This is a genomic window from Paenibacillus sp. GCM10012306 (assembly GCF_042649265.1).
Classification (GTDB): Bacteria; Bacillota; Bacilli; order Paenibacillales; family Paenibacillaceae; genus Paenibacillus_AQ.
This window is the reverse complement of sequence record NZ_JBHRYW010000001.1, coordinates 519,044-576,497: the sequence shown is the minus strand read 5'-3', so window position 1 is coordinate 576,497 and position 57,454 is coordinate 519,044. Positions and strand designations below refer to the sequence as shown.

Sequence of the window (57,454 nt, the reverse complement as noted above, 5' to 3'; positions counted from 1 at the left end):
ATACAGATCTGGACGAGTCTCTACTTGATCACCAGGAAGATCGGTACCTACCAGTGTGTACCACTCATGGCTGGAGTCCTTCACGAGCACTTCGCGCGGGTTCAGCACTGTTGCTTCATCTGCAGTACCATCATGAATACCAACTTCATCGGAGTACCACACCGGACGCAGATCGGTACGGAACAGAAGCTCCACCTGCAGCTGCAATTCCTCATCACCATAGTGTTTAATTTCATAAGCAGCCGTCATCCCTTTTACATGCTCAGGAGCAAACTGTGTACGCTCCATGGATACCGGGATGTAGCTCAGGCCATGATCATATTCAAACCGGCTGCCCCAAGGCTCGCTAGTAAAGCCGTCCGCACGGGACCAGACGGAAATATTCCGCTTCTTGTCGGTGAGCTTCAGCCAGAAACCATCCAGCAGCTTGATCGGATGCAGCCAGACGCCGCCCATCTCATTGGCAACATGGTGACCGAAATCAGGAAAATAGCCGTCCTGCGTACCGCAGATTTTGACGTATTCCCCACCGTTATAATATAGATTGAATGGATGCTTGCTAGTAGTGCTAGCCATTAAGGTAACTCATCTCCTTATCTGTAGGTCATACGATAACACTTTAGCCCCATTAGCCCTTCACGGCTGAGGAGATGGAAATGCCCTCGATGAAATATTTCTGTGCGATAAAGAACAGGATCAAAGCCGGCAGCATAATGAGAATCGTCGCAGCCATCAACATGTTCCATTCTACGTTGTACAAGCCCTTGAACATGGAAAGTCCCAGTGCGAGTGTATATTTCTCATTAGAGTTCAAATAAATCAGCGGACCTTGGAAGTCATTCCATACGCCCATAAAGGTGAAGATGGATACGGCAACCAGCGGAGCTTTGGACAACGGCATCATAATCCGGGTGAAAATCTGCCAGCGGTTGGCCCCATCCACATAAGCCGATTCATCGAGTTCACGCGGAATCCCACGCATAAACTGACGTACGAGGAAGATATTAAACGCATTCTGACCGAAGAAAGCCGGAAGGATCAGCGGCAGGAACGAGTTCGTTAGTCCCACTTGCTTAAACAGCAGGAATGTTGGAATCAGGGTAACTTGGCTCGGCAGCATCATTGTTGCGAGCAGGATCAGGAATAGTGTTCTTTTGCCGCGGAAGTTAAAGCGGGCGAAACCGTAGGCGCTGATCGCCGACGTGAATACCGTACCGATCATGACAGGAATGAGGATGATAAGCGTATTGCCCAGGAATTTAAAAAACGGAATCGCCGTCACGGCATCCGCATAGTTGGACCATTTCCATGAACTCGGCCAAAAAGCAGTACCGAACACTTCAGCCGGTGTCTTCAGCGATGTCGAAATCGTCCACAATAGCGGAATCAGCACGATGGCAGCACCACAGAGCAACAGTAAGAACGCAATCAGCTTGGACAGATTGAATCTAGGTTGTATTTTTTGCATCTTCGCTTCTCCTTCCTTAGTCATTTTGATCATCGCCCTGGTAGTGAACCCAGAAGGACGAGCTGCGGATGACCATTAGCGTGAATATCAGGATGATCAGGAACAGAATCCAGGAGAGCGCGGACGCATAACCCATGTCAAATTCCATAAATGCTTTATTGTACAAGTAAAGATTGTAGAACAGGGTCGAGTTCAGTGGTCCGCCATTTGTCATAACGAACGCTTGAGTGAAGTATTGGAATCCACCGATAATCCCCATAATCAGGTTGAAAAATACTGTCGGCGTAATCATTGGCAATGTAATACTGAAGAATTTGCGGAACGGACCCGCACCATCCAGGTCACCCGCCTCGTACAAGTCCTCAGGAACCCCTTGCAGACCCGACAGATAGATGATAATCGTGTTACCCACGCCCCATAGACCCATTACGATCAGAGCGCCCAGCGCATAGCTTGGGTCTTGCAACCAGGCCGGTCCTTGAATACCAAACAAGGCCAATCCCTGATTCAGAATTCCGTATTCCGGGTTGAAGATCATCACCCACATCATAGATGTGGCGACAGCAGGAATAATAGAAGGCATAAAGAAAATGAGTCGGAAAAACTTCATTCCGCGTGAACGCATATTCAATAGCACCGCAATCAGAATCGATGCTACCTGGAAGAGAGGCACAGAGACAAGTGCAAAGATGAAGGTTACTTTTAAAGACTGGTAGAACAATTCATCATGGAAAATGGCTTTGAAATTATCCAGTCCCACAAATTGAATCGACTCAACACCGGTGATTACATCCCATTTGCTGAAGGAGAGGATCAGCGAAAAGATCATCGGGCCAAGTGTGAAAATAACCAGTCCCAGCAGCCACGGTAGGATAAACCAATAACCCGCGCGCTCCGATTTGGTATTATTCATGACGGCCTCCTTGATGGAAAGCAGGTGAAGCACCTAGTTCAGTGCTTCACCCGCAAACTTATTTATTTGATTTTAGAATCAGCGTTTTTAGCTGCTTCGTCGAGTGCTGCTTTTACGTCCAACTTGCCAAGCAAGATTTTCTCAAGGGCTTGGGTGAATGCTTCTTTGAAAATCGGGCCATTGGAAGAACGCATTGTTACCGGTTTGCGTGCAAAGCTCATCATTTCGATAACTGGTTTGTCTTTCTCTTCTGTAGCTTTTACTTGATCCAGCTCAGCTACAGTTGCAGGAAGTACCAATCCGTTCTTGGAGCGCAGTTTCTGTGCATCCTGGCCGGACAACCATTTCATCAGTTCGAAAGCTTCAGCTTTATGCTTAGTCTTGGAGTTCATTGCCCAGCCTGCAGCTGCGATAATGCCGGCACGTTCGCCGTCAGCACCCTTAGGGATCAGCGCGGAACCATATTCTACATTGGATTTGTCCAGATCGGACTTGATCCAGCGACCGGTAACCATCATGGCCAACTTATCGGTCATGAACATGGAGGAGTCACCGCCCATAGTTTGTGTATCTTGTGGTGTTGGGGATACTCTTCCATCACCTTGGGACAGTGCTACGTATTTCTCCATCGCTTGAATGGTCTTCTCACTGTTCATGAAACCTTCAGCTTTGGTACCTTCTTCATTAGCAATATCAGTGCCATTGGTCCACAGGTAGGTGTAGATCGGATACTCCCAAGTACCTGCGTTGAAACCAAATTGTGTGTATTTGCCGTTCTCTTGCTTGGTCAGCTTCTTCGCTGTAGCGAACATATCATCCCAAGTCCAGTCTTCGCTCGGGTAAGGAACACCCGCTTCGTCAAAGATACGTTTGTTGTACCACAATGCTAGCGGATTGAAATCCTTCGGCAGATAGTACAGCTTATCGTTGATGCGCTCCATGTCGATAAGATCTTTCTGATACATGGCAAGGTCAAACGAAGAATCCTTGGCAATATAATCGTCAAGCGGCTCTACTACACCTTTATCTACGTAGGAGTAGAAATCGCCTTCCCCAATCAGGAATACATCCGCTGCGGTACCACTTGCTAGAGAGGTTGTCAGCTTGGTTGCATAACCGTCACCTGGAACTGGCTCGAATTTCACTTCAATATCAGGGTGCGCGGCGTTGAATTCATCCGCCAGTTGCTGCTCCGAAGAACCGCTGTTTACGTCACCCCAAGTTGTAAAGGTAAGCTGTACCTTCTTGCCCCCGGTATTGCCGGAGCTTGCGTTATTATCTGTGTTCGTGTTACCTGCGGAACAAGCCGAGAGAAGCATAACGCCTGCAAGAACGCCGGCAACCTTCATGGATACTGTCTTTTTCATATAGAAAGACCTCCCCTTATAATGTCGATGTGTTAGCAAATGTAGCACTTTCATGTACTTCTTGCTGCTTACCGTGAACGATCAGTTGAATCGACCCACCTGTAACATTGGTAATGGAAATCTCTTGCGGGGTAATGTTAACTTCAAGGCGTTTACCCTGCCAGTAGAGCGGGAAGGACAGGCGATCCCAATGCTCAGGCAGTTTTGGTGCCAAATGAAGCTCTCCATCCAGCATTCTCACGCCGGCGAAGCCCATAACCGCACATTCCCAAATTCCGCCAAGTGAAGCCGAGTGGATACCCGCATCGGAGGAATGAACCTTCGGTCCGAGGTCAATCTCGGTCGCTCTGTGGAAGAGACGGTAAGCAAGTTCCTTGTCGCCAAAGTCGCTGGCCAGAATCGAGTGCGTGGACAGTGACAGCGAGGAATCATGCAATGTTTTTTCCTCGTAGTATTCGTAGTTAGCACGTTTTACTTCTGGTGAGAATTTATTCTCTAGTAGGAAGAACAACATCATGATGTCTGCTTGTTTCGAAATCTGCATGTTACCAACCTGATCCAGGTTGTAGTCATTGAATATACTGCCCACTTTTTCCTGATCCTTGTACGGTGTCAGGTCAATAATTTCCTTTTGCAGGTACGTATCGTCCTGCGGAATAATCAGATTCTCGTTCGGTTGCGGGAGATAGATCAGATTCAGCTTGCTTTCCCACACTTTATGAGCTTCTTTCAGGTTCAACAATGCATCATAACGGGCGAACAGTTCCGGATTCTTACCTTCAAGCTCCTTGTAATAATCCATTGCCAGTTCGATGTTGAAGTGAGCCATGTAGTTGGTGAAAGCGTTGTTGTCGACATGCTCTTTATATTCATCTGGTCCGACAACTTCGTTAATTTCGTAGCGTCCGAGCTCTTCATTCCACTCCAGGCGGCTTGCCCAGAAAACAGCTGTATCGAAGATAATTTCATAGCCGTATTTCTCCATGAAATCGGTATCTCCAGTAGAGCGGAAGTAATGCCATACTGCATAAGCTATATCGGATGTAATGTGCTGTTCAATGAATCCGGACCAAATCTTGGTCTGCTCACCTGTAACAATATCAACTGCACCCCAAACCGGCGTTACTTCGCCGTCAGACGGCCAAGCTGCTTCCCATGGATACATCGCTCCGGCAAAACCATTTTCCTTCGCCTTGTTACGAGCGCCTTCCAATCCCAGATAGCGGTATTCCAGCAAGGAACGGGCAATTTCTGGGTTGCTGTAGATGTAGAATGGCAGGATGAAGATTTCTGTATCCCAGAAGGAGTGGCCTTTATAGCCTTCGCCGCTCAAACCTTTAGCTCCAATACCCATTCTGTTATCGTGAGCTGGTGTCATTACTACCAAGTGATAGAGTGCGAAGCGTACACCGAGCAAGTCAAATGGATTGCTGGACTCAATCGTAATTCCGTATTTCTCCCATACCTTAGCCCAAGCAGCAACATGGTTGCTGAACAAGGCGTCGTATCCGGACTCTTGCGCTGTTTTCAATGCTGCAAGTGCTACTTCCCGCGCAGTTGGCAGGCTGTAGTTGTCACCGAATTCCTTGTCGCGGCTAGTGTATACAGTTGCAACCTTGTCGAAGGTAAGCGTTTGACTTTCTTGCAGGTCTAGCTTGTAGGCTACTGCTACCTTGCGGCGGTCAATCTCCATTGCAGGTGCAACTTCAACAGTCTGGCCGTCTACCTTCAATTGGTGAGAAGCCCCGATAACAAAATCAACCTTCGACTCTGTTGTCGTCTGGATCAGCTCCAGATAAGTCTTGTCATAGATACGCTTTTCGCCTTCATGGAAATGCTGGCTACCGCTGTTGCTGACTTGAGCATCAATACCGGAGCTAACGGACAGATTTACCGAGCCACGAAGCACTTTCACTTCCATCTTCAGCCCGATAATGTGCAGGTTATCCAGTGATACGAAACGGCGGAAAGTAAATTCCAGCTCTTTACCGTTATTGCTCCAGATGAAGGTACGAACCAATTCAGCATCACGCAGATTCAGGCTGCGGCTGTAATTCTTAACTTCACCTTGCTCCAAGTTAAAGCGTTTGCCATCAATACGAATGTCCAGTTTGGTTAGATCCGCTGCATTTGGCAGCTCGCTAACTTCAAGGTCATCGAAGCGGTTGAATGTACCATTCACGAACAGATTGCGTGTTTCACCAACATAAGACTCCTCCGCTGCGGAACGAAGTCCCATGTAGCCGTTACCAAGAGACATTACAGCCTCACATTTGGCTAGTGCCAAGCTTGAGAATTGGTCTTCCGATACAACCCACCCCGGGGCTCCATCTGGTAGTGTCTTGTTGTAATTTAGCATGGGTTAGATTTTCCTTTCTTTCTCCTATATTCTCTCTCTAATTTTGGAAACTTTGTAAGCGATATCGAAATCGTTTTCGATTCCTAGAAAAAAAGATCGAAAACGATTTTGAAAGACCCACTAAGATGCCCTGGTATAACGATTTGTGTAAGGGATTTCGAAAACGTTTTCGACCTAATTATAAAGTCATGATCGTCTCTCTGTCAACTATTTTGAAGGGAAGAATCTTATGATACCCAGGGGTATTATTTTCCAGCATCTTCACCACCTGCTCCAGTGCGGAGTATCCGATCCCGGCAAAATCCTGGCTAATCGTGGACAGCTTAGGCGTAGTATAACTAGATAACACAATATCATCGAACCCCAAAATTGAGATATTGCCTGGAATCTGCAGCCCCAGTTCGCGGCAGCGGTTCATAAAACCAATCGCCATAAGATCACTGGCCACAAACACAGCTGTTAGACGAGGGTTCTCCGAAATATAAGATTCTGCAAGGGCATAAGCCTGTTCTTCGCTAAAATCTGCTTCTACTACACGCGTAGGAATATACTCGATTCCCGCTTCCTCCAGCGCTTCTCTATACCCCTGCTCCCGCTTAATACTAACCGTAGCATATTTATGCCCATTAATCATCCCGATCTCCCGATGTCCCTTGCCAATCAGGTAACTCACCGCTTGCCGCGCAGCCTTGAGATTATCCGTGATTACAGAGCCAGCATGCGGGCCAACCGTATCCGCGTCAATAACGACGCAAGGGATATCACTGCCTACCAGATCCTCGAAATAAGGGTCGGTCGTCCGCAGACCCGAGATTACCACACCTGCAATCTTATGGTCCTTGCAGAATTGCCAGTACGACTTATCCTGCTGCTCAGACAGACTGCGGGTATAGATCACAACCTCATACCGGAACTCGGTAGCCGCCGAATAGACGCCACTCATGATCTGGAACATGACGCCGTCCTTCCCGTTGGCCTGCTCAAAGTTCGAAATGATCAGCGCAATCGTCTTTGTGACCTTATGCTTCAAATTCTTGGCCAGCATATTGGGCGAATAGTTCAGCTCCTGCGCAGCCTGCAAAATCTTCTTCCGCGTAGCTTCGCTGACATCGCTATACCCATTAAGCGTCTTAGAGACCGCAGAAATACTCACGCCTGCATGTTTTGCCACATCTTTAATCGATACCATAATCGGCCCTACCATCCTTCTTGATATTTCAACTATGACTGAATGTAAACCCCATTATAACACATAGGGCGTGGCGAGGAATTTAAGGAAGTCACAAAAAGGTGGGAATTAGAACCATAGCACTAACCGAAAAAGCGCTACTTTTCCTTGCTCAGCGTGCCTTTCAGAAGTTTTGACCAAAGTTATAAACTACATTCAATTACTTTATTTCCAGTTCAATTCAGGGTAAAATTGCTCAATTTTATACCACTTCATTCAGGGTTATGAGTTTCGTTCGAACTAAATTTGTGTGATGAAACATCACCTGTTTTTAGAGCTTCTCTCACATGATTGCTTCCTCCGTCTATCTATCATGTGCCTCTTTAGGTTCATTGCGCAGCAGATTTCTCGCAGGGATCCCTATGGCTGATGCATTGTCAGGCACATCCTTAACCACTACCGACATCGCTCCGATATTCGCATCATTCCCAATCCAGATAGGACCAAGTATTTTCGCTCCCACTCCGATCAAGACTCTGTCCCCAATGACTGGCTCACCTAAACCGTTCCTTCCACCAATGGTCACTTGATGAAAGATGGTAGCATAGCTACCGATAACCGCTTTGTGACTAATAATAATCCCATTCAGACCATGCGGTAAATGAAGATAGTCCCCGATCTTGGCCTGTGCATGTAATTCTCCATTAGAGATAATCCTGACGAAAATCAAGTCCATCCCCTTATAGAGTACCCACAGCGGTTTCTTGACAATTCTACTCTTAACCTGATAGTGAACCCAGTTACCAAAGCGATAAGTAAATAAGACCATCAGCGTTTGTGGATTTCTACGATTCGCTTTCAAATCTGTTCTAAATGACTTGATCACCTGGGCTCCCTCCATCTACCAAGAAATTTATGCTATGCACCTTTAAAAAGTGAACGGAGCTGCTTTTTCCCTTTTCTATAACCAAGATAAGCCTCATGATTACGACTAACCTTTGCTTCCATACTGAGGAATCCGGCCGTCCATCTGAGCATAAGATACCTGAAGTAATTTGCCTTATTTCTCGTTTTTAGCAAATGGAAGTGATTAATGATTTTGGTGTACGAGACCTGCTCGACTTTATCTCTCTTGAGGTTGGAGATCCGTGGTGTATTAATTTCAGAGCCGGATTCACATACATCGGACCGTGTTTACCAGCCAAAGCAGATATATATAAATCTTCACCTAGACTGTACCCTTGGAGCCAGTTTACGGCTTCGATCTCAGACAGGTACTTTTTGCGGTAGCACATATTGCAGCCATGCAAAAACTCTGTCTCAAAAACATTCTTCTGGACATTCCACAAATTCATAGCTGAAGCAAATCCGCTTAACGAGTATTTCCCCGGAGACAACAAGCTGCGACCACTGAGAATCATCATGAATCTACCTTTGACAGAGCAGGAAAAGCCTTGGTCAGCGCCGCTAATTCCAACAGCTTCCGGGTAAGAAAGCAGCGTTTCCTTAAGAACATCAAAATAGTCAGGTGAAAGCTCAACATCATCATCTATGAAAAGAATGGTGTCGTAGCTGCTAATCTCAATGGACTTAACTCTAGACTTGATCAAACCAGCTTCAGTGGGGTCTTTCTTATAGTATCGAAGATACATATTCCCCTTGTTAATGAGGCTACCGGCGTGGTCGAGCCACTCTCTATCGGTATCACCATCATCAACAATAATGACCTCAATGCTGTCACCCTCAATGTTCGCTTGTCTTGAGATCGACTCCACACATTTCAACAGGTCGTCATGCCGGTTCCTGGTGCATATCGCCACAGACAGTTTGATAGAGTCGCCCATAGTCACCACAGCCTTTTTTCCATAATAATACACGTATAATGGTAGACTTTATGTCGAAAATTGTATGGATTTAAAATTTTTCTAAAATAAAAACTCTCTTTTAAACTTTGTGAATATATGCTACCCTTCAAGCAAAATTGTAAAATGGATTATACAATACATATCTTTGTGGGGTGCCGCCTAGCTATGAAAATTATCGACACTTATTATGCTATATTTTGTAGAATCCGTGGAATTACTTTCTATAACATTTGATAAACATGGCTTGATTGAGCCGGAGGTTGATATTGTTTTTTAGGTTTGTGTAACGGCGCTGGGTGGGCAAAAAAATAAATGAACGCAGTGTTGTGCTATTAGGAGTTGAAAAGATTCTTGAACTAGGTTGGGATGCTCCTGAAGACCTTGCTGCATTGCTGTATCACGAGCTCGGACATATTGGGCAACAGAACGGGAGGGTCGCCATCGCTCAAAACCAAACCGAGTATTCGATTCTTCAATTGTGTCAAGAAGGGGTGGCAATGTATTTTGAGCAGTTGTTATGTGATAATATGAATTTCTACCATCAAGATAAGAATGGGTGGTTAGACTGGTGTGTTTCGAATACTGATTTCATCAAAAAAGAATACCTTCATAGAATCAATACAAACCAGAGTACCCAGGAATTTTTCGGGGATTGGAACAATTTCCATGATTATTCCGACGTAGGATATTACCTTGGCTGTGAATTTGTAAAACATTTAGTTGGCAAATATTCAATCAATAAAGTTACAATGCTGAAAGCAGGGGAATTACTTAAGGAGTTTGAGCTTTATGCTGCGCATTAAATTCATCACCATCCTACATAAGCGAATTCTTCAAAATTTTATGTCTTTCTAATAGTGTATTAAAGTGAACAATCATGCCCTATCACCTATAGAATAAGGAGAAATCATATGTCCCTTTTCAGAAAAGCTACTTTCTGGTTCTCATTAGTAAGCATTCTAGTTTGTGTGCTTAATTACATGGGAAACGACGACAAGAATATTTTGCTGATTGGTTTTAATCCCCTCCTGAATACTATCGTTTATGACCAGTCCTTTCGAAGTTGGATCATCGGAACCGATGATGTCATTCGTCCGACTGCTTATTTGTTACACTTTGCTTCATTCTTTTTGACAGGAGCTATTGTGGATATTCTGAGTTATGTATTCAGAAGACGAGAAAAATAAGCTTTATGTCACACACTGAATGATAATCCGCCATAAAACAAGCCGCTTTCTATTAGAAGGCGGCTTGTTCTATGTTACAAGTCAATTTTCAATAGCAGCGATCAATTACAGATATCACCTACATCCGGATACGCCAAGGCACAGTTTATTTAGCAAGTGTTCTAGACTTATTCTCGCGTAAAATTGACGGCTGGCAGGTCGGAAATTACGTGGATTATTCAACCTCTGTGTTTAGGATCTGAACGTCCAATTTCAAGTCAATAGGCAATCGGGGATAGTCTGTTCTCCAATCCAAAGAACCCCAGGTTTTCGGATGAAATGCCTTGATGTGTTCCCCAATATTGAGCAGATCACAATTTGCTTTTTGTAATTTCTTTATTGTATCATTAGCAGCACTCTTCAAATATTGACTGATTTCTTTTTCTGCTTGTTCTACATACATTTTTTTAAATGGACGGCCTTTTTCATCGATTGCGTATACATTAATAGCCAATGATACATGAATTGATACTGTAGGCAGGCTATTAGATTTAGGAATAACCACTGTCTGCGACTTTACCTTTTTGACGGAAAATGCAAACTCATTGCCTTTTTGTTTTCCGTCCGTTGTAATTGTTTCATTTTTTTCTGGTAGCCTGCCAGTTATCTTTTGCATTCCCATGTCTTTGCCTAACATCAGCATTGTTAAACGAAGTTCCTCTTTGCTAAGTTTAACTTCTGTACTTTTACCTTGACGAAATAATAAGGCTCCACCCAATTCCAATCCTGAATCGGATCTCCTCACAACTGGTAATGCAATGTCTTCTAACCGCTCTTCTTGAGATAATATAAAATGCATCATTGAAACGTTGGATATCATTCCATTAGTCTCCAATGACATTATTAATCTGTTTAGCTTCTTTGAAAACTCATCTTTTGAAGCAAACTTCTGGAGAAGCTTAGAAACTGAACCTTCATATACTACTACCGGAGCATTTATCGACGTATATGGTGCATGAAGTAAATATGAGAACCTTTTTGTAGGTTCATTCGAAGCGAACGACTCGCTTATTAAAAAAAGTCTCGTGTTACTCGCAAGGAAAGGGCCTTGTTCTTTATATTCTCCTTGTTCTATAGCTTCAACTAAACTCGATCCTTTTAGCTCTGTTGTTTCTGTAACTGCCTCTCCACCTCCCTGGCCTGCTTTTTTTATTTGTGTGACAGCAAAACTAAGAATGAACTCTCCACTTTTTTTATCAAAGTCTATACCCGCGATATCTACCAAATGTAAGTCACGCAGCCGCATTTCATCCCAACATCCCGTTAGCAGCGCCACTAACACAAAACAAATCGCCATTTTTTTCATCTAAGGTCTGCCTTTCCCCGCACTTTAGAGACAAGTAGCAGGATTGTTGGAAGAACAAATATAACAATGATGGTTGCTTTATTATGATAAGTTGAAAAACTAAGCAGCCATTGACGATTAGAGCCCCATTGTCCAATCACAAAGCAAACGATTGCTATAAACCATATGAGGAGAGGATGCTTCCGAAATTCCTTTGTACCAGCAGAAGCCATATAACGAGCTGACAGAAATAAATAAACATAAGCTGTTGCTAAAGTCACTAAGAGCCACATTGCCAAAAATAAGATATCAAGACTTTGCACGACCGGCCATGCGAATTGACGAAGAATGAATATCATTGGTTCTAATACGGAATTCAGTTGGTTTTCACTGAAGCTGTAGGTCACTATGACGGATATCAGCACATAAAAAAAAGTTGTAAAACCATTAGCCGCAGAAACAGTTAATAAGATGTAGCTTTTTTTACGGCACTTTACATATGGAAGCACATAAAGCAGAAGCTCATATCCGGCATAAGCCCAGAAGCCTGAGAGAGAACCCCTCAAAATTGAGCTGAGTTTGTGATTAAAAATGGGCATAAAATGGAGAAGATCTCCTTTTCCAGTTCCGCTGATAAATACAATGGCAAAACAAGCCAGAAAAATTAGCATAAGGGTCTCTGTTATTGTACTTATAGATTGTAGCGAAGAAGACGCTATATATGCTGTTACGGCGAACATTACTCCAGATATAACAAACCAAGGCGTGTTATGTAGCATCCATCTACTAAGGACATCAGAATATCCAATTATCACCAGCAGACTAGACTCTGCGCAATATAAGCTAAACAAAATGCTTATTATTGGTCCCAGAGGCTTACCCACTATTGCGGATATATATTGGGGCAGTGACCGATTGCCGTATCTTTTTCCCAGAAAAAAAATAATCAAAATACCTAACTGAGCATACACTCCCCCAAGTAAAACGGACATCCATGAGTCATGACCTGAATAACGCGATTCATCATAGGGGATTGCCAGTACATGAACTCCAACTTGAGTCAGGATAACGAGACAAAATAGTTGTTTGAGACTAATTTTCCCTGCACTGTTCATTCAGTTGATCCCCTTGCATGGTTTCTCTTATTAGCTGATCCTCTGAAAATCGTATCGTTATTTTTAGAACCAGCAATTCCGGAATAAAAATAGGGGATACCCATCGTGTTAATACGTGCAAGGTGAGTGAGAACTAATAAAAAGGAAAGCACCAACCCGATCAAACCCAATATTGCGGATAAAATTATGAACGGATAGGTCAAAAGTCTTGCCGCACTTCTCATTTCGTACGAAGGAATTATGAATGAAGCGATAGCTGTGAATGCAACTATAACAACCATCATTGTAGAAATTAAATTTGCCTGAACAACAATAGTTCCAATAACGATACCTCCTACAACCCCTATCGTCTGGCTGTTAAAGCTTTCGAGACGAATTGTCGCTTCACGTAAAATTTCAAGCGTAATCAACATAAATATTGCTTCAAATACTGGAGGAATTGCGATATATGCCATAGTACTTTGCATGGTCAGCGCTAATTCATACGGAATAATGCGGGGGTCGAATGAAACGAGGGCTACATAAGCGCCAGGCAAACAAATACCGAGAATAAAGCTCACGATACGGAGAAGACGAAAGGAACTCCCAATGATCCAATTCACTTGATAGTCGTCTGGACTCTGAAAAAATGCCCAAAAGGACACTGGAACAATTAAGCAATCCGGAGAACCATCGATCAAAATCGCTATTTTTCCGTCCAGCAGATATGACTTTATTCGATCCGGCCTCTCTGTTACAAGTATTCGCGGAAACCATGAGAATTTCCCGTCCTGAATTAAATCTTGAATGAAACCTAGAGCTTCAACATTATCTAGTTCAATACTTTTTAGCTTCTGATCAAGTCCATTTACAACATCTTTATTAGCCAGTGAATTCATATAGAGCATAGAAATCTTATTTTTCGACTTTCGACCGAGTTCATATTGTCTTACAGCTAACTCAGGAGTTGCAATTATTTTTCGTATCAGATTTATGTTTGTATCGAGATTTTCAATTAATGCTTCATTGGAACCACGCAATACGCGTTCATTCATCGGTATGTTTATGGAACGTTCCTTTGAAAGCTCTGTTCCAAGCAAATAAAACTTTGCTTCCTTATCTATTTGTAGGACGGTCTTTCCTTCGATAAGAGCCATTAGGGCGGTCGATACAAGCTCCGTCTCATTGTAATCCAAAATTGAAATGCCCTCACGAACAGTGAATTGCTTGAGACCAAGAAGAGGACGGATAATATGTTCTTGTACCACAGCTGGATCAACCATGGTACTCAAATAAAAAAGGTAACAACAACGTTCTCCAGCCACAAAAGTGCTCGTTTTGAAATCTGAACTTTCAGATAAAAGCTCATTCATCATCTTCTTATTTTTTTCTGCGGACTGGTCAGCATTCATCTCAGGCCATTCCTTTCTCTTTTGGTTACGCCCATAATTTCCCCATGAATTAACTTTTTATCCATTTCATATTTTTTTAAAATTAACCCCGTTTTTCACCATTTTAAGAACGTAGATTTCTTTTTACTGGGTTAACAATGTAGGCATTCACACTTACGATCCACAAATGTACACATACATTAGTGTAGAAAGTTACAAAGGAGGGATTGGAATGAGCGAATGTGCAGGTTATCCCCCAGTAGGCTTCACGTCCACTACAGTCATTCTTGTGCTTTACATTCTCCTGGTCATTATTTTGAGAACATTCTAAGTTATAAAAAAGTGGAATCGAGAATCTGACACTTTGTCAGGTTCTCGATTCCACATATAGGAAAAGTTCCTTCATAAAGCATAATCAAAACAAAGCGGTGCTGAGATCGTCTTCCATCTGCGGCTCGACTGATTATCATAAAGCAGCTTTACATTAGCGGGATCATGTCCCGCCTCATCCAGAAGCTCAATTTCATTGACATCCTGCAACCAGGCAAGCGGAATTTTATAATCCATCTGCGGCCCGATGTGCCAATAGCGGCCACGATCAATACCATTCAACTTAATCTGTCCTTTACTCATTCCGCTCAGGCGAAGTTTAAGCTTGGGACGCGCAGCTTCAGGCCATTTCGGTTTGGTAAATCGCAACGTGTGTCGTATCGGACCAGTATAGCCTTGTACATCTCCAGGACTTTATGAAAAGGATCATCCCTCGGTCATAAAATAAGGAAAAGAAGGACAGGTAACGATACCGGCAGGATGGTTATTATGCTCTTAGAGGTTTTCTTCCTTATGCGCTAATCCAAAAAAGCCATGATCACATTGGATCATAGCGTAATTTTGAAACTGCTATATAATTGAGGAAACTTACATATTTTTAGGGGTTGCATGATTGTCCAAAACATGATATTATCTATCTTGTCGCCAATAACACGAGTTACCAGCTGCAATTCAGCATTTTACATGCCGGGGTGGCGGAATTGGCAGACGCACAGGACTTAAAATCCTGCGGTAGGTGACTACCGTACCGGTTCGATCCCGGTCCTCGGCATCCATAACAATAAGGGTTTCAGCTCATTCGGGCTGGAACCCTTATTTGTTTATTAGGTGGTTTTACTAACATTTTTTCTGTAGACGTAATGTATAATCCTCGATCTTCTCTATTAAGACAAAATCCCCTCGCCCTGCATCTCCATAAAAGACTAATCCCTGAAGCCACGCACCCTCCCCTAGGCAAATGCATACGATAATTCTGAAATAATATTTAGTAACCGGAGGTCATATACCCATGAGTCTTCAACCATCAGGATATCATCATCCACAGCAGCAGGTGTTATACAGAGCGGACAATAACACGATTCATAATTTAAGAAGTGTTCGAGACAAACTCCACAATATTTGCCGGGTCCATGGCAATCAATCCGTTAGAATTGAAACCTTGGATGGCCAGGTGTACGTGGGGAGAATTGTCGGCTGCAACGGAGGATTGATGTATTTAAAGGTTAGCAGTCAGGGAGGACAACGGAGTCCATACTCCAATGATGAACTAATCTTAACCCTTGTCCTTTATGAATTGCTGGTCATCACATTATTGTACACCTAGTGACAACAGGAGCCTGCTTACGCAGGCTCCTGTTTAATGACACATTTTCATTAGAATGTTCTCAAAACAATCACCAAGAGAATGTAAAGCACCAAAATTACGGTAGTGGAAGTGAATCCACCGAGTCCTGCATAGCCACTCATCCTTATCCCTCCTCTGTCGTTCTACACCCATTATATTCTCCACTCCTATCTCTGCTTGTGCTGATACCCAAAGCATCGTTTGAGATTCTTTTACCCAGACACAACAAAAAACGTCCCTGCCTGATCGGCAGGAACGTTAATAAAATCAGCTTTATTCCCACACGCCTGCAAGCGCTCGGCTCTTACTTTTTTCTACTTAGCTGCGCTCTCCAGTACGATTTCTCATGCCAGCCAGACCCAACAGGCCGATGAGTCCCAACCAGCCCCAGTTTGACCCGGTTCCGGTACTAGTGGTGCTGGTCGCCCGATAGGTGCCGTCCTGGTTCGTGGTGGACAACGGAGCTATTCTGTGGTTATTTTCAGTCCGAACGTTGTTGTCCAGGATGTTGTTGTTACCTCTGTTCGTTCCTGTCGTTCCATTGATCATACTGCCATTAGGATGCATACGGTTCGCGTCATTTCTAATGGTGCCTGTATTGCGCGTGGTATCGCCCACCCCGTCGACTCCGGCAGCTTCGGCTGTATAACCGGTGCCAAGCAGTGTCATGGACAATGCAGCGGTACAGATAAGGCTTGTTATCAGCTTATTCAAGATATGTTGCCCCCTTGTAGTTTGATTGCTGATAATTTCCCCTCATCCCTTATTTTCTATACAGTCCCAAAGCGGCTATCCCGTAACAATATTCACGGTCTTGCTTGCAGCATCATACGTAACCTTCGCTCCCAACGCTTCCGCCAGCGCCCGCACGGGCACATAGGTGATGCCGGTATCCAGAACACCGTCTGTGAGCTTGTTGCCATTCAGAACGATGCTTACTTTCACATCTTTGTTCACGTTGTCACCTCCATTGATCACGTTAAGCGCAGCCTTGATCTGCTCTGCCGACGGCCGGAGGCCTGCCCGCAATTGATCAATTGAAAGTCCATAAGCAATCTGCAGATGGGAATAATCTTTGAAGGAAGTCCAGTCCCCTCCCCATTCAAAGCCCAGCTTTTTGGCCTCCTGCACCACTTCCTGCCAGTCCGCTATTTTGTTGCCGTTTCCGTCACGGTTCATATCCCAGGAAATGCCCTTCCCATCTGGCAGCAACAGAGCAAAATCAATCGCCAATCCATAGTTATGATAACTGAATCCCCCGCGCGCATTGGTCACGATGTTCCCCGGTTTACTTCTGCCCTGTGCATAGAGAGAATTCTGCTCGGCAATAGTCCGCAGTCCCTGGGTAATGATAATCGGCACGCCCTTGGCAAAGCTGCGCTCGATCAGTGTATTTGCTCCGGCCAACACGGCTGGATTCAGCCCGGCGAGAGAAGCGGTCGATTTGCTTTTTACCACGTCCAAAGTCAGCATATCTTCACCCCCTGGTATAGTAGATGTCCGATTTTTCTGTTCTGCTTGTACAGATACCCCTATGCTTGGACCGTTTGCAGTTCAATACTTTCACACGTCTCTTTCCCACGAAAAAAGAGCCCTCGGACAACCGTCCGGGACTCCATCTAAGAAATTTACACTCTCATATAGTGATGCTTATAAATCCATATTGTACCTTTTTATCGCTTCAGCATCTGGATGTTTCCCGTCTATAAGGACAACCTAAATAGGTATCTTATACAACAGTGAAAGGAGATTTGTCATGGACATCCATAGCGACAGCTACAAAATCGCCACATTAAGCGAACGAGGTGAAGCGGTTGAGATTATCCGGAACGCGGAAGCTGCCCTTGCCGAACTGACTGGCAACCCCACTGTAACCTTGATCGCTTATGAAAAAAGTACAGGAGCACGCACTTAGGCAGTAGCTTGTTAGACGATATAGGCCTCTACAATCTGGTCTACATGAATCCACTTCCATTCCTCCGCCCACTGCAGCTTGATCTCCCGCGAGTGGGTGTGAATGGAGGTCACAAAGCCGCTCACGGCCTCATTCTCGAACGGATCGAACAGAATCACCGTGACGCGCACATGACTGCGCAGAGACAGCGCCAGGGCGCTCTCAATCTCCTCCTGCTTCTGCTCATCCAGTACCGGCTGGGTGCGGCGCAGCGTCTCCCGTTCATCGCTGATAATCCGGTTCTTGTGCTCCGGCAGCATCATCCGACTGCTCTCCCATAATCCGTTTCCTTCCAGCTTCTTACCCATTGCCTAGCCTCCTTGTGTTCAATTAATAACCCTACATAACACGAACGTATGTTTGTATTATATCCATAGCCAAGTCCTTTAATCAATATGGAAAAAATGACAGTCTGCACGCAAAAAAGCGCCCACAGCTGTACTGTGCAACGCCTTTTATCATCATCCCCAAATATGGGGGCAGGTTGTCCTATTGATTAACACTCTTCGAATCCGTTCCAGTTATCACTTTGGATCAGTGGTTGCCTTCGTATCCGCATCCTTATCCGGCTCCAAAAGTCCAGTGGCCACTCTGGCTTCGTTCAGCTTGGAGATACCGTATAACATAGCGATATCAGCATTCTGATTAAGCTCGTTGAACTCGTCGGCAGACACATCGGCAGAATCGGCACCTTTTGAAGCTTGTTCCTTTAAGGAATAGGCACTTTGAAAAGCAATCTGGGCCTCATCCAGCAGCTTCTTGACTTTATCCGGCAGGCGGTCGGAAATTTCAACCTTTTTCGCCTGAGATGAAATACTAGTAGCCGTATCCTTGAATTTGGCGATGGCTTTCTCCATCTCCTTGGAAGTAGCGTTCCCAGCCGAATAAGCGGCGATCGTCTTGTTGAATTGCTCCCGTGACGACTTCCCTAATTGTTCAATTTTGAACATCTCATTGTAGTAATTTTGCACAGATTCCTTAACTTCTTCCTCAGACAACGCCGCGGTTGAAGCAGAATCATTATAGCTGCAGGCTGAGAGCATTAGAACCAGCCCAATCAACCCTATTAGCCAAGCTCGTTTCATCGTTTACATTCCCCCCACATAACAGAATAATGTCGGTTATTGTAAAGTGCAAATGAAATTAATGTAAAACGGGGGAAAATGCAAAAAAATACGTTCCTGCTATGAGTGCAACCAATGACCGGGTGAAGCAGTATAATAATAAATATAATAAATGTTTATTAGGAGAGGAGGTTCATTCGATGCCTTATTGTACAGCCTGTGGAACAGAGTATAAGCAAACAGCTAAATTTTGCGGAGAGTGTGGGACCGCGCTGAACGGGGGAGCTTCACCAACAGCCGAGCGCATGCTGCGAGACCTGACGCCTGCTCAGGAAATCAAACTATGGGAAGGAAAGCCTGCCGGCATATCCGACCGACTGAAGGGTCTTGTGGGCCTTAATACGACCACCTATACGATTACAAGCCAAAGAATTATAGTAAAGACAGGCCTGATCGGTAAAAATATCGAAGAAATCGAGCTGCTGCGAATTCGTGACCTGGGAGTCTCTCAATCCATTCCGGATCGCATGCTTGGTATAGGGACACTGACAATTTTCTCCGATGATGCTTCATCGCCTCAGTTGTGGTTCCGCAAGATCCGTGGTGCCCATACCGTGAAGGATGCGCTGCGCAAAGCAGTACGTGATGAGAAAACAGTCAATAATATCAGCTATCGCGAACAGATCTAATCCTATACGCTTTTGCTGCAGACCAAAAAGCCCCGGATTTCTCGGGGCTTTTCCCTCGTTCACTTATATATATAGAACTCCGCATCACTTCACATTAAGGGAGAAAAAACGCCACTGCCGGGATAACCTCCTTGACCTGACTCGGACTCTCCCACATCAGCACGGCCTTCGCATCACCCTGATTCTCAAAGAACTCTACTTTGATATCATGCAGCTTGCCGGCGATCAGATTGACACTTCCTTTCCGCTCCTGTCCACTCTGCTTGATCCAACTGTCAATAACAAGCTGTCCGTCAATCCAGATTCGGATGCCATCGTCCGATGAAGAGTACACCGTGTAACCCTCACTATAAGTCGCACTAAGCTTTCCGATCCAGCGTACAGAGAAGAAATCCACACCGATTACCGGGTCCGGCGTGCCTTGTCTCCAGATGAAGTTAATATTGGCATCTGTCCGTACTAAAGCTGGCATTCCACTAAGAAGCATATTGTTATAATATTCTCCTCGCAGACCACTGACAGGGATTGCCGGACTACCCTCAGGCCTGGAAGCTTGGATTGCAAAAGCCTTAGTATATTCGCTCCTATTGAAGGTGAAACTGGCATTCATAAAATCCTTAATTGCTGCCTCCGTATTGTTCTCATAGAGAAGCTTGCCCCAAGTCATCAGGTAAGACCACCTGCGCTGTGACTTGGCAAGCAATGCAGATGATGGAAGCTTGCCGTTCTCGCCAATTGCAATCAGTTTGCCCCGTCCAAGATCCCACAGCCGATTATACAGTTCTTCCTTAAATTCTCCGTTATAAATATCGAGCGCCAGAATATCCACCTTCGCCACACCCGGATAATAGGTTTCCAGTGCGTCGACTCCATCTCCGTCTGCATTGGGGCTCCACACCCACAATATATTATTGAGCTTATGGGTCTTTGTGAAATAATCGAACATCAGATTCCAAAGTGTGATGAACTTGCTCTTGCGTCCCCACCAGAACCACCCGCCGTTCATCTCATGATATGGCCTCCATAGTACAGGAACGCCAGCATCGGCTAACTTGTGCAAAGACAAGGCAACATCATCGAGATCGGCGAGCAATGCAGCATTCTGGGGAGTGCCAGGGGTTACGTATTTATCGAATTCTGCATTACTCAGATTCATAGATACATTTGACCAAGCCGGAGCTGTTCCAGGCAAATGAGCATGATAGGTCAGAGCTACAATTCCCCCGGATTGATACCAGCGGATTGCACTGGCGACTACCCCGTCTCTTTGGCTGCGGATCAGTTCAGGCGACTGGTTGTTGATGGCCCCCAGTTCATAACCATGAAGCCCGGCATACTGTCCCCCAGTCGTCTTCAGCTTGTTATTGAATTCATCCGGGCTTTCGAGATAATCATGCTGTCCGTTAATAATTCCCGTGCCTTGCAAAGCATATAACGTCCTCAGAAGCGTCCGGGCAGGAGCCGTCAAATCCGGATTAGCCGGGGTCATGACCCAATTCCGGAACGCCGTCTGCCACTGTACATCGTTTACCAGCCGTGATGCCGAATCCAACAGCTGCCATAGCATCCCTTGTTCCACTAGCCCTCACCACCCTAGTACTTGTGGTACATAGTATGAAAAGGCCCTGCACAAGGACGCGGCCAATGTACAGAACAAAGAGCCTGTCTTTAGAATCTGCTGTTTCTCTGCTCGATTTTGTCAGCAATATACAAATCCAGTGCCCTGATCCCGCGAGTTGCCAGCTTAATGAACAGGATAAATGCATACACTCCACAACCCAAAAAGAACAAATAAAACAGCAGACCAAAGATTCCAAAACCCGTCATCATCACAAAGAACCCCTCCATCACATAGATTTACAAGCATATATAAGTGGCTAACGCCACACCTTCTCCTAATTATAGAGAATCGCGCTATAATTCGAAATACGCTATACTGATTGAATCGCAGAAAAAGGAGGAGCAGAAGTGAAGTTACGTAAATTAATCGGCAGTCTCATCATTGTTGCACTGCTAGCTCTAGGTTCTTACTGGTATGAAGAGGACGGACAGTTCCCGCCATCATCCCCATCCGATTCTGAAATTGTTCAGTTGGTCTTTCCCTCGGATCGTTATCCAGAGACAGCCAAGCATATTCAGGAAGCCATTGCAAAAGGTGAGTCCGCCATATGTACAATCGATCGTGAGCAAGCAGAGAATAACCGCCGCCTCTCTTTAAAGGGCGTTCCTACCAAAAAGGGCTACGACCGCGACGAATGGCCGATGGCGATGTGCAAGGAAGGCGGAGAAGGCGCAGATATTAAATACATATCGCCAAGCGACAACCGCGGTGCCGGAAGTTGGGTTGGCAATCAGTTGGAAGGATATGCGGACGGGGTTCGTGTTGAGTTTATGTTCCAGTAATGAAATAACCCCCGCCCGGCCAAGGCCAGGGGGGGAACAGTCCGATAAGGCTAGCCTAGAACAAACAGGCTTTAGTGATAATAACCAACAGAATGAAGAGAACCAGAATAGCACCTGTAGAAGTAAAAGGACTTACACACGGAGAGACGACAGGAGCTTCATTTACCGGACTAACATTTCCACAACCGCAACCATATCCTGCACCCATTTAAATTTCCTCCTTAGAATGATGAATATTGAATACAGCTCAGAATATGTGAAATTCCGCCTGAAGGTATGGGCCAACAGGTAAAGAAATGCGTGACAATTATATCAAGGCCTTGACTGAACAATTGTTGTGCATCCTGCCTGCTTATAAAAAAGAATATCCCTGTCGATATAGCTTATAGGAGGAGGTGCGATATGGATATTGCAGCATTATCTACTTCAATGAGCCAAGCATCCTTGGCCCAGGCCGTGGGTATACAAGTATTAAGTATTGCTAAGGATCAAGCAGAAACTCAGTCCCAGAATCTGGTGCAAATGCTTGAACAAAGCGTTCATCCGAACTTAGGAAAAACACTTGATATTCGCGTCTGAATGTTTTATGCTAGTCTTCACAAGAACATTAGTTCCCTTTTCTAAAATTTCAAAAGGCATCAGGCGGAAAGCAGACCCCTGCTTTCTCCGCCTTCCTGCTTTTTCACAGCCCTTCGGGCTTTTCTTTTGGTCAATAATACGAACATACGATCCTATAATGAGGTGGATAAAGTGAAATCTTACTATCAAATGACTGTTTTGGAAAAATGGACAGAGGATTTATACAACAGACTCCAGATAAAGCAGCCTTCGCAAATCTCCATTGAGTATATTTCAGAGCGCTTGAATATCTGGGTTCATTACCTCGATGTTAGAAGTAAGGCTGTTGAGGCATCCGCCGGAATGTACAGCATGTTCATTGATAACCGTCTGCCAGCAAGCATGCAGCGCCTGGAGTTTCTTCACGCTCTCTGCCATCTGCTGCGCCATTCCGGCAGGCGTACGCTGATGCCCGCGATCTTCACTCAAGATCAGGAGGATGAATCCGACCGCTTCATTCTGTATGCCTCCATGCCATACTCCATGATCTCGCGCCTGCCATTGCCGGAGCATCGTGGAGAGGCCATCCGTTACCTGGCAGCTATGTTTCAAGTCCCGAATGAACTGGCTGTCCAGCGGATCGATCAAATACAAAGACGCATATTTCAAGGCCAACTGCTTGCGGTTATGTCCCCAGCAAATTAATCCCACTGATATTCAGTCCGACTCGCGGGGATAATACCAATAACTGAATCACCAAGCCGTTAACCGCCCCCTGTTGCATGGCAGAATGATCTCATTGGAGGAATCCCTATGGAAGCCACTAAAATCATTGCCTTATTAATGTCCCATCCCGAATACAATGTTGATGCAGTACACCCCGAGATACCTGATTTTGTGGGAATCGAAACGATTGAAGTGGATCACGAGACCCAGACCTTCTCTATTCTGCTGCAAGAACCCAAGGAAGATGGTGTAATTCTATAAGACCTGTATGACCATGGATCGCCTCCGGCTGATGGTTGTTATACCAATCATAATATGGGTATAATTGACACAGACTAATTTATGGGGGCAACTTAATGGATAAAGGAGTACGTCAGAACTTGCAAGCTGCAGTGGCAAAGAACGAACGTATCAACCTCGTTTTATTGAATGGCGGGAACCTGCAGGGCACAGCGGAAGCCTTGACCTACCGAATGATCAAGATACAGACGGAGGAAGAATCACTCTGGGTTCCGATTACGGAGATCGAGAGCGTGTCCCATACATTGCAACCAAATATAACCGGTACCCCGGTAGATCAGGAAGCTAGCAGAGAGAAAGCCAGTCAAATCACAATCAGCCGCATCCAAGAAGCGATATCTCAAGAAAATAACCCCAGGCAACTAAGAGCCTTGGCGGAGCTTCTAATCACGTATCTGGATAAGAAAATCTACGATTAACTAATTTTACCGACACTACGCTGTAAGCAGACATCATACAATGTCCATCCTACCCATACATAGGCCTGACTACATCAAAGCACCTCGCCTTATCGGCAAGGTGCTTATTTTGTGGCATTCTACAAGCCACCCCCATCACTTAGCTATTGCTCTTAAAACACCCGTCAACCGCTTGATTCCCTCTGTTCCTGCCCAGCCTCCCGCGCTCGCCAAAATCACGTTATGAAACAACTTCATGGCTATGGAATACGCCATCGTTCCGACCACGATCTCCAAGACAATAAACCGTAGAATATCACCAGAGGTTATAATATATACTTTAAACTCCTGATTATGCAGCATGGGCTCACCATCCACCTCTAAAGCTTTTATGTAACCCATATGCTTTCACCAGATTGTCTGATTCCTGTCAACATTTTCCTAATATTATAGTAATATTTACCTAGTTCTGCTAGACTATATCTAAAATATTACTCAATCAGGAGGATTTTCGCGTGAAAAAAGTAATACTCCCGCTATCCCTATCAATAATTCTGTTACTCACACCTGCGCTGGCCAGTGCCCACCAAGGTCGGACCGATTCAAATGGTGGTCACTATTGCCGCACAAACTGCGAGAAGTGGGGATTGAAAAAAGGAGAGTACCACTATCACAGCAGTGGATCTAAAAAGAAAAAGCACTGATTCTGTGCAACTCTGGCACCTCAGTAAATGAAATTAAATGAGTTGCCAGGGCCCGATTAATCGCTTAATAAACGTAGCTCGTCTTTCTCTGGCTCTTTTCCTAATTTTGAATTAATTTTATGTAATTGTTCTATGATCTCGGATAAACCGATGAAAAACATCCCCGAAACAAGACCCGCAGCCCAATATAACAGGGTCAAAGACCACAGTTGTTCATATGTCTCACTATATAGGCCCACATTCTCTCTCCCAAACATCAAACCAAGAATAAACCCTGCTGCTATAATAACAATCCCTATCCAGGTAAGCACGCCAGAAATTTTTTTTTCTCTTTCCAACATATGAATCACCACCTTTCCAATAGTTATATTTTACCACATACGCAACAGGCATCTATATTTCTTCGAGGAAAAATGTGATGCTTTACTATTAGATCAACATTATTACTAAGCCTTTTTTAGTTATGCAAAACTTATAAATAAACAGCAAAAAACCCTTACAATGTAAGGGTTTTGGCGAAGTGGGCCCTGAGGGACTCGAACCCCCGACCAATCGGTTATGAGCCGACCGCTCTAACCAACTGAGCTAAGGGCCCGGATCTAAAATATCCGTATTTAGGAGTGCTGAGGATGAATAAGATTGGTTGCGGGGGCAGGATTTGAACCTGCGGCCTTCGGGTTATGAGCCCGACGAGCTACCGGGCTGCTCCACCCCGCGTCAGTCATTAAATTCAAACAGCGACAATAATTAATATACATTATATAGCACCTATAAGTCAAGAGAATTTAGAAAAACTTCTCAAGGGAGGAAACGCACCCCGTACTTTCCCTTGCGGGAGCGGTAAATTTCCACGAAACGCGGATCATGATAACCGTAGATCCATCCGTCTTGCTCTAATCGTTTGGCCAGACATCCAGCCTGAAACCGGGTCCGGAACAGCTTGGCGAAGTATATCCAGTTCATGATGTATTCGACTCCTTTGTCGGCATAATAATGGGATTCCTTCATGAGCTTATCATACCCAGTTTTCATAAAATAAGCCGCCGGGACCCCCGGCGGCTTTAAAGCTTTTATTTGGAATAACTACAGATTAATTCCTTACAGCACCTTGCGTAATCCAGCCATCCTCCAGATCGAAGGTGGACGAGGGCGATTTTCTCAGCTTCTCAAGCATCTTGTTGCCCTGAGACTCCCAAGTTTTCAGAGCTCGATCTACGGATTGGCGGCCGTTATACACTTCGATGAACAATTGTCGACCGGCATCGCTAATTTGGGTAATCCCCGGCTTCTGCGCCTCCAGTTGATCCATAGCGGGATCACCGGCAGGAAGTGGCTTCTGTGTATAAAAGGCCTGCAAATCCAGACCTGGCTGACTGGAAGTAATGTAGTCTTTACGGGACGTCAGTTCGTAAGAGTTATGGGCTTTGATTTTCGCCACCTCGTTACTGTTAACGAACTTGATCAGGTCCCAGGCATCCTCTTGATTGGAAGCATTAGCGCTGATCGCCATCATATTACCGAGCCAAGTGCCAGATGACACCCCTGGCTTCTCCGCAAACGAAGGGACACTCACAATGCCCCAATTCACCAGCTTGTAGTTGGGAATTTGGGCCGCATTTCGCTCAATATCCGCCAATTCCTTCAAATAGCCATACTCCCCGATGACCATAGCAGCCTTGCCTGTCGCGAACAGCTCTCCCTCAAGTGGATTGAATCCATTGCTCTCAGGGTTACCGACAGACTGAGTACTGCCTAGCCCGGGAATGATCCCCTTATGCACAAGTTCACTATAAGTAGTCCATGCTTTTTTCCACTGCTGATTGTTGACGGTCATCTTCTCGCCTTTGTTATCGTACATGGTCAGCTGTAGCGGCGATATATAGCTCAGCATATCCCAGAAGGGATCGCTGGAATAACGGCTCATGGAGAATCCGTAGATACCGCTGTCGGGATGACCCGACACCTTGGTCATCTTGGAAGCATTAACAACCTTCGCGGCAAGTGTAAAGACTTCATCCCAAGTCATTCCATTCGTTGGATAAGGCAATCCGGCTTTATCAAAAATAGCTTTATTATAATACAAAGCACTGGAGTTAAAGGTTGGTGCCAAAGCAAACAGATTGCCATCGCCCAACTCGCGGATACCATCCAGCATAGTCGGAGCCATATTGCTAATATCATAGTGGTCACGGTCAATCAGTGGCTGAAGCGGCTTAAGCATATTATGATCTCTCAGGCTCTTAATGAGCTTACTGTCCCCAACAATCACATCTACAGGTTTATCTCCGCCCATAAGCTTGCGAAAGCTCTCCAGGTTGCCTTCGGCGCCTGCCTGTGAACCAGGAGTGAAACGGAGGTCAGCGCTGTCTATAGCAGGCACAATCTCAAGCTTGACTTCTGGGTGCTTCATTTCATACAGATCTGTAAACTGTTGACGAAAATAAGTATCGTCTTCTCCACTCCACAAGCTGCCGATCCGTAGCACTCGCTCTTTCTGCTGAACTTGATCTTTCCCCGGCTCCGCCCACGCTGTATGTAAGCTTGATGACGCCAAAGGTAGCAGCAATGCCGCGCAGAGGCCAAGGCTCACCCGACGAATCGACTTTCGTTTCTTGTTAATTGTATTCATATTAAATTTCACTAGATACCCCTCCTGAACGTACTTAAACATACTTAGACCCTGATTACTGGAGTAATCATCCATTCCTTCTTTATGTATTATATAGGCTTATAGCATAGGGAAAAGTTACAGCAAATTTAAAGTTAGACAACGAATCCTTAATAGAATCACCTTAATTTGGAACAAATAGAAACGGTTTCGCCGTCCGCTAAGAGACGGTATCCGTTTCAGTGAGAAATATAAGGATGACTTATAGCGGAAACATATAAATTCTTCTATTTTAAAAAAAGTCCCTGCGCACCAAGGCGAGGGACTTTAAGTATGCTTTATACTCCGAAGGACGCAGGATCTTTTCTCCAGGAATGCAGAAGATCCACATCACTTGCAGCAATTTTACTCTGAGACAGTGCGACATCAATCAACGTGGTGTAATTGGACAAGCTCTGCAGCGGGATCTCTGCAGCGGTGAACGCTTGTGTGGCTCGGTCTAGCTCATAGCTGAAAATAGCCAGCACCGCCAGTGGCACGCCACCGGCCTCCTGAACCGCCTGAGCAGCCTTAATGGAGCTGCCACCAGTGGAGATCAGGTCCTCGATGACGATAACCTTCTGCCCGGGAGCAATCAGACCCTCGATCTGGTTCTGCTTGCCGTGGCCTTTAGCTTTGTCGCGGATATATGCCATAGGCAGATTCAGCTTGTCAGCTACCCAAGCCGCGTGCGGGATACCGGCTGTTGCTGTTCCGGCAATCACCTCAGCGTCCGGGTAACGGCTCTTAATCAGCTCGGCAAAAGCATCGGCGATATAGTTACGAACTTCTGGATACGATAAGGTCAGACGGTTATCACAGTAGATAGGTGACTTAATGCCTGAAGTCCAGGTAAAAGGCTCCTGCGGGCGCAGGTTTACCGCACCGATCTCCAGCAAATACGAAGCGACTTGTTCACTTTTATTTGAAAATTGGCTCACGCTTGAATCATCTCCTCAATAATTGTTAGTGCTGCTTGACGCGGATCAGATGCTGCTGTTATCGGCCGACCGATTACGAGATAGTGGCTGCCCTGCCGGATCGCTTGTCCCGGTGTCAGGACTCTCGTCTGATCATCCATGGATGACCCAGCTGGCCGGATGCCAGGGGTCACTGTGCGAAAATCTGGGCCGCAGGCAGATGCAATAGCTGCTGACTCCTGCGGGGATGCTACAACGCCATCAAGGCCTGCTTCCGCAGCCAGCTTGGCGTAATGCACTACTGTATCGCCAACAACACCTGGAATGCCAATCTCCTCGTTCATAACTTCCTGGCTCGTACTGGTCAGTTGGGTCACCGCAATAATTACGGGCATATCAAGCTCTGGATTAGCGCTAACCGCAGCGGCTGCCCCCTCACGAGCTGCAGCCATCATCGCCTTACCGCCTCCGGCATGCACGTTGAACATATCAGCGCCCAGCCTTGTGATGCTGCCTGCTCCGCCTTTTACTGTGTTCGGGATATCATGCATTTTGACATCCAGAAATACAGAGTAGCCCCGGCCTTTCAGCTCTCGTACGAACTCCGGTCCTGCCGCATAGAACAACTGCATGCCGACTTTCATATAACATGGAATGCCTTCCAGCTTCTCCATAAGCAGTCTTGCACTGTCTACATCCGGGTAATCCAGGGCAATCATCAACCGCTTGGCCATGTCTGACCACGCAGCATCTTGTCCTGGCTTCACCTCTTGCTCTTTTTCATAAGCCATAACCACCGCTCCTATCCAGTTTCACCTTATCCACGAGGACCGCATTGTAGCTACTTCAAGGCCCGGTCATGGCGGGACGGTCTGCGAATCCTCCGCAAACCGTCCCTGTAGCACGTTCAATGCTGTTTATTCAGTTCTTTATTGACCGACAAATGCAGGCATGGACTGCGACGAGAAGTTAATGGTCTGCAGCATTCTCAGCAGCGCCGCTACTGTATCGAGCGAGGTCATGCAGACCACGCCGTTCTCTACCGCTTCACGGCGGATGCGGAATCCGTCACGCTCTGGTGTTTTGCCCTTAGTCAGGGTGTTGAAGACAAAGTTGGCTTGCCCGCTGCGGATCAGGTCGATGATGTTCGGTTCGCCTTCGCCGAGCTTGTTGACGTTCATAACATTCAGCCCCGCTTCTTCAAGCGCTGTAGCCGTACCGCCAGTAGCGATAATTTTGTAGCCCATGCCATCGAAGCCCTTCATCAGTTCTACCGCTTCTGCTTTATCTTTATCCGCTACGGTGACAATGATTGCTCCCGTGGCTGGGATCTTCATACCCGCACCGATGAGGCCTTTGTACAGGGCTTTGGCATACAACTTGTCGCGGCCCATAACCTCACCCGTCGATTTCATCTCAGGTCCCAGGGTAGGCTCAACGCGGCGCAGCTTGGCGAACGAGAAGACCGGTACTTTTACCGATACATAATCGCTTTCCGGCCACAGTCCGTCTTGGTAGCCCTCTTCCTTGAGCTTGCCACCCAGAATGACCTTAGTAGCCAGGTGAGCCATCGGAATGCCTGTCACTTTGCTTAAGAAAGGAACCGTACGCGAGGAGCGCGGATTCACCTCAATGACATACACTTCATCTTTATAGATAACGAACTGGATATTGACGAGGCCCACAGTCTTCAGTTCTTTGGCAATCTTGATTGTGATCTCAGTGATCTTCGACTTCAAGCCTTCATCCAGATATTGTGGTGGATACACAGCGATGGAGTCGCCGGAGTGGACGCCTGCACGCTCAACATGTTCCATGATCCCTGGAATGACTACTGTCTCACCATCACAAATCGCGTCAACCTCAACTTCTTTACCCAGCATGTAACGGTCGATCAGAACTGGATGCTCCGGATTCACCTTCACGGCTTCCACCATGTAGCTCAGCAGCTCAGTATCGTTGTAGACGATCTCCATCGCGCGTCCGCCAAGTACGTAAGACGGGCGAACCAATACCGGATACCCCAGCGACTGTGCAGTTTCAACAGCTTGATCAACAGTCGTAACCGTCTTACCCTTCGGCTGTGCAATATCAAGACGAGAGAGCAATGCTTCGAACTTCTTGCGGTTCTCGGCTTCGTCAATGCTTTCCAGACTTGTTCCGAGGATATTTACCCCGGCAGCACTCAGCGGTGCCGCAAGGTTGATCGCCGTCTGTCCACCGAACTGTACGATGACCCCGATCGGATTCTCCTGCTCTACCACGTTCATAACATCTTCAAAGAACAACGGTTCAAAATACAACCGGTCCGATGTGTTGAAGTCTGTAGATACGGTCTCCGGATTGTTATTGATAATTACGGCTTCGTAGCCAGCCTTCTGAATCGCCCATACCGCGTGTACGGTAGAGTAGTCGAATTCAATCCCTTGTCCGATACGGATCGGACCAGAACCGAGCACGATTACCTTCTGCTTGTCGGAAGGCGTCACTTCGTTCTCAGTCTCATAGGTGGAGTAGTAGTAAGGTGTGGAAGCCTCAAACTCGGCCGCACAAGTATCTACCATCTTGAACACCGGCTTCAGTCCCTGAGCAAGACGCAATGCCCGCACCTCGGATTCCTTCGTTTGCTTGCCGTTAGGGTCGCCTTCAGCACGAATCTCGGCGATCGCCCGGTCGGTAAAGCCGAAGCGTTTGGCTTCATACAACGTTTCCGCTGTCAGGCTCTCTTCCCCGCGAATCACGTTCTCGAAGCTCACCAATCCTTCAATCTTGGAGAGGAACCACCAGTCTACGTTAGTGATATCCTGAACCTCTTGCAGTCCGTAGCCGCGGCGGAATGCCTCAGCGATCAGGAACAGACGCTCATCATCGGCTTTTGCCAACCGATCTCTCAGGACCTGTTCTTCCAGCTTCTCTGCACCTGGCAGACGGAAGCGGTGAACACCGATCTCCAAGGAACGAACCGCTTTATGAATGGACTCTTCGAAGGTACGGCCGATAGCCATAACCTCACCGGTCGCTTTCATCTGTGTGCCCAGCTTGCGGTTAGCCGACGTGAACTTGTCGAACGGCCAGCGTGGGATTTTGCTCACGATATAGTCAAGAGTTGGCTCGAAGCAAGCATAAGTCTGGCCGGTAACCGGATTGACGATCTCATCCAGGGTATAGCCCAATGCAATCTTAGCCGCCATCTTGGCAATCGGATAACCGGTTGCCTTGGAAGCCAGCGCCGAAGAGCGGCTAACACGCGGATTCACTTCAATTACATAGTATTGATAGCTTTGCGGATCAAGCGCGAACTGTACGTTACAGCCGCCTTCGATGTTCAGCGCACGGATAATCTTGAGCGACGCGCTACGCAGCATTTGGTATTCACGGTCGGACAGTGTTTGGCTTGGCGCCACAACGATACTGTCTCCGGTATGCACACCTACTGGATCGAAGTTCTCCATGTTGCAGACTACGATACAGTTGTCATTGGCATCACGCATAACCTCGTATTCGACTTCTTTCATACCGGCGATGCTCTTCTCAACCAGACATTGTCCGATCGGGCTGTAACGGATACCCGCCTTAACGGTCTCACGCAGTTCCTCTTCGTTATCACAGATACCGCCGCCTGTACCACCCAAAGTGTAGGCAGGACGGACAATCAGCGGATAGCCGATCTCATCGGCGAAGCTCAATGCTTCCTCCAGTGTGGTGATGATGGTGCTCTCCGGTACCGGTTGTTCCAATTCACGCATCAGTTCGCGGAACAGGTCACGGTCCTCAGCTTTTTCGATGGAGTGCAGTTGCGTTCCGAGCAGCTTCACATTCTCTTGCTTCAGAACACCCGCACGAGCCAGTTCTACCGCCATGTTCAGACCTGTCTGGCCACCGAGTGTCGGCAGCAATCCGTCTGGACGCTCTTGACGGATAATGCCGGTCACGAATTCCAGGGTAATTGGTTCAATGTAGACTTTGTCAGCCATATTGGTATCGGTCATAATCGTCGCCGGGTTGCTGTTGATCAGCACGACCTCGACGCCTTCTTCTTTCAGGGCTTGGCAGGCCTGTGTGCCTGCATAGTCGAACTCGGCTGCTTGGCCGATGACGATCGGACCGGAGCCGATCACCAGGATCTTTTTAAGCTTCTCATTCTTAGGCATTTTATCTTGCTCCTTTCACGGCTTCAAGCTGGGGCGTAGGCTGCGGCGCCGTGATTCTGGCGTTGGCTGCAAGCTGTGCCTGGCGCGGGTTGACCGGCTTACCTGCCTTATGCTCTGCAATCATTTGCAGGAAACGGTCGAACAGGTAACTGCTATCATGCGGTCCTGGCGCTGCTTCCGGGTGATATTGCACCGAGAAAGCAGGGTAGCGTTTATGTTTGAGACCTTCAACGGTCTTGTCGTTATTATTGATGTGTGTAACTTCCAGCTCTGTACTCTGGATGGAGTCCTCGTTAACGGTGTAACCATGGTTCTGCGAAGTAATGAAGCAGCGTCCGCTCTCCAGTTCTTTTACCGGATGGTTGCCGCCGCGGTGACCGAACTTCAGCTTCTCGGTGTCTGCGCCGCAAGCCAGTGCGAACAATTGGTGACCCAGGCAGATGCCGAAGATTGGATATTCGCCGAGCAGCTCGGAGATCGTTTGTACCGCGTAAGGTACATCCTTAGGGTCTCCAGGGCCATTGGACAGCTGGATGCCATCCGGGTTCAGGCGACGAATCTCATCTGCAGTCACATCATGCGGTACGACAACTACGTCACAACCGCGGTTGTTCAGCTCGCGCAGAATACCTGTTTTTGCACCGTAATCGACCAGTACAATTCTTTCCTTGTTGCCAGGGCTGATGTACGTGTTCGGTGTCGAGGTGCGAGCGACTTGATTACGCAATTCTTCAATCGTGGTATCGCCCATCATTTCCATCAGTTCTTCCACACGTTTGTTGGAAGTGGTCAGAATCGCCTTCATCGTTCCATAGTGGCGGATGATGCGAGTCAGCATCCGGGTGTCAATCCCGCTGATGCCGGGAATGCCATATTCCTTCAGCAGATCGTCTACGCTGTATTCTGCCCGCCAGTTGCTTGGTACCGTCTCATGACGGCGAACCACAAACCCGTGCACGAATGGACGTGCGGATTCGAAATCATCGCGTGTAATCCCGTAGTTCCCGATCAGCGGGTAGGTCATCGTTACGATCTGTCCGCAATAGGACGGGTCCGACAGAACCTCTTGATATCCCGTAATCCCCGTGTTAAATACAACCTCACCTGTCTTTTCGCCCTCGGCGCCAAATGCGGTGCCCGTAAACAACGTGCCATCCTGCAGAAGCAATCTTGCCTGCATTCCCTTCCACTCCTTCTTGTTGTTTCTATTATAAAAGTCCGTTATTAGCCACGATTATTCCATACCAGCTTACCGTCAACCCAAGTGCTAACCGGCCAGCCTTTCAGCTTCCATCCTGTGAATGGGGTGTTCCGTCCCTTAGTGGCAAAATCCGCCGGATTCACTTCCTTCTCTTGCTCCAGATCGATCAGTGTCAAATCTGCAGGCGCTCCGATCTCCAGCACACCTGTGTTCAACCGGAAGACGCGAGCCGGATCAGCAGTCATACGCTGTACCAGCAGCGACAGATCCCATTTGCCAGTAGCTACAAAAGCGGTGTAAAGCAGCGGGAAGGCTGTTTCAAATCCGACGATACCAAATGGCGCAAGCTGCATGCCCTTGGCTTTCTCTTCTTCACTGTGCGGCGCGTGGTCGGTAACGATCATATCGAGCGTTCCGTCCAGCAGACCTTCGATACAAGCTTCAACATCGCGGCGCGAGCGCAGCGGCGGGTTCATTTTCCAGTTGGCATCAAGCCCCGGAATATCCTCTTCCGACAGCAGCAGATGGTGCGGGCAAACCTCAGCGGTCACCTTAATTCCAATCTCCTTCGCTTGACGAATGAGGCGTACCGATTGCTCAGTGCTGACGTGGCAGACATGATAGTGAACCCCTGTAGCTTCTGCGAGCAAAATGTCGCGGCCCACATGGATCGCTTCCGACTCATTCGGAATGCCGATCAGGCCGTGCTTCTGCGCGAACGTTCCTTCAGATACACATCCGCCTTCCACCAGCGAGTTATCTTCGCAGTGGGCGATGACCGGCATATCCAGTCCAGCGGCGAGCTTCATAGCATCTTTCATCATCTGTGCGCTTTGCACGCCGACTCCATCATCGGTGAACCCGATAGCACCGGCTGCTTTCAGTGCAGTGAAATCCGTCAGTTCCCGTCCCAACTCATTCTTCGTAATGGCTGCATACGGCAGAACCTTCGCCAGTCCAGCTTCGCTGGCTTTGTCTTTCACAAGCTGCACCACTTCAGGGGTATCCGTAACTGGACGAGTATTCGGCATGCAGGCGATGGTGGTAAAACCGCCCTTGACTGCCGAACGGCTGCCAGTTTCAATCGTTTCCTTATGTTCAAAGCCCGGCTCGCGCAGGTGCACGTGCATGTCGATCAGACCAGGAGTCAGCAGCTTACCTTCTGCATCAATAACCTCGGCGGTTCCGGCTGGTTCTTCACTGCCATTCAAAATTGCGGCGATGACTCCATTCTCAATCACAATAGTTTTTCGTTCCGGCTGGCCTTCTTTATTCAATACGCTGGCGTTTTTAATGATCACTGTCATGATTCTCCTTTTGTGCCCGCAGACCACTGCTGCAAGCTTCCCCGTTATTATATAATAAAAATTCATGATTGTGTATATTTATTAATTAGTAAATGTCAGCTTTTTTAGAGAAGCGCTCTTTCGAGGACAGCCATCCGTACCGGCACCCCGTTCGACATTTGCGGGAAGATGCGCGACTGGCTGCATTCTACCACTGCATCATCAATCTCAACGTTCCGGTTCACCGGTGCTGGGTGCATGATAATCGTGCTTGCACTGAGCTTCGAAGCGCGTTCTTCGGTCAGGCCGAACTGTAGGCGGTATTCTTCTGCCGACTGCAGAATTCCGCTAGCATGACGCTCGAGCTGTACCCGCAGCATCATCACAACATCAGCTTGCATCGCCTCTTCCATGGAAACATATGGCGCGTAAGCCGCAAGCTCGGGAGCCTTCATATTCTCTGGTGCGCAGAACTGCACCTGTGCCCCCATCTTGGTCAATCCCCAGAGGTTGGAGCGAGCTACACGGCTGTGCAGGATGTCTCCGATGATCGACACTTTCAGGCCTTTCAGACTGCCGAAGTGTTTGGTCATCGTATACATATCCAGCAGTGCTTGTGTCGGATGTTCGTTGTTACCATCACCCGCGTTGATTAATGGGACGGATACTTTCTCGGCAAGCTGCGCTAACACACCCGCCGGCTTGAGCCGGATTACTCCGGCATCAATGCCCATCGACTCCAGTGTCCGTACCGTGTCGTAGATCGACTCGCCTTTTTCCACACTGGAAGCAGCAGCCGTGAAGTTCAATACTTGTGCACCGAGGCGCTTCTCAGCCATTTCGAATGAGAAGCGGGTACGCGTGCTATTCTCAAAAAACATATTGGACACAAACCGCGATTCCAGAACGGGTGTTAATTTCTGACTCTGACTATCCCAATGGGCCGTTCTCTCCAGCAGTTGTTCGATCTCTGACCGATCCAGATCTTTTAAGCCGAGCAAGCTGCGTTCCTTCACCTTGGTTGCTGTCATCATGATTATTTTTCCTCCCATTGCGAAATAATGGACACTTCGTCTTTACCGTCATATTCCTTCAGCGCCACTTCGATTTGCTCATGTTTGGAGGTAGGTACGTTCTTGCCGATATAGTCTGGGCGGATGGGTAGCTCACGGTGACCGCGATCCGCAAGGACCGCAAGTTGAATCATTCGCGGCCTTCCGCAGTCCATCAGGGCATCCATCGCCGCGCGGATCGTCCGTCCGGTGTAGAGTACATCATCGCACAGAATAACTTTTTGATCGTGGATGCCTGTGCTGTCCGCATTCAACATCAGATTGCTGCTCACTACCGCCGAGGCGCCCGCTTCACTACTGCTCTCGCCCTCATCACTACGGTCATCACGGTAATGGGTGATATCCAGCTCGCCGTAAGGAATGGCTACTCCTTCAATCTCCTTGATCCGCTCTGCAATCCGGCGGGCCAGATACACACCACGGGTGCGAATGCCGACTAATAAGCAGTTCTCAATACCTTTGTTCTTCTCCAAAATCTCATGTGCAATTCGTGATAACGCCCGGCGAATCGCCGTTTCATCCATAATGACGTTTTTTTCAGTAACCATGATTGTCATCCTCTCTGCTTGTACGCCACTTCAAGTTCCTTGGAAAACAAAAAACTCCTTGCCTGAAACAGGCAAGGAGTGAACTCCGCAGATGAAGAAGATGATGGCCGCGCGCATAAAAAGACCCCCGTATAATTATACGGATACCCTCTTAAGAGTCGCGAACCTCGATTCACGTTACCTTGCCAGCCTCACGGGACTGAATTAAAGGCGCTATTCATTTAACAGAAGTATGACAGAATGATGATGGCATGTCAACTCCCAGAGATGATTTCGGGAAGAAGTGGCGCCCCACAGGGTTGTAGAACATACAGTCATTGTGCTGTCCTTCTATAGAAGAGAGCATTATCGGTTATTCACAAACGTCCGGCCTCCCTCTATACTGTTAAAAGATAATGATAATCAATCTCATGATAAGGGGTATCTACAAAATGACATCGAAGAACCGTTTCATGTATTTAATCGTTACTATTTTAATCGTCAGTGTACTGAGCGCTTGCGGAAATTCCAACGATGGTCAGTCCACTTCTACTTCTGCACCGTCTCCTTCGGCCCAATCGGAGTCAGCCAACACTGCTTCTAATGAGGATGGATATCGCTTGTTAACAGATGCCCTGGGTAATGAAGTGAAAGTACCTAATCATCCGCAGCGAATCATTGCTTCATTCCTGGAAGACCCTCTTACTGCACTCGGCATGAAACCAGTCGCTCAATGGGGCTATAAAGGTGCTCCTCAACATTACTTACAGGACAAGCTTGGTGATGTGCCAGTACTGAATGTGGATGGAGGGCTTAAATCAGAAGAGACACTGTCCTACAATCCCGACCTCATTATTTTCCTCTCACCCTCTTATCTCCGAAACGGCGATTATGAGCAATTTGCCAAGATTGCACCAACCTTCGTGCTTTCCGATAACGATAGCGATTGGAGAGGCAATCTTCAGAAGCTAGGTGCCTTATTAGGCAAAGAGGATGCGGCGAACCAAGCGCTGGCTGACTATGACAAAAAACTTAGCGATGCGAAAAAACAACTGGGAGATACACTCACTGACAAAACAGCAATTTTGCTCCAAGGCGGAGATGAAAAAGGTTATAACCTGTTCGGCCCAGGCTTCTTCGGAGGAGCTATGCTATATGATTCCTTCGGCTTTAAAGCACCTAGCCTAATTAACGGAAGTTATGAGACTTACTCACTTGAAACACTTCCACAGCTGAAAGAAGTGGACTATATCTTCGTACTCTCCGGTGAAGGACGAGCTAAGCCACCTGAAGACAATCCGCTGTGGCAGGAATTGCCTGCTGTCAAATCTGGCAATGTGTTTGCAGTGGACTCCGGGCATTGGTTCAATGCCAACCCTATTGCAAACGGCTTAGTCATCGACGATATTGTACGGTATATCCATGAATAATAGGAATAGCCTCGACCTGCAGCATTTTGCTGCGGGTCACTTTTATTACAAGCTGCTGGATGTCGTATGCATCAAGGACCACTCAAGCCCGCATTGGCCTGAACGAAAATTCTTAGAGACTGAGTCGCATGTACTGCTGCTCTCCTCATCGGATCGTGGACGTTTAGTGATTGATGGACATTTTCACCCTATTCACGCAAGCTCCTTATTTGTATGTACACCTGGCCAGTTGGTCGAAGTAACTAATTATTCTGGCAGTGAGCTGGAACTCCTGCTGCTATATTTTCAAGTCCAAACGCTTCCGCTAGAAAAAGAAACCAGTAAGAGCACTCGAACAGACGTTACTTTTCCTTTTCACGGGGAAGCGATGATTAGCCCGTCTTCGGCGGTCACCCATCTGTACGACATCATCAAAACCCATTGGAGCAATAAGAACTCTCCCTCCGCTCAGCTTCGCTGTGAAGCCGGACTTCTGGAGCTGCTCAGTCTTGTACTTGGTTATCAGGAGCAACAGACTGCCCTTGCACTGGAAAGTGCCCGTCTAGAGCTTGAACGGCATTATCAGAGCGACATCACGATAGACAGCCTGGCGGGAATAGCCGGATTGAGCCGGTTCCATTTCATGCGATTATTTAAAGAGCGTTATGGCAGAGGGGTGATGGAATACAGAACGGACCTGCGGCTTATGGAAGCCAAACGGCTACTAGACAATCCTGACTCTCCCTCTATCAGTAGCATCGCTTATCAAATAGGCTATAAGAGCGAAACCTATTTTAGCAGTCTTTTCAAAAAACAAACAGGACTTGCTCCCGCAGTTTACCAGCGCAATCAGAAGTGCAGAGTCGCCGCCTACAGCTGGATCAACTTCGGTCAGTTGCTTGCGCTGCAGATCATCCCTTTTGCCGCACCGATTGATCATTACTGGACAGATTACTATAGAATCAAATATAAATACGAAGTGAAGGTTCCATTAAGCCATCAATATAATTTTAACTGGGAAGCTTTGAAGCAAGCTAAACCTCACTATATCATCGGTATGGACAGCTTAATCCCTCCAGAGGAGCAGGTCAGACTTGAAGGAATTGCACCATTACTGCTCCTGCCTTCTGGAGCAAGCTGGCGCCAGCACCTGTGCCTTATCGCAGAATTTCTGGGGAGAACGAACGTGGCCCTGAAATGGCTAAGCCATTATGATCGCAAAGCAGTAGCGATACGAGAGCAATTACAGCCGATGATAGGCCAAGATTCACTGCTCGTTGTGCTCATAAGTGGTGACCAATTATATGTATGGGGAAAAAGCGCAGGCACCGTGTTCTACGACGATCTTCGGTTCTCCATGCCGCCAGCCGTCGCTGAATTTGATTGGAAAAAGCCCATAGAAGCCCATGAACTTCAGAGTTTCAGCGCAAACCGGATTATCGTACATCTCAATGAAGATCCCGTCTCCCAAACACTATGGACCAAGCTCTTAGGGTCAGATGCCTGGAACAGGCTACAAGCTGTTCGTGAACATAAGATTCACCTCATCACAGGCTATTCCTGGTTTGAAGCTCCCTGGGGCGAGTACGCCGCAGATCATTTTGACCGATTTATAAGTATGGTACCTGGAATTTTTGCTGTTGATACGGGAATATGATTGTTAGCGGAGATCGACGTTCATCTAATGTATGCTCTAAGCGATAACCCTTCATAAAGTGACTCATGAATCGGCGGGTTTGCTCTTCACGGTAAACCTGCCCCTCATCACCGCCATAAACATATACCAAATAATACAGCTGTATCGTTATATCCTCTACAAACCAACTGTACTGGGCTTCATCAAAATCAAAAAGTGAGGAAGCTATACAATATTTTTCAGGAACCAATTTTGGCTTCAGTCCTGTCTTTTGACAATCCCCTCTTGGGGACGATACGTTTTGGACAAAGCATGTAGCCTTCCTGTAAGCCGTCCCAGTTGCTCGTGCAGCTCATCATGCTGAAGACAATCCGGATACTCAACCTTTTTTCCCTGAGCTTTTTCAAAAGACACGCAAGTGTAATACCCACCCAGAAAATGAATGACCTCCGTCCATCGTCCCTTATTCGAAAGAGTAGGTAAGGAGACTGCAATCCCTGCATTTGCGAGGAACATCATCCAATCCAGTTCACTTTGGACCAAACTCTCTGAACGATTGGCGCTTGGCGTGAATCTCAGAATAAAGCTTGCTCCCTCCCGCTCATACTCGTAGACGATATTCTGACTGCCTCCTATATAAGAGAGCTCATTGCTGCTCGTGTTAAAAAGTTGGGCCGCTATCTCAAGTAGCTCATTGGTTAAAGCAATATTATTTTTCATCGTACCTCCACAGCGTTAGGTTTCAGGATTTCCTATTGCTTTGAATAATTGAATTTCTCCAAATAGTCGCTAATGATTCTCTCGTCCTGATGCCACCATAACATTGGAAAATCATGATTTCTTACAAATCCTAATTTTGTCGCTAACTGAATCGAACGTTGATTGCCTGCGTCGCAATTATAGTTTGGCACTACATCATGCTTCAAACAATGCTCGATATATGCTGCACCTGTAAGTGTTGCTAACCCTCGCTTCTGGTATTCATCCACCGTTACGATATCAATATCCGCATACCCTCCACCTACAAAAAACGAATTGCACACGCTAGCGAAATGATCATTCATCATTATGCAATAACCAAATCCTCGCTCCATAAAATGTTGGGACGAATTCCATAGCGAGTCATAGGAAGAGTCCATTTCATTTCGATATTTGTTGAACAGCGTGTCATCCATTGATTTCATTACATAATACTCGGGCAATGCTTGTAGAGTAGTTTTAAGATTCTGGAATCGGGATGGATCGAATGTAAAAGAAGATCGGTGCAACAAAACAGTCCTCCCCGCCAGCCTTTCGTTAATTAGAATTAGCAGTTCCGGCGTTGTAACATAAAGATCATAGTAAGTTGAATGGTTCTGTTCATTGAGTAAATATTCAACTACATCGTTCATAAAGCGCTCATCGCTGCCGCTCCCGGCCAAAAGATACTGTCCATACGAATGGATGACAAGACAAGAGGCAGGATTCTCACGGTGATCCACAAACACTTTTCCAGACTGATTATGATCAATTACGGAATACGCAAACACAGGTTCATAGGCTTGATTCTTCAGCAGTGGCAGAACGCGAGTGTACTCCTCATCAGATAGTTCTATCATCTTATCTACCTCCTTGAGTGTATTTAAGCAAAGCTATTTAGCAAAAATGGTGTTCCATCATGGCAATTTACAAGCCCTTTGCTTCATCCCAGAAGCGTTTGAACGTGCTGACATTATCGTACCTTAATTCTCGATCTTCACTAACTGCTCGCAGTGCTACTTCGTAGAGCGGCCTCCCTGCTTCCCATTTAGAGAAAGCGTGATCCATTTCGCCTCCTAACAAACCAAAGGCAATAGCGCCCATGGTGAAAACATTGGTCTGTGCATCGATAGGCGCACCTAATATAAACTCTTCAGGCGCTTTTGATCTTGTGGCACCCCAGAAATTCTCCCCCATGTCATTTACAGCAGGGGCTTTTCTGTAGAAATCAATGTCACATATTTTAGTTATATCGTGTGAAAAATCGTATAAGATACTTCCATCGTAGAAATCAACGGCGACATATCCTTGTGCTTCAACAAAAGTATGAAATTCAAACATGGCATTCAGAGATTCCAGACGCTTTTCAAGGGGCAAATGCTTGTATTTATAAAATGGCGAGTCAGGATGATTATGTTTGGCTTCACCTGCGAAGGACCAATGCGAATGAAGACATTCACCTTCGAACCATTCAAATACTGCTGCGTATCCGTTATCGGTACGGAAATGATCCTTGATCTGAATAAGATACGGATGATTTAAAACGTTATACAACGGAATAGCTGCAACTAACCGCGACACAGCCTCTTGAGGATTCCCTGAAAAATCCAGCGGCCTCGCTCCTGCATACTTAACGAATTTCTTCGCTCCATCCTTCTCCACCCCGAAACAGATATTCCCTGAATCTTGTTGATCAAATACACAGAACACTTTACCTAGAGAGCGCAGCCATTCAAAATCGTGCTGTTCTTGAAGCTGAAAGGTAACCTCATCGAAAGAATAGGTAACCGGAGCGCCTGCTTCCTTCTCTTGAAGAAACGCTACAAACTGCTCAATGTTCGCAAAACGGTTGATTTCGACCCCTTTGCTTCGGAGATAGTCCTCTAACATAGAGCTTAAACGTTCAGTAGCTGCTTGTAGCTGCGATAGATCTTGTGAATGAAGAAGTAATACCAGATCGGGGAATCCCAATTGTCTGTATTGCTCCTGGTATTTAAAATCAGTGGTATAGTCGCTAGGCCAGTGCCCGGTTTCAGCGTAAAACAAAAAGGCAGCGATCGAATCCTGTACATGGACAGCAGCGAAAAATGCGGTATCGAAATCGTTTCTTTCACATGCGGTAATGATTTTGTCCAGAACGCCCTTTTCCTCTTCATAAAAGCCTTTCATTCTACCAGAGTAATCAGGGTTGCTGTAGTGCTGTTCCCTTTGCGCCATGATTAGCTCAAGTGTATCTGCCACGAGTTCTTCACATGCCTCAAGAATACGGGCGTTCACGTCGCTTTGTGTAATCGTTTCTATATAAGATTCCAAGCGCACCGGCTTGATCTGAAGACTTAATATTTGTTCCATGTTTTTACCAAAGCCCTTTGAGTAATACGTCCCATTTAACAGGGCAAGGCTTAGGAAGATCTTTGTTAAAATACCGTGTGACTCTGTTCTATAGAACGTTAGAGAGCCAGACTCGCTAGCACGGGTCAGCTTATATAAATGCACATAAACATCACGGAGCTCGGCTTCAGCCTTCTCTATCATTTTTTGAGCATTCTCCGAGGCCTGCAACGCAGAGGTAGTCTCTCGCAGCTTCATGAATCTCTCACGATCTTCATCCGAACGGGTATACAGAAGCTTACAATCCGTGATAATCGTAGTTTTATCTTCTTGAAACGAGGTCATCCTCTCCGCACGTTCCCAACTAATCGGCCAGAAATCAAAGCCTATGCCATCAATAATAAATTGAATACTTGCGTCATAACCTTTCGAAGTGGCTGGTATAAAAAAGAAGTCCAAGTCAGAGCGTTTCGTCGCAGTTCCCTGCGCGTATGACCCGTAGTAAGCAACAATTGCAATCTCTTCAGCGTAAACTTTCTCTATATGAATCAAAAGTGACTTGGCAACATCAAATACATTCAGCATTTTAATTCCCCTTTGTATATAAATGGATATCCCATTTTCATAATACTAAAGGATCAGGGAAGAATTCCGGTAAAGTTTAATTATAATAAGAATTAACAAAGACCACCCTGAGAACAGGATGGCCTTTGTATTTAAACAACTTACAAGTATTATTTGTTATTATAGCTCTCCAAAAGGGCTTCGATGGACACCCCGTTGATTTTAAGCCCTGAGATATCGCAATCTTTAATGTCGACGTTTGAAAGATTACAGTTCAGGAAGGAGCTGCCCTGTAACTCGCAGTTTTCGAACCTGTTTGGTTCTCCATGCATCTTAATATCGTGGAAATGAGCTCCTCCCAGTTCACAATTACTCACCTCAATCTCCCACAATCCAACCTCAACAAATTTAGCAAGATGCATAGTTATATTATTATAGAAGGTCTTGCTCATATTGATATCATCAAAACTGGAACCCTCCAGATTAATGTTATAAAATCTTGTTGTATTCAGATCGCTGTCGTCAAAATCACTGCCTCCCATAGCCACACGCCGGAACTCCGTTTCTGGCATTCTCTCGTCCTGAAAAACCTTCTTCTTAAACGCCTCGTTCAATTTGTTCTGGCTGAGATTGTCATTTACCATGCTTAGCATCTCCCTTTTTAATGATGTTCTTGATCTGCGAAGTCTGCTCTCTACTGCATCAACAGATACACCAAGGAAATCACTAATCTCCCTGATCTTATACCCATCAATGTAATACAGAATTGTGACTGTACGGTTAGCTTCGGATAGGGTGTTCAGAGCGTTCCATACCTCATTACGAAGTTCTTTCTTTAATAATTGATCTTCGGTGCTTTCTAGCTGCGGGGCATCTACTCGTTCCGCTAATTCGTACACTTCCTTGTGTTTGTTAGCCCTGAACCAATCCATGCATTCCCTTGTGGTAACCGCATATAGCCAACTGCCAAGTTTTTCGGGTTCCTTTAAGCTGGACAACTTCTTGAATGTCTTAACAAAGACCTCCTGTGCAACATCCTGCGCAGTGTGGAAATTACCCAATTTACCGTAAGCTACCCCGTAAACAGCATTGGCATATTTGCTGATCAGTTCACCGAATGCATCAACCTCTCCTCTGCACACCCTATTTACCAGCTCTGTATCCGAACAACCCACTTTCATCCTCCTCAAATTAAGTTCATAACATTAGACGTAAGAAGAATTAAGAAACCGTCTTATCGATTATAAATTTATTTATAAATTACCATGTCTACCTATTTTCAATTAAACTATAATATATAAAGTATGTATAATTAAATCATGTACCATCCCAAAGGAGAGTGTAACTTGTGCCTGAAAGCTGTGTTCCTACTGGCGTGACGCTAAAAGATACTGGTTTTGGATATACATTGTCTTTGATCGGCGGTAAATACAAAATGATTATTTTGTATTGGCTGTCTGAAAATAAGATTTTGCGGCATAATGAGCTGAAGCGAAGCATCGGTACCATTTCTTTTAAAACACTAAGTATTATGTTAAAAGAGCTTGAGGCCGATGGCCTAATCCTACGGAAGGAATATCCCCAAGTCCCGCCAAAAGTTGAATATTCACTATCCGAACGCGGCCTTTCTCTTATCCCATTGTTAGATATGATGTGCGATTGGGGAGAGAACAACAGACCACCCATTCTGGTTTAAAACAAAAGAAGTATCTCCCAACAAGGAAATACTTCTTTTTTATGTTTTAATAAAACTTCTATTTTAGAGATTGTCAATAAAACTCAAATAATCTTGTGCGCTTTTTTCCAAATCGCTTATAGAATACTCACTTTCTGTACCATAATACGCATAGAACGAACGGTAATCCGCGCCACAGTATCGGAAGGTCGTTTCAAAAGGAGATAATAAATGCTCAAGCGTATAGTGGTACTTTCCCTCTTCCGTATAATCTTCTTTTTGGATTCCGGCAGATACAGCTAGTCCGACTTTACGATTCTTTAATTTATCCCCACTATTTGAGCCATATGCCCAACCATAAGCGAAAACGTCATCCAGCCATTTTTTCAGAAGAGGCGGACTATTAAACCAATATATCGGAAACTGCAAAATAAGCTGATCATGCTCCTCAACGGCTTGCTGCTCTTTGTTCACATCTATGTTTCCATCAGGGTAAATCTTATACAATTCATGCACGGTGTATTTCTCAGGATATTTTTTGAGTTCTTCAACCCATCGCTTATTAATAACGGATTGTTCCAGGTCTGGGTGCGATACGACAACAAGAGTCTTCAAAGGTTTAACCTCCCTAAATATTAATTACTGTTAGAGTATAAGGTTCGTAATTCAAATAAGTAAGTATGCACTTTTAGTACAGGTACTTACCTAAAGGTTAGCTAGGGAGAGTTAAGTGGCATCCGTCATCCGTTCTAATTATAAAAGCCATTTCTTGCGTCGTATTCTTCCACTTGCATACCAGCCGAAGGCCTCTCAGGACATTTCCTGGTTCAGATTGCTTGTACTTAAGAGTCGCTTGCTCCGTCAAAAGATAATCTAGTAATTCATAAGAATCGGGTACAGCCTCTTGTTCGTTAAGCTTCACATGAATGGTCTGGCCGATCTTAACATAAGGGAGAACAGCATCTGGATCGTCTATAAGCGATTGAAAGAGTTCCATTTTCCAGCCTTCCGGCTCCTCTGAACTAAATAAATCCTATGACCAATTTGTTAATTCTCCGAAAGCTCATGCCATGATGTTATTTTTTTATGGCGTGTGGGACAAAACCTTTATAATATGCTTGAATATTCTGTGTTTTAATACTATTGAGATACGCTGTTCTCCGTACTGACTGGAACGATAAGTTTAAGAGCCATCCCTTGCGGGATGGCCCTTTCTTTTTATGAAAACAAACTAACTATTATTCCATCTAAAATCCAAAATGTTCACTAACTAATCTAAATTGTTCGTCAACATTTAAGTCAGGTGTTCTTTCAATGGTTCTGATTCCGCTCTTAACGCATGCCGCTACAATTTCATCAGAAAATTTGACCATGGGTTTGTTTTATTATTTCAATTCAATTTGGCCTTGCTCGGTTCCCCAGAATCCAGTCTGGACATTTAAAATAAAGCCAGTCAAATCTTCCGGAATTTCAAATACTACATTGCCTGTCTGAGCTAATCCAGGATTGATTCCTTTATATAAAAAATAGTCTCCGGAAGAAGTAATCAACGTTGACGGTGCATATGTAACCTCGTCTTTTAAGAGCTGAAAGTATGAGGAGTCCGTGGTAATCATCTTCTTACCAGCATTCTTAACAGTTACATTTACTACAAGGAAAGTGCTTCCTTCTGCACTTGGAGAATAAGAAAACAATTGTCCATCCTTAATTTTATTGGTAGTGGTTACTTTATTAACTTTAAATACGACATCCCCAACTTGCAGTTCTTCCCCTTTCTTTGCCAATTTCTTCACTTCTTCTTTGGCGTTACTCTTTGTACCTACAGAGCTTGCGGGGGTGTTGGCCTTGTCAGTTGTATTGCTTGAACTATCCTTATCTTTGGCAAATAAACCAATGACAATAGCAAGTACAATTAAAGCGATGAATCCCAGACACCCCATTTTAAAAATCTTTTTCAAGTAAAACCCTCCTAATTAGGTAGTTTGAACCATTTATTATACTATCAATATATCGGAAATTATAGGAATTTTTTTATAAGGATTAGTGACTTTTCTGAAAAAATGTTTTAGGGAAATGAAGGGGTTTATTTCATCTTCTTTTACACAAAACAATACCCCGCAGCCATTACCGGCTGCGGGGTATCCATATCCACTATATTAAAATTCAAATTCAACATCGCTGAGCCGGCGTTTGATCTCAGAGATCACGCGATGCTCTTCCTCTTCACCTTTCGCAACAAAGGTTACGGAGAAGCGTACGAAGGCTCCAGCATCATCCCAAGGTACGGTGGAGATCAGCTTCTCACGGATCAGGAATTGCGAGAAGTCTTCGCCAGTCTCAAAACGGCGTCCGCCCTTCACGCCTTTCGGCGCAGCTACGTACAGGAAGAACGAGCCTTTAGGCTTCTCGGCCTGGAAGCCGAGGCTGTTCAGCGCATCCACCAGCAGGTTATGACGGCGGGAGTATTTGTCCGCGATCGCTTCTGTAATCGATGGGTTAGCCAGACCATAGGCTGCGGCTTTTTGGATGGCGATAAACTGACCGGAGTCATTGTTGTCCTTCACATCGCTGAACGCTTTGACAATCAGCGGATTACCGGCCACAAAGCCAATTCTCCAACCAGTCATGTTATACGACTTGGACAGGGAATGCAGTTCAACACCGACATCTTTGGCACCCGGAACGGACAGGAAGCTGAGCGGCTTCACACCGTCATAGGTAAGGGCAGCGTATGGTGCATCATGAATCACGACAACATCGTATTTCTTGGCCCAGGCTACGACCTCAGCGAAGAACTCAGGCGTTGCACTGGCTCCTGTCGGGTTATTCGGATAGTTCAGGTACAACAGCTTAGCCTTCCGGGCAATCTCCTCTGGAATGGCATTCAGATCCGGCAGGAACTTGTTCTCCTTCTTCAATTCCACTGTGTAGACTTGTCCGCCCAGGTATTTGGTGTGCGTACCCAATACCGGATAGCCTGGTACCGTCATGATGGTGATGTCACCCGGATTAATGAAGCAGGATGGCAACATCGCCAGTGCTGGCTTCGAACCGATAGAATGCACGACTTCTGTTACCGGATCAATGCCTTCTACGCTGAATACATCGTGCAAGTATTGTGCAGCTGCAGCCTTGAACTCCGGAATGCCGTTATCCGAATAGCCGCGATTCTCTTCCTTTGCTGCTTCTTCGGCCAGCTTGGCAACGATCCCAGCGTCCGCCATTTCGTCCGGTTCACCGACGCCCATGTCAATCAGTTCAATGTTAGGGAAATCCAGCTTAGCGGATGCTTTGGCGCGTTTGATTTTCTCAAATTTATAGATCGCAGTGTCCTTGCCGTAGTTCGCGCCGCCGATGCGGTCTGCAAAGTTACTCTGGATGAATGTATCTTGATATTGTTCAATACTCATAAAGGTCATCTCCTGGCTTTTTTCAAAGTTCTAATCATAAATATGACGTAAACCGTGATGCAAAACCATGGATTTATTATCACTTCATTTGTACTTATCTGCTACGCAGTGCGAACAATAATTCTTCCATATCTGCTGGAAGCGGTGCACTATATTCCATATACTCTCCAGTAGATGGATGGACAAATCCGAGGACAGCCGCATGCAGTGCCTGGCCCTTCATTGTCGTTCCCTTACTACGACCATAGATAGGATCACCGGCCAGCGGATGACCGATGAATTTCATATGTACCCGAATCTGGTGAGTACGCCCCGTCTCCAGTTGCAGCTCCAGAAGCGTGCAATCGCCAAACCGTTCCAGTACGGTAAAATGAGTCACGGATTTCTTGCTGTTCTTCTCAGTAACTGTATACAGCTTACGGTCATGTGGATCTCTTCCGATCGGCGCATCTACGGTTCCCTTGTCATGCGACAGATTGCCTTGAACCACGGCGATATAACGACGGGTCACACTATGCTCCTTCAGCTGCGCAGCCAGTGAAGCATGACTGGCATCGTTCTTCGCAGCCATAATCAGGCCAGAGGTGTCCTTGTCAATGCGGTGTACAATGCCTGGGCGGATCTCGCCGTTAATGCCGGACAAGTCCTTGCAATGATACATCAAGGCATTGACCAACGTTCCTGAAGGATGTCCTACTGCTGGATGCACAACCATCCCGCGCGGCTTGTTCACAACAATCACATCGCTGTCTTCATACACAACTTCAAGCGGGATATTTTCCGCAATCAGATCCGTAACTTCCGCTTCAGGTACTGTGACAGCTACTACGTCGCCTTCCCATAGCTTGTGGTTGGCCTTAACTGCTGCACCATTTACGGTAACATGCCCGCCAGAGATCCACAGCTGTACTTGAGAGCGGGATATCTCTTCCTCCCAAGCCTCGGTAATATACTTATCAATACGCTCCCGGGCATTCTCGCCGGAGACCGTCCACACTGTGACGTCCCTCTCTTCTTCGTAGCCGGATGCCGGTTGCTGATTGACGTCATTATTCAAATCATTCATTCCCTTCTTAACCTACTTTGTTTCTTTTACTTCCGTAATCTCTTCTCCGCCCTTCATATCACGCAGCGAATCCAGAATAATCAGCGCCACACCGATAACAATGCAGGAGTCCGCGACATTGAAGATCGGGAAGGTATAGCTTCCAAAATTAAATTGTAGAAAATCGACAACCTCGCCATTTAGCATCCGATCCAGGAAATTGCCGACGGCTCCACCGAGTACAAGACCTAATGCGGTAGGCAGCAATTTGCGTGTCGCTTTGACCTTATTCAGATACCACACGATACCGGCGACAACAACGATGGTAACCAAAATGAAGAACCACTGCTGTCCTTCTAAAATGCCGAAAGCAGCCCCGCGGTTACGATGGGAGGTAATCAGGAAAAAGTTTCCGATCACCGGAATTTGTTCCCCAAGTTCCAGACGCGTAGCGATTACATATTTGGTTGCCTGGTCGATCAAAAAAGCAATGAGAGCTATCAGATAATACACCACAGAAGTTGTCACTCCGTTCTTATTTTTCCCGCTTTCATGCGGTCAAATACTGATTAAAGACTCGTATATTGTAGCACAGGCCTAAAGACCCGTCTATTGCAGACCCTTTCGTTCAAGGACTTCCCCGGGGACTATTTTCCATCGCTAAAATCCCTTCTCTCCGGTCAACCTATCAAGGAGCCCTCCCGCACAGGCTAGGCGGGGAGGAACGATTGTTCTAAAGCAAGATCAGAAAGGAGCTCACCAAATGACACACCTGACAGCAGAGCAGCTCGCAGTACTTCGTGGAGAGCTGAATCAGCAACGGGCCGATATTCGCCACAGAATGCGGAATAACGAGCATTACGGGCTGCAGGAATCCATGCGTGACAACTCCGGGGAATTGTCGGAAATCGATAACCATCCGGGCGACGTCGCTACCGACCTGTATCACCGTTCCATGGACATTTCGCTCTTGGAACGGGACGAGCATGAACTGGATGATATCGAGGCTGCCTTGAAAGCGATGGATGAAGGAACATATGGCATCTGCCTTGCCGGCGGAGAGCCTATTCCATTCGAGCGGCTGGCGGTCGTTCCTGCTACCCGTTACTGCAAAGAGCATAATCCTAGACAGAAGAAGCCGCATAACCGTCCCGCCGAAGAGGAATTCCTCACACCGCCTTTTGGACGAACCAGTCTTGACGAGAAAGAAGAACAAAATGGTTTTGACGGCGAGGACGCCTGGCAAATTGTTGAGAGCTGGGGCACATCCAATTCCCCGGCCATGGCAGAGAGCAATGAAATCGGATCCTATGAAGACATGGAGATTGAGGCCGACGAAACCGAAGGTTTTGTAGAGCCCTGGGAAAACTTTATTGCTACCGACATCGCAGGCAACAATGTAACCGTCGTTCGTGGGCGTAGCTATCAGCACTATATGGACAGTGGCGAGGGCAGTTACCTGCTTGACCCCCATCGCCAGGATGACCGGAAAGACTAACAGAACCTATTCATGATTATGCACAGAAAAACATCAGAATACATCGTATGGAGACGGTTGCAGGACGCTATAGACCGGCTCCTCTTTTTTATGTTAAGAAAACTTTGAGAAAATGTTCAGAATGTCCTAGTATAATAGTTCTGTCGAACTATATATCTGTTGATCTATATCATTGAATTCTTTTCTGTCTATGTGTATCACGAACCCAACTCAGAAGGAGTATGCATAATGAAACCTAATTACTTTAAAGAAGTACATCAGTTCAGTCATCAAGATGACCGGCGTTATCAACTGCTCATGAGAAAACTGCGGATTATCCATGCGGAAAAGAAGCAGTACACCCCGCTGCAGCGGTTGAAGAGAGAATGGAACAGCTTTAGAAATCCGATCAAAGCAAGCGATTGGAGCAGCGCAGAGGCTCCGGCTTTTAAAAGGTCTTCAGTTCCAATTGATGTTGTACAATCCGCACGATATCCGCAATGTAATCCCCGATAATCGGCAGATTAAGCGCCCCCAGCACTTGAAGGACATAAATAATCGTTGCCGCAAAAAATGTAAAGCCCACTGCAATCCCAACTCCACGTGATGTTCCTGAGAGCACATTCAGCCAAATCAGGCGCCAGGGAGAGTAAAGAAGCTCTGTGTACTGAGCAATCCGAGACTTCTCCATCTGCTGTGCCAGCTCAAAAGTCATCCGATAGACGAGGTTTAGCTTCTCCTCCGGTGGAATTTCCTCAGGATTTCGAGGATCCCCGGCTGGAGTTTCCTTGTGCCCATTAATCTTATCTGAGGTCTTGATGGAGATTCTCCCCCTTGGCCCTGATCCTTCGCTGCCTTCCTTGCGTTCCGTCACTGTCACTCGCCCCTTCCCATGTTCCTAGCATCACAAAACAAACGAGCCCGGCAAAGGAAATATCTTTCCTTTAGCACGGGGCTCGTTATTTTGCGCCGAAATATAAGGAACTATATTTCCTGAATAGACGGACGGCCGTAAGACTGTTCGTCTATGCTTGTGACGCTAGTATATGCCATTAAGGGACAAGTGATACATTTTAAGCACCGATGTGAATACCGATAGTTTTGCCTCCGGCCTCCACACTCTCAAAGGATTGTGCGCCACCTAATTCTACAGTGGTAACCAGGACGTTCTCACGTAGCACATGCTCAAATGCAGTAACTGCTACCTTCAGTTCGTCGTCAAGATCCAGTGTCAATGCAATTCGCTTGTCGATCGGCAGATCCAGACGTTTGCGGTAATCCTGTACCGCCCGCACGATTTCCCGCACCCAGCCTTCTTGCACCAGCTCAGGCGTGATCTCGGTATTCAGCGCTACAGTGATCCCATAGCCAGATGCAGAGGCAAAGCCAGGCTTAGCCTGCTTCTCCACTAGCAGCTCATCGGCAGTGATTTGCAGCTCTTCCCCATCTGGAGAAACGATAGCGATTACGCCATCCTGTACGGCTTTGCGGGTAGCTTCACTATCCAAGCTCTTCAGGAAGCCTTGCAGGAAGCCGATATTTTTACCGTATTTTTTACCAGCAACCTTCAGATTCATCTTCAAGGTAAAATCTACAAAGCCGCTATCACTGGTCTCCACCACAATGTTCTTGATGTTGATCTCATCCTTGATGATTTCTTCATAGTCGGCCACGTGGAAGCTGCGATCAATCGACACAATCAGCTCGGACAACGGCTGGCGGTTCTTAATACCCGTCTCGTTACGCACGTTACGTGCAAGCTCGACGATGCCCCGAGCACTCTCCATATCCTGCTCCAGCTCTTTGTCGATCAGGCTTTCGTCAGCTACCGGATAATCCGCCAAGTGCACGCTCTCTCCGCCACCCAGGTTTGTGAAGATATCCTCAGACAGCATTGGTGTGAACGGCGCCATCAGCTGTGCTGTGGTCAACAGTACATGAGTCAGCGTACGGTAAGCATCCAGCTTTTCCTCGCCCAATCCGCTACCCCAGAAACGGTCACGGGAACGACGGATGTACCAGTTGCTGAGCTCGTCGATGAAGTTCTCAATCGCTTTGGACGTATTGACAAAATCATTCACGGCCAGTCCTTTATCTACCAGCAGGATCAAGCTATTCATACGGGATAGAATCCAACGATCCAGCTTATGAGCGGATACTTTGAACGGATGATCCGCCGGATCATAACCGTCAATGCCAGCATACAGGGTCAGGAACGCATGCGTGTTGACCAATGTATCCACGATTTTGGATTTGGTCTCACCGACCAGACCACGGGAGAAGCGTTTATTGTTCCATGGCGCGCTGTCGGACAGGATCGCCCAACGGAAGGCATCGGTTCCGTATTCATTCATGATTTCCCACGGGTCAATAACATTGCCCTTGGATTTGGACATTTTTTGGCCATTCTCATCAAGGATATGACCGGTAGCAATAACCGCTTTGTAAGGGGCAACGCCCTTGAACAACGTGGATACTGCCAACAGGCTGTAGAACCAGCCACGGGTCTGGTCAATTCCTTCACAGATCATTTCCGCCGGGAATTGCTCATCTAGCGCGTCAGCATTTTCAAATGGATAGTGGCTTTGGGCAAAAGGCATCGATCCGCTATCGAACCAAACGTCGATAACTTCTGATGTGCGTACCATGACTCCACCCTCGCTGAACGGACTGCGCAGCTTGATGTTGTCTACGAACGGCTTGTGCAGTTCGATATCCTCTGGCACTTCATCCACGGCCATCGCTCTCATCTCAGCAATGCTGTGCGGTGCGAACTCCTTGCCGGTATCCTGACAGACCCATACATTCAGCGGCGTTCCCCAGTAACGGTTACGGCTGATGTTCCAGTCCACCAGCTCCTCCAGGAATTTGCCGAAACGTCCATCACGTACGTGTTCAGGGTACCAGCTCACACCGTTGTTGTTGGCAATCAGTTGATCCTTGATCTCTGTTGTGCTGATGAACCAGCTGTCTGTTGCATAGTACAGAAGCGGGGTATCGCAGCGCCAGCAGAACGGATAGCTGTGCTCATATTTTTCCTTGCTGTAGAGCAGACCTTTCTCCGACAACGTCTTAACGATGTCTAGATCGCAATCCTTCACGAATCGTCCAGCAAAATCAACAATTAGATCAGTATATTTACCAGAAGCATCGACTACATTCACAAAGCTGATGCCGTTCTCGCGGCAAGTCTTGTAGTCATCCTCACCATGTGCCGGAGCCATGTGTACAATCCCTGTACCGCTAGCATCTGTAACGAAAGATGCGCCAACAATGACATTGCTCTTCTCAGCCTTGATATAGCCGAATGGAGGGGCATAGGTTTTACCGATAAATTCAGAACCTTTATGCGTGGAAAGGATGGTATGCTCACCCTTCATCACATCATCTACCAGATTCTTCGCCAGAATGTACACGCCATCCTCTTGCTGCACCCGCACATAATCCATATCCGGGTTCATCGCCAATGCCATATGCGCTGGTAGCGTCCAAGGCGTTGTCGTCCAAGCCAGTACATATTCACCGCTGTCATCCAGCTTGAACTTGGCGGTAGCACTGAGGTCTTTGACCGTCTTGTAGCCTTGTGCTACTTCGTGGGAGCTCAGTGTCGTCTGACAGCTCGGACAGTACGGGCTAACGCGGTGTCCACGGTACAACAGGCCCTTTTCATGTACTGTAGCGAGGATATTCCAGACACTCTCAATGTACGTATTGTTCAACGTGATATACGGGTTATCCAGATCCGTCCAATAACCAATCGCTTCCGTAAATTCACGCCATTGCTTCTCGTATCCGAAGACGCTGGCTTTACATTTCTCGATAAACTTCTCAACACCGTATTCTTCGATCTCTTGTTTACCAGAGATGCCTAGCTGTTTCTGTACTCCCAGCTCAACCGGCAGGCCGTGTGTGTCCCAGCCGGCTTTACGTACTACACGGTAACCCTTCATCGTTTGGTAACGACCGATAAAGTCCTTGATTACGCGTCCCAGCACGTGCCCGATATGCGGCGCACCGTTCGCTGTAGGCGGACCTTCATAGAACACATAGTTCTGGCGGCCTTCGCGGTTCTCCATGGATCTGCGGAACGTATTTTCGTCACTCCATTTTTTCAGGATGCGGACGTCTCTCGCCCGCGCTTTTTCTCTGACATCAACTTTTTGCATTGGGGTCAAATCCTTCCTTGGTTTTTTCGATCCCTCCCAAACCCTCCCTTCGCCAAGGGAGGGCCCCAGAGGGCGCTGCCCTCTGGACACCCGGAAGCAGAGCTCGAGGTGGGAGTGGCTTTGGTGGAATAGTAACTGATACATTGGCGCGAGGACCGGCCCTTCTTAGGCTCCCCTGCGGGTTCGCCTGCACGGCCTCGACTTTTAAAGACTTTGGAATGCTTGCGACGCTTTCAACCGTCGCTGGCTTCCGAGCCTGGGCTGCCTCCTGCGGAGGATCGCGAGCTCGGAGGCAAAGCGGAGTGCTTGCGACGCTTCGACCGTCGCTGGCCTCCGAGCCTTAGGCTGCCTCCTGCGGAGGGTCGCGGGCTCGGGGGCAGAGCGGAGTGCTTGCGACGCTTCGACCGTCGCTGGCCTCCGAGCCTTAGGCTGCCTCCTACGGAGGATCGCGGGCTCGGGGGCAGAGCGGAGGCCCCGCAGGCGAACCCGCCAGGGGAGCCTAAGAAGGGCCGCTCCCCCGCCGAACAAACCACCTGTCCGCTTGCCAACCTTCTTCCGACGAGATTTACTTGCGGGTGTCCAGAGGGCTGCGGCCCTTGGGGTCCCCCTTAGAAGGGGGATTTAGGGGGATGCGCACGCAAAAACGAGCGCCATCCCGCCCCACAAGGGGCGAGACGACGCTCGCGATACCACCCTAATTCAGTGCATGAGCACCACCTTAGAGGGAGTGTATTCAGGCACGATCTCAGCTCCACGCCGTATTTATGACGCGGGTCCGGTGTAACGTCCGGCAGACGGCTCGGCTTACACACGCGAGAATGCGCTTCAGCGTCGCTTCTAAGGGAAGATTTTCCGGCAGGGTCTGAACATCGGCTTTCAGCAATCACCGACTCTCTGGGGAACAGATTCTTGTCGTACTTGGCCCTTCATCGAATTACATATAATCATGGTTGTAGATATGTTCTAGTTATAGCCTCTTTGAGCTTAAATGTCAACCAGACAGAATGCACCTAAAATGCGTTCTCGGTAACCTCTCGGCTCTCAAGTGCATTCCAGTCATCCTGAGAAAGAAGCTCCAGTTGGGCTTCAAGCAAGGTCCGGAAGCGAGTCCGGTAAATAGAGGCCTGCTTGCGCAGCTCTTCGGTCTCCATCGAAATCTTGCGGGATTTGGATAAGGCTTCGTTAATGATACGGTCAGCGTTCTTCTCCGCTTCCTTGATAATCAGCTGCGATTCCTTCTTGGAGTTGTTCTTCACTTCATCTGCTGCTTCCTGAGCAATGATGATCGTCTTGGACAATGTCTCCTCGATGTTCACAAAGTGGTCCAGACGCTCCTGAAGGGCCAGGAGCTGATTTTGCAGTTCCTTGTTCTCACGGATGACGCTTTCGTAATCTTTGATGACCTGGTCCAGAAACTCATTGACCTCATCTTCGTCATAACCGCGGAGCCGCCGGGAAAACTCCTTGTTATGTATATCGAGCGGCGTTAATGGCATGCTGTGCACCTCCTAGAAATTTCGGACCTTCCTGGCCTCTGCAGCCGTTGCAGCGGACAAAGAAGCAAGTTTGTAACTCAAGTATTAGGCAATAGTTGCTGTTTCATTCCTACTGCCGGCTAGGGTCCGCCTCTTCTACACTATCGGCGTCCAGCTTCAAATTCGTTTGTTTCCCACGAGTTAATCATTTTCGACAAGGAAAGCGAGATTCCTGCAAAGGGATTCACACAAATTTGCCAACCTGAACCCGGTATCGACCTTTTTTCGTCAAGCCGCCGACCTCCAGCACCTTGAACCGGCCAAAGCCTTGCAGAGATACCACATCGCCTTCCTTGAGTGCGGTGGACGGATCCTCCTCCACCTTCCAGTTCACCCGTACCCGTCCGCTTTTGATCGGCGCAAGAATTTTGCTCCGGCTAAGCCGGGTCACATCCGCAGCGATGCCATCAAGCCGCAGGGAGGCCACAGTCAAATCCATCATTTCAAGCTTGGTCTCACTGCTACGCAGCGAGGAAAGTGGCAAGATTTCAGTGCTGACGGTAACCTTATGAACACCATGCAGATTCATGGTGAGATAATCGGCGATATCTGCCGTTACTACAACATGACAACCATCTGCAAGCACATGGATATCACCGATTTTGCTGCGTTTGATTCCAAGACCTAGAATCGCGCCCATATAATCACCATGCTCCAGTGCCAGAAATTTCTGCTCCCCGGAAGTGATCGCGAGCACTTTCATAGCCATGTCTTCGCCATCCAGCTCACGGTAATCTGGAGCAATCAGAGCTCTGCACCGCTCTGCACCCTCATGCCCACCTTCCAGTCTGACTATGACATCAGGGTGGCGGTTGACCAGACTTTGCAGAATATGGCCTTGGCGTGGATCGAGAAAATCCGTCAGTTTACTCTCATGATATTGTCCCGCGGCCGTTACCCAGTCCCAAGCTCTGTCCACAAACTGCCGCTCGTCGGGATGAAAATGCCCGTAGATTTCAGTCTTCAGCATGGGTTACAGAACATAACTCAGCAAAGATTTGAGGCCGTAAACCGCCCATCTGAGTACAAACAGCGCAACGATCGGCGAGATATCCA

Annotated in this window: 60 protein-coding genes, 3 tRNA genes and 1 pseudogene (2 of these 64 cut by a window edge); 16 read left to right on the top strand and 48 right to left on the bottom strand. The window is 46.8% G+C overall.

The annotated features are described in order from the left end of the window. The 8 genes from ACFORK_RS02565 to ACFORK_RS02530 form a co-directional block, all read right to left on the bottom strand. On the bottom strand, positions 1 to 576 hold the 5' end (the start) of the coding sequence (locus tag ACFORK_RS02565; RefSeq protein ID WP_379195279.1) for an alpha-L-rhamnosidase-related protein. Its footprint begins 1,629 nt before the window's first position; only the first 576 of its 2,205 coding nucleotides appear in the window; it begins with the start codon at positions 574 to 576; its stop codon lies beyond the left edge, outside the window. A 52-nt stretch (positions 577 to 628) separates the two neighbouring features. Then, positions 629 to 1,468, bottom strand: coding sequence for a carbohydrate ABC transporter permease (locus tag ACFORK_RS02560; protein ID WP_379195277.1), 840 nt, complete (start codon positions 1,466 to 1,468; stop codon positions 629 to 631). 16 nt (positions 1,469 to 1,484) lie between these two features. Further along, positions 1,485 to 2,381, bottom strand: a complete 897-nt coding sequence (locus tag ACFORK_RS02555) for a carbohydrate ABC transporter permease (RefSeq protein WP_379195275.1) — start codon at positions 2,379 to 2,381, stop codon at positions 1,485 to 1,487. Positions 2,382 to 2,443: 62 nt separating this feature from the next. Continuing rightward, the gene (locus ACFORK_RS02550) at positions 2,444 to 3,748 is read right to left on the bottom strand and encodes an ABC transporter substrate-binding protein (RefSeq protein WP_379195273.1); all 1,305 of its coding nucleotides are present in this window, start codon (positions 3,746 to 3,748) and stop codon (positions 2,444 to 2,446) included. A gap of 16 nt (positions 3,749 to 3,764) precedes the next feature. Then, complete coding sequence (locus ACFORK_RS02545) at positions 3,765 to 6,107, bottom strand: glycoside hydrolase family 65 protein (protein ID WP_379195271.1); 2,343 nt, start codon at positions 6,105 to 6,107, stop codon at positions 3,765 to 3,767. A 178-nt stretch (positions 6,108 to 6,285) separates the two neighbouring features. After that, positions 6,286 to 7,278 (bottom strand): LacI family DNA-binding transcriptional regulator, encoded by a 993-nt coding sequence (locus tag ACFORK_RS02540; protein WP_379195269.1) that lies wholly within the window; start codon positions 7,276 to 7,278, stop codon positions 6,286 to 6,288. Positions 7,279 to 7,639: 361 nt separating this feature from the next. Further along, positions 7,640 to 8,161, bottom strand: coding sequence for a serine O-acetyltransferase (locus tag ACFORK_RS02535; protein WP_379195267.1), 522 nt, complete (start codon positions 8,159 to 8,161; stop codon positions 7,640 to 7,642). 187 nt (positions 8,162 to 8,348) lie between these two features. Continuing rightward, positions 8,349 to 9,119, bottom strand: coding sequence for a glycosyltransferase family A protein (locus ACFORK_RS02530; protein ID WP_379195265.1), 771 nt, complete (start codon positions 9,117 to 9,119; stop codon positions 8,349 to 8,351). Between the two features lie 317 nt (positions 9,120 to 9,436). Here ACFORK_RS02530 and ACFORK_RS02525 point away from each other — a divergent pair, with 317 nt between their 5' ends. Continuing rightward, positions 9,437 to 9,943, top strand: coding sequence for a hypothetical protein (locus tag ACFORK_RS02525; protein ID WP_379195263.1), 507 nt, complete (start codon positions 9,437 to 9,439; stop codon positions 9,941 to 9,943). Between the two features lie 598 nt (positions 9,944 to 10,541). On the opposite strand, the gene ACFORK_RS02520 is transcribed toward ACFORK_RS02525, so the two are convergent. From ACFORK_RS02520 to ACFORK_RS02510, 3 genes are read right to left on the bottom strand one after another with little or no spacing between them, the layout of a single operon-like run. Next, entirely contained in the window at positions 10,542 to 11,672 is a 1,131-nt protein-coding gene (locus ACFORK_RS02520; protein WP_379195261.1) for a Ger(x)C family spore germination protein, read from the bottom strand. Beyond that, positions 11,669 to 12,766, bottom strand: a complete 1,098-nt coding sequence (locus tag ACFORK_RS02515; protein WP_379195259.1) for a GerAB/ArcD/ProY family transporter — start codon at positions 12,764 to 12,766, stop codon at positions 11,669 to 11,671. The genes ACFORK_RS02520 and ACFORK_RS02515 overlap by 4 nt, the downstream gene beginning before the upstream one ends. Beyond that, positions 12,763 to 14,157: a spore germination protein gene (locus ACFORK_RS02510; protein WP_379195257.1), complete on the bottom strand. Its 1,395-nt coding sequence runs from the start codon at positions 14,155 to 14,157 to the stop codon at positions 12,763 to 12,765. Before ACFORK_RS02510 ends, ACFORK_RS02515 begins: the two co-directional genes overlap by 4 nt. Positions 14,158 to 14,368: 211 nt before the next feature. On the opposite strand from ACFORK_RS02510, the gene ACFORK_RS02505 reads away from it, so the two are divergent. After that, a complete protein-coding gene (locus ACFORK_RS02505) occupies positions 14,369 to 14,467 on the top strand; it encodes a sporulation protein YjcZ (RefSeq protein ID WP_379195255.1) in 99 nt (32 codons plus the stop codon). Between the two features lie 71 nt (positions 14,468 to 14,538). Here the strand turns inward: ACFORK_RS02505 and ACFORK_RS02500 are convergent, their stop codons facing one another. Further along, positions 14,539 to 14,835, bottom strand: a complete 297-nt coding sequence (locus ACFORK_RS02500; protein WP_379195253.1) for a hypothetical protein — start codon at positions 14,833 to 14,835, stop codon at positions 14,539 to 14,541. A gap of 317 nt (positions 14,836 to 15,152) precedes the next feature. Between ACFORK_RS02500 and ACFORK_RS02495 the strand changes: the two genes are divergently transcribed. Both ACFORK_RS02495 and ACFORK_RS02490 read left to right on the top strand, forming a co-directional pair. Next, a tRNA-Leu gene (locus ACFORK_RS02495) sits at positions 15,153 to 15,238 on the top strand. A gap of 237 nt (positions 15,239 to 15,475) precedes the next feature. Continuing rightward, positions 15,476 to 15,790 (top strand): hypothetical protein, encoded by a 315-nt coding sequence (locus ACFORK_RS02490; protein ID WP_379195251.1) that lies wholly within the window; start codon positions 15,476 to 15,478, stop codon positions 15,788 to 15,790. Positions 15,791 to 15,840: 50 nt separating this feature from the next. On the opposite strand, the gene ACFORK_RS02485 is transcribed toward ACFORK_RS02490, so the two are convergent. From ACFORK_RS02485 to ACFORK_RS02475, 3 genes are all read right to left on the bottom strand, one after another. Continuing rightward, positions 15,841 to 15,933: a YjcZ family sporulation protein gene (locus ACFORK_RS02485; RefSeq protein ID WP_379195249.1), complete on the bottom strand. Its 93-nt coding sequence runs from the start codon at positions 15,931 to 15,933 to the stop codon at positions 15,841 to 15,843. A 196-nt stretch (positions 15,934 to 16,129) separates the two neighbouring features. Further along, positions 16,130 to 16,525 carry a WGxxGxxG family protein gene (locus tag ACFORK_RS02480; protein ID WP_379195247.1) on the bottom strand — a complete coding sequence of 132 codons (396 nt, stop codon included), beginning with the start codon at positions 16,523 to 16,525 and terminating at the stop codon, positions 16,130 to 16,132. A 75-nt stretch (positions 16,526 to 16,600) separates the two neighbouring features. Continuing rightward, the gene (locus tag ACFORK_RS02475) at positions 16,601 to 17,284 is read right to left on the bottom strand and encodes a M15 family metallopeptidase (RefSeq protein WP_379195245.1); all 684 of its coding nucleotides are present in this window, start codon (positions 17,282 to 17,284) and stop codon (positions 16,601 to 16,603) included. Positions 17,285 to 17,567: 283 nt separating this feature from the next. On the opposite strand from ACFORK_RS02475, the gene ACFORK_RS02470 reads away from it, so the two are divergent. Next, positions 17,568 to 17,726 carry a hypothetical protein gene (locus ACFORK_RS02470; RefSeq protein ID WP_379195243.1) on the top strand — a complete coding sequence of 53 codons (159 nt, stop codon included), beginning with the start codon at positions 17,568 to 17,570 and terminating at the stop codon, positions 17,724 to 17,726. Between the two features lie 11 nt (positions 17,727 to 17,737). On the opposite strand, the gene ACFORK_RS02465 is transcribed toward ACFORK_RS02470, so the two are convergent. Together ACFORK_RS02465 and ACFORK_RS02460 are read right to left on the bottom strand one after the other, a co-directional pair. Beyond that, positions 17,738 to 18,073: a YolD-like family protein gene (locus tag ACFORK_RS02465; RefSeq protein ID WP_379195241.1), complete on the bottom strand. Its 336-nt coding sequence runs from the start codon at positions 18,071 to 18,073 to the stop codon at positions 17,738 to 17,740. Positions 18,074 to 18,289: 216 nt separating this feature from the next. Continuing rightward, complete coding sequence (locus ACFORK_RS02460; RefSeq protein WP_379195239.1) at positions 18,290 to 18,850, bottom strand: hypothetical protein; 561 nt, start codon at positions 18,848 to 18,850, stop codon at positions 18,290 to 18,292. A 179-nt stretch (positions 18,851 to 19,029) separates the two neighbouring features. Between ACFORK_RS02460 and ACFORK_RS02455 the strand changes: the two genes are divergently transcribed. Beyond that, a complete protein-coding gene (locus tag ACFORK_RS02455) occupies positions 19,030 to 19,518 on the top strand; it encodes a PH domain-containing protein (protein ID WP_379195237.1) in 489 nt (162 codons plus the stop codon). A 94-nt stretch (positions 19,519 to 19,612) separates the two neighbouring features. Here ACFORK_RS02455 and ACFORK_RS02450 read toward each other — a convergent pair whose 3' ends face one another. Together ACFORK_RS02450 and ACFORK_RS02445 are read right to left on the bottom strand one after the other, a co-directional pair. After that, entirely contained in the window at positions 19,613 to 21,097 is a 1,485-nt protein-coding gene (locus tag ACFORK_RS02450; RefSeq protein WP_379195235.1) for a glycosyl hydrolase, read from the bottom strand. Between the two features lie 89 nt (positions 21,098 to 21,186). After that, positions 21,187 to 21,351: a hypothetical protein gene (locus tag ACFORK_RS02445; protein ID WP_379195782.1), complete on the bottom strand. Its 165-nt coding sequence runs from the start codon at positions 21,349 to 21,351 to the stop codon at positions 21,187 to 21,189. Positions 21,352 to 21,486: 135 nt separating this feature from the next. Here ACFORK_RS02445 and ACFORK_RS02440 point away from each other — a divergent pair, with 135 nt between their 5' ends. Then, complete coding sequence (locus tag ACFORK_RS02440) at positions 21,487 to 21,921, top strand: DNA-entry nuclease (RefSeq protein ID WP_379195233.1); 435 nt, start codon at positions 21,487 to 21,489, stop codon at positions 21,919 to 21,921. A gap of 55 nt (positions 21,922 to 21,976) precedes the next feature. On the opposite strand, the gene ACFORK_RS02435 is transcribed toward ACFORK_RS02440, so the two are convergent. Continuing rightward, positions 21,977 to 22,129, bottom strand: coding sequence for a YjcZ family sporulation protein (locus ACFORK_RS02435; RefSeq protein WP_379195231.1), 153 nt, complete (start codon positions 22,127 to 22,129; stop codon positions 21,977 to 21,979). A 194-nt stretch (positions 22,130 to 22,323) separates the two neighbouring features. On the opposite strand from ACFORK_RS02435, the gene ACFORK_RS02430 reads away from it, so the two are divergent. From ACFORK_RS02430 to ACFORK_RS02415, 4 genes are all read left to right on the top strand, one after another. Beyond that, positions 22,324 to 22,500, top strand: a complete 177-nt coding sequence (locus ACFORK_RS02430; RefSeq protein WP_379195229.1) for a YjfB family protein — start codon at positions 22,324 to 22,326, stop codon at positions 22,498 to 22,500. A gap of 189 nt (positions 22,501 to 22,689) precedes the next feature. Further along, positions 22,690 to 23,184, top strand: coding sequence for an ImmA/IrrE family metallo-endopeptidase (locus ACFORK_RS02425; protein ID WP_379195227.1), 495 nt, complete (start codon positions 22,690 to 22,692; stop codon positions 23,182 to 23,184). Between the two features lie 108 nt (positions 23,185 to 23,292). After that, complete coding sequence (locus ACFORK_RS02420) at positions 23,293 to 23,466, top strand: hypothetical protein (protein ID WP_379195225.1); 174 nt, start codon at positions 23,293 to 23,295, stop codon at positions 23,464 to 23,466. A gap of 95 nt (positions 23,467 to 23,561) precedes the next feature. Further along, a complete protein-coding gene (locus ACFORK_RS02415) occupies positions 23,562 to 23,924 on the top strand; it encodes a hypothetical protein (RefSeq protein ID WP_379195223.1) in 363 nt (120 codons plus the stop codon). Positions 23,925 to 24,059: 135 nt separating this feature from the next. Here ACFORK_RS02415 and ACFORK_RS02410 read toward each other — a convergent pair whose 3' ends face one another. Further along, positions 24,060 to 24,305, bottom strand: a complete 246-nt coding sequence (locus tag ACFORK_RS02410) for a hypothetical protein (RefSeq protein WP_379195221.1) — start codon at positions 24,303 to 24,305, stop codon at positions 24,060 to 24,062. 86 nt (positions 24,306 to 24,391) lie between these two features. Here ACFORK_RS02410 and ACFORK_RS02405 point away from each other — a divergent pair. Then, a pseudogene (locus ACFORK_RS02405) lies at positions 24,392 to 24,580 on the top strand (YHYH domain-containing protein); the annotation flags it as partial. 83 nt (positions 24,581 to 24,663) lie between these two features. Here ACFORK_RS02405 and ACFORK_RS02400 read toward each other — a convergent pair. From ACFORK_RS02400 to pyrR, 12 genes are all read right to left on the bottom strand, one after another. Continuing rightward, positions 24,664 to 24,948: a hypothetical protein gene (locus tag ACFORK_RS02400; RefSeq protein ID WP_379195219.1), complete on the bottom strand. Its 285-nt coding sequence runs from the start codon at positions 24,946 to 24,948 to the stop codon at positions 24,664 to 24,666. Between the two features lie 180 nt (positions 24,949 to 25,128). Beyond that, a tRNA-Ile gene (locus ACFORK_RS02395) sits at positions 25,129 to 25,202 on the bottom strand. Between the two features lie 45 nt (positions 25,203 to 25,247). Beyond that, positions 25,248 to 25,324, bottom strand: a tRNA-Met gene (locus ACFORK_RS02390). Between the two features lie 81 nt (positions 25,325 to 25,405). Beyond that, a complete protein-coding gene (locus tag ACFORK_RS02385) occupies positions 25,406 to 25,639 on the bottom strand; it encodes a hypothetical protein (RefSeq protein WP_379195780.1) in 234 nt (77 codons plus the stop codon). 58 nt (positions 25,640 to 25,697) lie between these two features. Further along, positions 25,698 to 27,248, bottom strand: a complete 1,551-nt coding sequence (locus ACFORK_RS02380) for an extracellular solute-binding protein (protein WP_379195217.1) — start codon at positions 27,246 to 27,248, stop codon at positions 25,698 to 25,700. A 305-nt stretch (positions 27,249 to 27,553) separates the two neighbouring features. Next, complete coding sequence (pyrE, locus tag ACFORK_RS02375; RefSeq protein WP_379195215.1) at positions 27,554 to 28,195, bottom strand: orotate phosphoribosyltransferase; 642 nt, start codon at positions 28,193 to 28,195, stop codon at positions 27,554 to 27,556. Next, complete coding sequence (gene pyrF, locus ACFORK_RS02370; protein ID WP_379195213.1) at positions 28,192 to 28,965, bottom strand: orotidine-5'-phosphate decarboxylase; 774 nt, start codon at positions 28,963 to 28,965, stop codon at positions 28,192 to 28,194. The genes pyrE and pyrF overlap by 4 nt, the downstream gene beginning before the upstream one ends. Before the next feature lie 138 nt (positions 28,966 to 29,103). After that, positions 29,104 to 32,325 carry a carbamoyl-phosphate synthase large subunit gene (gene carB / locus ACFORK_RS02365; RefSeq protein WP_379195211.1) on the bottom strand — a complete coding sequence of 1,074 codons (3,222 nt, stop codon included), beginning with the start codon at positions 32,323 to 32,325 and terminating at the stop codon, positions 29,104 to 29,106. A 1-nt stretch (position 32,326) separates the two neighbouring features. Beyond that, positions 32,327 to 33,505, bottom strand: coding sequence for a glutamine-hydrolyzing carbamoyl-phosphate synthase small subunit (gene carA / locus ACFORK_RS02360; protein ID WP_379195209.1), 1,179 nt, complete (start codon positions 33,503 to 33,505; stop codon positions 32,327 to 32,329). 44 nt (positions 33,506 to 33,549) lie between these two features. Next, complete coding sequence (locus ACFORK_RS02355) at positions 33,550 to 34,833, bottom strand: dihydroorotase (protein WP_379195207.1); 1,284 nt, start codon at positions 34,831 to 34,833, stop codon at positions 33,550 to 33,552. Positions 34,834 to 34,937: 104 nt separating this feature from the next. Continuing rightward, entirely contained in the window at positions 34,938 to 35,846 is a 909-nt protein-coding gene (locus tag ACFORK_RS02350; RefSeq protein ID WP_379195205.1) for an aspartate carbamoyltransferase catalytic subunit, read from the bottom strand. 2 nt (positions 35,847 to 35,848) lie between these two features. Then, positions 35,849 to 36,433, bottom strand: a complete 585-nt coding sequence (gene pyrR / locus ACFORK_RS02345; protein WP_379195203.1) for a bifunctional pyr operon transcriptional regulator/uracil phosphoribosyltransferase PyrR — start codon at positions 36,431 to 36,433, stop codon at positions 35,849 to 35,851. 431 nt (positions 36,434 to 36,864) lie between these two features. Here pyrR and ACFORK_RS02340 point away from each other — a divergent pair, with 431 nt between their 5' ends. Together ACFORK_RS02340 and ACFORK_RS02335 are read left to right on the top strand one after the other, a co-directional pair. After that, the gene (locus ACFORK_RS02340; RefSeq protein WP_379195201.1) at positions 36,865 to 37,842 is read left to right on the top strand and encodes an ABC transporter substrate-binding protein; all 978 of its coding nucleotides are present in this window, start codon (positions 36,865 to 36,867) and stop codon (positions 37,840 to 37,842) included. After that, positions 37,835 to 39,478: an AraC family transcriptional regulator gene (locus ACFORK_RS02335; RefSeq protein WP_379195199.1), complete on the top strand. Its 1,644-nt coding sequence runs from the start codon at positions 37,835 to 37,837 to the stop codon at positions 39,476 to 39,478. The genes ACFORK_RS02340 and ACFORK_RS02335 overlap by 8 nt, the downstream gene beginning before the upstream one ends. Before the next feature lie 237 nt (positions 39,479 to 39,715). Here the strand turns inward: ACFORK_RS02335 and ACFORK_RS02330 are convergent, their stop codons facing one another. From ACFORK_RS02330 to ACFORK_RS02315, 4 genes are all read right to left on the bottom strand, one after another. After that, a complete protein-coding gene (locus ACFORK_RS02330) occupies positions 39,716 to 40,177 on the bottom strand; it encodes a phosphotransferase enzyme family protein (protein WP_379195197.1) in 462 nt (153 codons plus the stop codon). A 32-nt stretch (positions 40,178 to 40,209) separates the two neighbouring features. Further along, positions 40,210 to 41,055 (bottom strand): GNAT family N-acetyltransferase, encoded by an 846-nt coding sequence (locus tag ACFORK_RS02325; protein WP_379195195.1) that lies wholly within the window; start codon positions 41,053 to 41,055, stop codon positions 40,210 to 40,212. Positions 41,056 to 41,122: 67 nt separating this feature from the next. Beyond that, positions 41,123 to 42,031, bottom strand: coding sequence for a protein kinase family protein (locus tag ACFORK_RS02320; RefSeq protein ID WP_379195758.1), 909 nt, complete (start codon positions 42,029 to 42,031; stop codon positions 41,123 to 41,125). Positions 42,032 to 43,260: 1,229 nt separating this feature from the next. Beyond that, entirely contained in the window at positions 43,261 to 44,271 is a 1,011-nt protein-coding gene (locus ACFORK_RS02315; protein ID WP_379195193.1) for a sigma-70 family RNA polymerase sigma factor, read from the bottom strand. 167 nt (positions 44,272 to 44,438) lie between these two features. Here ACFORK_RS02315 and ACFORK_RS02310 point away from each other — a divergent pair, with 167 nt between their 5' ends. Next, a complete protein-coding gene (locus ACFORK_RS02310) occupies positions 44,439 to 44,786 on the top strand; it encodes a winged helix-turn-helix transcriptional regulator (protein WP_379195191.1) in 348 nt (115 codons plus the stop codon). A gap of 63 nt (positions 44,787 to 44,849) precedes the next feature. Here the strand turns inward: ACFORK_RS02310 and ACFORK_RS02305 are convergent, their stop codons facing one another. From ACFORK_RS02305 to lspA, 6 genes are all read right to left on the bottom strand, one after another. Then, the gene (locus ACFORK_RS02305; RefSeq protein ID WP_379195189.1) at positions 44,850 to 45,380 is read right to left on the bottom strand and encodes an NAD(P)H-dependent oxidoreductase; all 531 of its coding nucleotides are present in this window, start codon (positions 45,378 to 45,380) and stop codon (positions 44,850 to 44,852) included. A gap of 97 nt (positions 45,381 to 45,477) precedes the next feature. Continuing rightward, positions 45,478 to 45,762: a hypothetical protein gene (locus tag ACFORK_RS02300; RefSeq protein ID WP_379195187.1), complete on the bottom strand. Its 285-nt coding sequence runs from the start codon at positions 45,760 to 45,762 to the stop codon at positions 45,478 to 45,480. Positions 45,763 to 46,150: 388 nt separating this feature from the next. Continuing rightward, positions 46,151 to 46,723, bottom strand: a complete 573-nt coding sequence (locus tag ACFORK_RS02295; RefSeq protein ID WP_379195185.1) for a DUF4352 domain-containing protein — start codon at positions 46,721 to 46,723, stop codon at positions 46,151 to 46,153. A gap of 198 nt (positions 46,724 to 46,921) precedes the next feature. Beyond that, positions 46,922 to 48,175 carry an LL-diaminopimelate aminotransferase gene (locus ACFORK_RS02290; RefSeq protein WP_379195183.1) on the bottom strand — a complete coding sequence of 418 codons (1,254 nt, stop codon included), beginning with the start codon at positions 48,173 to 48,175 and terminating at the stop codon, positions 46,922 to 46,924. Between the two features lie 94 nt (positions 48,176 to 48,269). Continuing rightward, a complete protein-coding gene (locus ACFORK_RS02285; protein ID WP_379195181.1) occupies positions 48,270 to 49,241 on the bottom strand; it encodes an RluA family pseudouridine synthase in 972 nt (323 codons plus the stop codon). 12 nt (positions 49,242 to 49,253) lie between these two features. After that, a complete protein-coding gene (lspA, locus tag ACFORK_RS02280; RefSeq protein WP_175372942.1) occupies positions 49,254 to 49,736 on the bottom strand; it encodes a signal peptidase II in 483 nt (160 codons plus the stop codon). Positions 49,737 to 49,983: 247 nt separating this feature from the next. Here lspA and ACFORK_RS02275 point away from each other — a divergent pair, with 247 nt between their 5' ends. Next, positions 49,984 to 50,718 (top strand): TraR/DksA C4-type zinc finger protein, encoded by a 735-nt coding sequence (locus tag ACFORK_RS02275; protein WP_379195179.1) that lies wholly within the window; start codon positions 49,984 to 49,986, stop codon positions 50,716 to 50,718. A gap of 427 nt (positions 50,719 to 51,145) precedes the next feature. Here ACFORK_RS02275 and ACFORK_RS02270 read toward each other — a convergent pair whose 3' ends face one another. From ACFORK_RS02270 to ACFORK_RS02250, 5 genes are all read right to left on the bottom strand, one after another. Continuing rightward, entirely contained in the window at positions 51,146 to 51,448 is a 303-nt protein-coding gene (locus tag ACFORK_RS02270) for a DUF5665 domain-containing protein (protein WP_379195755.1), read from the bottom strand. Between the two features lie 322 nt (positions 51,449 to 51,770). Next, entirely contained in the window at positions 51,771 to 54,863 is a 3,093-nt protein-coding gene (gene ileS / locus ACFORK_RS02265; protein ID WP_379195177.1) for an isoleucine--tRNA ligase, read from the bottom strand. Positions 54,864 to 55,873: 1,010 nt separating this feature from the next. Beyond that, entirely contained in the window at positions 55,874 to 56,359 is a 486-nt protein-coding gene (locus ACFORK_RS02260; protein ID WP_379195175.1) for a DivIVA domain-containing protein, read from the bottom strand. Positions 56,360 to 56,582: 223 nt separating this feature from the next. Next, the gene (locus ACFORK_RS02255; RefSeq protein ID WP_379195753.1) at positions 56,583 to 57,365 is read right to left on the bottom strand and encodes a YlmH family RNA-binding protein; all 783 of its coding nucleotides are present in this window, start codon (positions 57,363 to 57,365) and stop codon (positions 56,583 to 56,585) included. Positions 57,366 to 57,371: 6 nt separating this feature from the next. Beyond that, positions 57,372 to 57,454 carry the final stretch of a YggT family protein gene (locus ACFORK_RS02250; RefSeq protein ID WP_379195173.1) on the bottom strand. It continues 187 nt past the right edge of the window, so the window shows 83 of its 270 coding nt (coding positions 188-270); its start codon lies beyond the right edge, outside the window; its stop codon occupies positions 57,372 to 57,374.

Bases quoted from the DNA above. Each gene is read 5' to 3' on its own strand.
- ACFORK_RS02560 (WP_379195277.1), bottom strand. From the start codon at position 1,468: ATGCAAAAAATACAACCTAGATTCAATCTGTCCAAGCTGATTGCGTTC.
- ACFORK_RS02555 (WP_379195275.1), bottom strand. From the start codon at position 2,381: ATGAATAATACCAAATCGGAGCGCGCGGGTTATTGGTTTATCCTACCG.
- ACFORK_RS02550 (WP_379195273.1), bottom strand. From the start codon at position 3,748: ATGAAAAAGACAGTATCCATGAAGGTTGCCGGCGTTCTTGCAGGCGTT.
- ACFORK_RS02545 (WP_379195271.1), bottom strand. From the start codon at position 6,107: ATGCTAAATTACAACAAGACACTACCAGATGGAGCCCCGGGGTGGGTT.
- ACFORK_RS02530 (WP_379195265.1), bottom strand. From the start codon at position 9,119: ATGGGCGACTCTATCAAACTGTCTGTGGCGATATGCACCAGGAACCGG.
- ACFORK_RS02520 (WP_379195261.1), bottom strand. From the start codon at position 11,672: ATGAAAAAAATGGCGATTTGTTTTGTGTTAGTGGCGCTGCTAACGGGA.
- ACFORK_RS02515 (WP_379195259.1), bottom strand. From the start codon at position 12,766: ATGAACAGTGCAGGGAAAATTAGTCTCAAACAACTATTTTGTCTCGTT.
- ACFORK_RS02510 (WP_379195257.1), bottom strand. From the start codon at position 14,157: ATGAATGCTGACCAGTCCGCAGAAAAAAATAAGAAGATGATGAATGAG.
- ACFORK_RS02505 (WP_379195255.1), top strand. From the start codon at position 14,369: ATGAGCGAATGTGCAGGTTATCCCCCAGTAGGCTTCACGTCCACTACA.
- ACFORK_RS02490 (WP_379195251.1), top strand. From the start codon at position 15,476: ATGAGTCTTCAACCATCAGGATATCATCATCCACAGCAGCAGGTGTTA.
- ACFORK_RS02485 (WP_379195249.1), bottom strand. From the start codon at position 15,933: ATGAGTGGCTATGCAGGACTCGGTGGATTCACTTCCACTACCGTAATT.
- ACFORK_RS02475 (WP_379195245.1), bottom strand. From the start codon at position 17,284: ATGCTGACTTTGGACGTGGTAAAAAGCAAATCGACCGCTTCTCTCGCC.
- ACFORK_RS02470 (WP_379195243.1), top strand. From the start codon at position 17,568: ATGGACATCCATAGCGACAGCTACAAAATCGCCACATTAAGCGAACGA.
- ACFORK_RS02465 (WP_379195241.1), bottom strand. From the start codon at position 18,073: ATGGGTAAGAAGCTGGAAGGAAACGGATTATGGGAGAGCAGTCGGATG.
- ACFORK_RS02460 (WP_379195239.1), bottom strand. From the start codon at position 18,850: ATGAAACGAGCTTGGCTAATAGGGTTGATTGGGCTGGTTCTAATGCTC.
- ACFORK_RS02455 (WP_379195237.1), top strand. From the start codon at position 19,030: ATGCCTTATTGTACAGCCTGTGGAACAGAGTATAAGCAAACAGCTAAA.
- ACFORK_RS02435 (WP_379195231.1), bottom strand. From the start codon at position 22,129: ATGGGTGCAGGATATGGTTGCGGTTGTGGAAATGTTAGTCCGGTAAAT.
- ACFORK_RS02430 (WP_379195229.1), top strand. From the start codon at position 22,324: ATGGATATTGCAGCATTATCTACTTCAATGAGCCAAGCATCCTTGGCC.
- ACFORK_RS02425 (WP_379195227.1), top strand. From the start codon at position 22,690: ATGACTGTTTTGGAAAAATGGACAGAGGATTTATACAACAGACTCCAG.
- ACFORK_RS02420 (WP_379195225.1), top strand. From the start codon at position 23,293: ATGGAAGCCACTAAAATCATTGCCTTATTAATGTCCCATCCCGAATAC.
- ACFORK_RS02415 (WP_379195223.1), top strand. From the start codon at position 23,562: ATGGATAAAGGAGTACGTCAGAACTTGCAAGCTGCAGTGGCAAAGAAC.
- ACFORK_RS02410 (WP_379195221.1), bottom strand. From the start codon at position 24,305: ATGGGTTACATAAAAGCTTTAGAGGTGGATGGTGAGCCCATGCTGCAT.
- ACFORK_RS02400 (WP_379195219.1), bottom strand. From the start codon at position 24,948: ATGTTGGAAAGAGAAAAAAAAATTTCTGGCGTGCTTACCTGGATAGGG.
- ACFORK_RS02385 (WP_379195780.1), bottom strand. From the start codon at position 25,639: ATGAAAACTGGGTATGATAAGCTCATGAAGGAATCCCATTATTATGCC.
- pyrF (WP_379195213.1), bottom strand. From the start codon at position 28,965: ATGGCTTATGAAAAAGAGCAAGAGGTGAAGCCAGGACAAGATGCTGCG.
- carB (WP_379195211.1), bottom strand. From the start codon at position 32,325: ATGCCTAAGAATGAGAAGCTTAAAAAGATCCTGGTGATCGGCTCCGGT.
- carA (WP_379195209.1), bottom strand. From the start codon at position 33,505: ATGCAGGCAAGATTGCTTCTGCAGGATGGCACGTTGTTTACGGGCACC.
- ACFORK_RS02355 (WP_379195207.1), bottom strand. From the start codon at position 34,833: ATGACAGTGATCATTAAAAACGCCAGCGTATTGAATAAAGAAGGCCAG.
- ACFORK_RS02350 (WP_379195205.1), bottom strand. From the start codon at position 35,846: ATGATGACAGCAACCAAGGTGAAGGAACGCAGCTTGCTCGGCTTAAAA.
- pyrR (WP_379195203.1), bottom strand. From the start codon at position 36,433: ATGGTTACTGAAAAAAACGTCATTATGGATGAAACGGCGATTCGCCGG.
- ACFORK_RS02340 (WP_379195201.1), top strand. From the start codon at position 36,865: ATGACATCGAAGAACCGTTTCATGTATTTAATCGTTACTATTTTAATC.
- ACFORK_RS02335 (WP_379195199.1), top strand. From the start codon at position 37,835: ATGAATAATAGGAATAGCCTCGACCTGCAGCATTTTGCTGCGGGTCAC.
- ACFORK_RS02330 (WP_379195197.1), bottom strand. From the start codon at position 40,177: ATGAAAAATAATATTGCTTTAACCAATGAGCTACTTGAGATAGCGGCC.
- ACFORK_RS02325 (WP_379195195.1), bottom strand. From the start codon at position 41,055: ATGATAGAACTATCTGATGAGGAGTACACTCGCGTTCTGCCACTGCTG.
- ACFORK_RS02315 (WP_379195193.1), bottom strand. From the start codon at position 44,271: ATGAAAGTGGGTTGTTCGGATACAGAGCTGGTAAATAGGGTGTGCAGA.
- ACFORK_RS02300 (WP_379195187.1), bottom strand. From the start codon at position 45,762: ATGGAACTCTTTCAATCGCTTATAGACGATCCAGATGCTGTTCTCCCT.
- ACFORK_RS02290 (WP_379195183.1), bottom strand. From the start codon at position 48,175: ATGAGTATTGAACAATATCAAGATACATTCATCCAGAGTAACTTTGCA.
- ACFORK_RS02285 (WP_379195181.1), bottom strand. From the start codon at position 49,241: ATGAATGATTTGAATAATGACGTCAATCAGCAACCGGCATCCGGCTAC.
- ACFORK_RS02275 (WP_379195179.1), top strand. From the start codon at position 49,984: ATGACACACCTGACAGCAGAGCAGCTCGCAGTACTTCGTGGAGAGCTG.
- ileS (WP_379195177.1), bottom strand. From the start codon at position 54,863: ATGCAAAAAGTTGATGTCAGAGAAAAAGCGCGGGCGAGAGACGTCCGC.
- ACFORK_RS02260 (WP_379195175.1), bottom strand. From the start codon at position 56,359: ATGCCATTAACGCCGCTCGATATACATAACAAGGAGTTTTCCCGGCGG.